This window comes from Streptomyces sp. I05A-00742, assembly GCF_013055795.1.
In the GTDB taxonomy this organism is placed as follows: Bacteria; Actinomycetota; Actinomycetes; order Streptomycetales; family Streptomycetaceae; genus Streptomyces.
In genome coordinates, this window is the sequence record NZ_JABETO010000050.1 from 1 (window position 1) to 40,562 (window position 40,562).

Here is a 40,562-nt window from a genome sequence, read left to right on the forward strand (position 1 = left end):
CGCGCGGTCTGCTCCGCAGACACGACGCGCCGCCGCTACGCGGCGGACAAGAGCCGCGCTCCGCGCGGCTCTTCGGGCCCTCTGGGCCCGAATGCCGGTCAACTCCGTTGCCCGGCGGCCGAATTCGCTCCGCGAATTCGGCCTAGATGGAGTTCGCTCCGCGAACTCCATAAGGCTGGCTACGCGGTGGGGGGCCGCCGTCCGAATCTGGCGACCCGTCCATTTAACTGACGTTGCGTCAGAGTGTCGCTACCAGGATGCAAATACATCTTATTTAAAAGGTGATTCAATTAGGAATTGAACTCGAATGGCAGGCTAAATTTTTACTGCCTAATGCTGCATTGTGAGCATCTCATGCCGCAAACCCCACACTGGTCAGATACTCGTACTGACCCCACTGGCTTCCGAGATCCACGATCTGCTCGACCCAGGCATCATCCAGCGCCCGGCTGTCCCCCCGCGCCCACGCCTGCACGATGGCATCCCATTGACGGATATTCAAAGTACGGTATTCCAGCACGCGTTGCCGGGGCGAAGGAACCTCCGACTGATTCAGCGGATGAATCTCAACCCGCGTACCACGGCCGCTACTGTTCAGACGGCCCAAGAGATAGCGTGCCACGTTGTTGCGGCGCACCGTCCGGTAGGCGTTCTCGATGCGCTCCACGCTCTTCTTGGACGGAGTGCGCTTCCCGTCCAGCCACGCTTTGATGGTGCGGTCTGTTGCCGTCAGTCCGGCCTCGCGTGCAGCGGCGCGGGCGTGCTCGGTGCGGGTGAGGTAGCGCAGGCGGGCCAGCAAGCCGCGACGGGTGGTGACCGGTGTGGAGATGAAGCCCGCGAGCGCGTCGAGCCGGCGGGCAACGGCTTCGTGGCCTTTAGTGCCGCGAGCACCGTATTTTCCGAATTCAATGTTGCGCTCTGGCATCCGGGGTTCTCTCTCGCGGTAGACCGTATTCCTCGGATCAAGGACTTCAGAATACCACAAACTCCCTTTTTGGTAGGGGAGTTACTGAGGAATGTCGGTCTCCGGTCACTGTAACGCGCTCTGCTACGGAAAACAGTGCGGGCTCCCGGCCGCAGTCCGGGAGCCCGCACTGTTTTCCGTTTATGGAACCTGCCGGTCGAGCTGGTCGGGTGCCTGCGCTCGGACCGTGCCCTGCGGCTTCCTGCCCCGCCGTGGGTCTACCAGCCGAAGGGTGCCGGCCTCCGAAGCGTGGGCCGGAGTTCAGCCTGGCCGGCCCCGAGATCCGGGGTCGCTGTGGTGCCGGTCGGCCAGGGCGGTGATTCCTGCTGTGGCTGCGGTGGCGAGGTCGGTGATCATGGCATCGTCGACGGGCAGGTTGATGATGTACAGGGCAGACGCCAGGGTGCCGAGCAGCAGCAGGTGGGCCATCGCGGGGGCGACGGCCCCGGCCAGCTCGCCGCGGGCCACGGCCTGTTCGATGATTTCGGCAAAGAGGGCCTGTTCGGCGGCCAGGAAGGTGTCCTGGAACCGCGCGTCCAGTCCAGGATTGACGGCGATCTCGCTGATCAGGGCCGGTGCGAGCTGTCGGGCCGCCGGGGTGGCCATGCGGAGGTGGAACGCACGGACAAGCGCCAGCAGGTCCCCGTGCAACGAGCCGGTGCCGGACAGCGGCGGCAACTGCTGCTCGTACATGGTGGCAGCGAACGCCATCTCGGCCTTGGACGTGTAGCGGCGGTAGATCGCCGCCTTGCCCACCCCGGCGCGCGCCGCGACCTGATCGACGGTCAGTGCCGGGTAGCCGGCTTCGTCGATCAACTCGCGTGTGGTCCGGAGGATCTTGTCATCCACGCGGCTGTCCCGGGGTCGTCCACCCCGTTGCCTTTTCGCTGTCATGCCCGCACTATACGGAACTACAGTATCGGAACCGTGGTTTCGGAGATCACCGGACCCCGCTGCCCAGAGGCAACAGCGATGACGTCGCACCACGTGGCTTCGCGACAAGGACGGAGAACTCGGATGATCAAGTGGGCTGGCTGGATCATCACGTTATTCGGCACCGCACACACGCTCCTTGCCCTGACGGTGGAAAAGGCCGCGCGCCACGCCGGGACATGGTTCAGCGGCGGACTGTGGAGCGAGGACCTCGCCGACATGAGCCCGGCGGGCAGCGCGTACTGGCTGAGCCTGGAAAGCTTCGGCCCACCACTTATCCTGGTCGGCCTGACGGTGCTGTGGCTGGACCGGCGCGGCATCACCCCGCCGGCGTTCATCGCCTGGGCGCTGGGGGTCTGGACCGTCGTCGACGCCGTAGTCCTCCCGTTCACGCCCTGGCCGCTCATCGCGCTTGCGTGCGCCCTGCTGCTGATCGGAGCCCGCCGCGACAACTCCGTACCCAAGGCCGGGCTTCCACGAGCGTGAACACAGGTCACGCCAGTGGCAGGTGGCACGTCGGTATGAGGCTTCCCGGCAGCAAGCACACTGAATCGACAACGCCAGGGCCACATCATTGCTCTCGTGCCGACGGGCAGGGCACGGGTTGGGCCGTCAGCGCGTCGATGACTACGCGTTGTGACAACCGCGGCCAGATAGCCTCTTCCTTAACTGGCCGCGGGCGGGGAATCCGAACTGGCGCTGACGCAGAACCGGACGGAGCTCTCAACCACAGTTCGAAACACCTGCCCCTGACGAAATGATCTCCAAGGTGGTTGGATCACTCCGGGACCGATGGTCCCGGGGGGTGGAGTGGCTCGGCCGAAGCCGTGGGAAGTCGACCACGAGCTGTGGGCGGTGACCTGCGTCGGCCCCGGCACCGCCCGGACGTCGTGCTGGGCGACCGCGGCTACGACCACGGCGCGTACCGCCGTCTCGTCTGGGATCTCGGCGTGATGCCGCTGATCGCCCGCCGGGGCACCGGGCGTGGCTCCGGACTCGGCACCCAACGCTGGGTCGTGGAGCGAGTGTTCGCCCACCTGCACTGGTTCCGCCGCCTGCGGATCCGCTGGGAGGTACGCGACGACATCCAGGAAGCCTTCCTCACCCTCGGATGCGCACTGATCTGCCGGCGACGCCTGAACTCCCGACAGGAGTTTCAAGTCAGGCACGGCCCACATTGACAGCCCGGTGGCCGACCTCAGGTCGGCTTGCGCCACACGGAGATGTGCTTCGCGGAGTCCTGGGTGAACGGAGACCCGTCCCAGTCCGCGACGCGACGTTCCAGCTCGAGCCCAGCGATCCGTGCCATCAGGTCGAGCTCTGCCGGCCAGGCGTACCGGTGCCGGGAGTTGTCGCGGCGGTAGCGGCCGTCGTCGCCGTCGCGGGTGAAGTGGTGCGAGACGAGAATCTGCTCGACCAGATCGAAGGTGTCGAAGCCGAGATGCTGCTCGGAGACATCGAACGGCACCGCGACCTGGCCGGGCGGCAGGATCCGCAGCGGCGGCACACCCAGCTCGATGACGAATCGGCCGCCGGGCTCCAGATGCCGTGCGGCGTTGCGGAAGCACTCGACCTGCTCGTTCTGGGTGAGCAGGTTCGTGATGGTGTTGTAGACGAGGTAGACCAGGGTGAACTCGCCGGGAACGACGGTGGTAGTCATGTCCCCGATGACTACCGGGAGCATGTCCTCGTCGGTCTTGCGCCGCAGCACCGCTGCCATGTGCTCGGATAGTTCGATGCCCGCTACCGGCACGCCGCGTTCCCGGAGCGGGACTGCCACTCGTCCGGTTCCGATGGCGAACTCCAGCGCCCGGCCGTCTCCGGCGAGCTCGGCGAGGAAGGTGAGGGTCGGTCCCAGAACGGCAGCCGAGGACGCTTCGGTCTCCTCGGCGTCGTAGCGGTCGGCGGTCGCACGGGTCCACAGTTCACTGCTCGTCACGGACTGCCACTTTGCCGGGTGCCGAGGGGCGTTGTCGACGCATTTACGTTCTCCGTGGCGCAGCGTGCACCGCCTACAACTCGTCGTCGTTTTCCCATGGCTTCGGCCGGACTGTCCCGTACCCCGGATCTCAGTCCCGGAGTGATCCGGCTACCTTGGAGATCATTTCGTTGACCGATCCCTGTTTCCCCGGGATCGCCGAGACCGCCCACAGCCACTGGCTCGCCCGCCATCCCGCGGTCATCACCCTCACCCACGAGGAACTCGCCGGTCCCGCCTACGGCGGCACCAGTCGGGCGCGCCGCGCCGCTCTGAGCCGCCTGCTCACTGCCACGGGCCGCCCCCGCGAGTTCGCCGCCCTCCCCGCCCCGCATCCCGGTCACCCCCACCTGCGCATCGGGCACGCGACCCGGCACTTCGGCCCCCAGCACGAACGTCTTCTCCGCGACCATCCTCATCTGAAGGCGCGCTCCCGCTGATTCGAGGAACTGTTGGCCCGTCCGTAGGATCGGAGGATCAGAACTCGGGTTGTCCTGGGCTGTCTTGCTTTGTGCGCATGCCGGTTTCCGGGGGGATCGCACCGGCGCGAACGCTCTTGACGACCTCGTTCGGTCCTGCGCTCCTCCAGCGTCGTCCGCGATGGCCAGGCCGTGCTGACGCTGGGCGACGAGGGTGCCGGGAAGACCGCCGTGGGGTTTCTGCCGGCCTGTGCCGGCCGGCAGGTGCCGGCCGGCGGCCGCGTGCGGTGCGGGCAGGGCCCGGGGTGTCCGGCGGGTGTGGTCATGCGTCGGTCGGTACGCCCGCGTTGGTGAGGATCTCGCGGGCCGGGAGGGCGACGCTCTGGGCGGCGGTGAGGCCGGTGGCTGTCAGGTGGGCGTCGGCGATCCGTAGTCCGGTCGCGTATCCGGCGAAGTCGGGGAGGCCCACGGGCTGGTGGCCCATGTGCTGGGCGGTGGCGTCGCCGAAGACGTAGGGGGGCAGGTTCTGCATGCCGGCCAGGTCGATGTGGGTGGTGATCTTTGTGTAGGCGGCGTCGAGGGCGGGGCCGGTCAGGGCGGTTGTCCAGGGGCCCATGGCTGTCTCGTCGGCCAGTTCCCGTACGAATGCCTCGGCCAGTCCTTCGGCGACGACCTGTTCGCCGACGGTGACGGTTGCCGGGTTCCAGGTCACGTTGGCGTAGCGCACGTTGTGGTGGAGTTCGTGGGCGGCGGCGTGGGTGATCCTGGCGAGGCTCGTCTCGGTGGGCCACATCACGAGCAGGATGGCGCCCGGGAAGCCGCCGAGGCCGAAGTAGCCGGAGCTGCGGGTTGTCAGGTGGTCGTCGTCGGGGTTGCCGAGTACCAGGACGACGTCGAGGGTCTCGGCGTGGGCGGTGCCGGGTGCTGCCGCGTCGATGCGCTGCCAGGCGGTGGTCAGGGAGTCCTCGATCCGGCTCCACACCTGTGCGTCCTGCATCTGGCGCAGGGCGGGCAGGTATCGCCGGTCGTCGTGGTCGATGCGGAAGCCGCTGCCCAGCTGGTGCATCTGGACGAGGTCCGCATCGCCCGTGACGGACATCGCGCTGCGCAGCGGGCTGAGTATGTCCCGGAGGGCGTCGGGCCGCTCCTGGAGGGGGTGCTGGAGGAGGTCGAGCATGGCGGATGCCGTGTCGTGAACAACGATCTTCATGAGTGGGGACCGTAAACGTTCTCGTTACGTGAGGGTCGAATCGTGTCTGCTGGGAGCAGCGGGGGTGGGTGGGGTGGGGTGGGGTCGGTTGCTGGTTGTTGGGGTGTCAGGTGTTCTGTTTGCTTGGTTTCTTCGAGGGCGGGGTTGTTTTTCCTTTGGGGTGTCCGGGGTTTGCCTTTGTTTCTTAGACGCCGGGGCGCGGGGGTGCCTGGGAAATGAAGTTCTGGCCGGTGGTGTGGCCCCGAAGTGGGCCTGATCGCGGCGGGGGTCAACGCGCGGATGGCCGCCCTGCGCAGGGGCCGCTCCACGGTGCCGGAGGACGGGCACGTGGTCGTTCTCGGCTGGTCCGAGCAGGTGTTCACCGTGGCGGCCGTGCCGGTCGTCGCCAACGCCAACCAGCGGCGGGCGGCCGTCGCCCTGCTCGCCGACCGGGCCGGGACCGCCGTGGAGGACGCCCGGCACCTCAAGGTCGGGGCGGCCGGTGGGACGGACCAGGCTCATCTGCCGCAGCGGATCCCCCACCGGCCCGGCCGTCCTGGCGCGCGTGAGCCCGCGCACCGCGGCCGCCGTCCTCGTCCTGCCCCGTGACGAGCCCTCGGGGGACGCCGAGGTGGTCAAGACCCTCCTGGCCCTGCGGACGGCGGCAGGCGACGGCGGCCCCTGGGTGGTCGCGGCGGTGCGCGACGCCCGCCGCCGTCTCGCCGCCGCCCCGGCCGCCGGCGCACGCGGCACCGTGCTGGAGACCGACGAGATCACCGCCCGGCTCATCGTCCAGTGCGCCGCCGGCCCGGGCTGTCCCTGGTCTGCCAGGACCTCCTGGACTTCGCGGGCGACGAGTTCCACACCGTCGCCGAGCCCGCGCTCACCGGCCGGACCTTCGGCCAGGCCCTCCTGGCCCACCCGGCGTCCTGCCCCGCGGGACTCGTCCGCGGCGGCCGGACCCTGGTGTTCAGCCCGCCTCCGGACGCCGTGATCGCCGCCGGTGGCCGGATCGTGGTGGTCACCCGCGACGACGGCACCGCCGTCGTGGCCGAACCCCCGCCGGGCGTCGAGGAGAACGCGATCGCACCCCCGCCGCCGCACGCGCGGCAGGGGCCGGAACGGGTCCTGCCGCTGGGCTGGAACCGGCGCGCCCCGCTCATCCCGGTCAGTTGCGCCGCTGCACCGCGCCGGGATCCGCCGTCGACGTCGTCGCCGACGGCACACCCGCGACGAGTACGGCCGTGGAGTTGGAGTCGGCCGGCGCCGCCGTCGGCCCCGGTCTGTCCGTCGCCCTGCACCCCGGCGACCCCACCCGCCCCGAGACCGTCGGCCAGGTCGGCGCCGCCTCCTGCGACAGCGTCACCGTCCCGGGCCCGGGCCCGGCCCCGGCCGTCACCACGACGAGCCGGACGGCCACAGCCTGGTGACCCTGTTGCTGCCGCGCGCTGGAACGCCGGTGCGGGCGCGAACTGCCCGTCGTCAGAACCTGTGTTCAATCCGCCCTGCCCGTCCACGGGGGGAGGTCCGCCAGCTGACGAGTTCGGGCTGTCGGACGTGAGCGCTAGCGTGTGCGGCTATGGCTGACATCTTTGAACTCATGCTCACGTTGGACCTGCGTGACGAACTGTCGGAGGACGAACTCGCCGAGCTCCGATGGCACCTTGGGCTGGGCCCCCAGCCGGAGGTCCTCCGGATCGTGACCGATTTTTCGTTTGTGGTGGAGGATGATCAGGGGGAACTCGTCGTCGAGGACCATCCTGAGCCTCTTCTGAGCCGCCACGGCGAGGCATCCAAGGTGGACGGGGCACTTGTCTCAGTCCTGCTGCGCAAGCAGGACACCCGGCGTGATGCCTGGGCCCTGACGAGCCGGCAGGAGATCCACCCCGACGACTTCGAGCGCACCGGCGAACTCCTCACCTGGCTCGCGAACAAGGCCGGCGACTTTCACCGGCGCCCCGATGGCAGCGTCGACCTGGGATGGATCCGGTTCCATGAAGAGCGCCGGCCCGAACCGCTGGTGGTGCGTGACGGCGTCGTCATCTGGCCGTCGTAGCCGGATCTTCAGCCGACCGGTGCTGGATCTTTGCCGACCGGTTCCGGTTCACGTACGCCTCGCGGTAACGGTTCCACGAACGGCACCGCTTCCCCGCATCTTTCCGGGTCCGCCACTGACCCGCCGTGGCGAGGTTCTGGAAACACGTTGTCAGGGGTCCGGGCGGTCCGTCTCCCGGGTGAGGGCGAGCAGGGCCATGTCGTCGCTGATGCGGCCGCCGCTGTGCCGGGTGACGTCGGCGAGCAGCATGTCCAGCAGTGCGCCGGGGCCGGCGGCCTCACGGCCGGCCAGCGCGGTGACGGGGTCGTAGAAGACACCGGCGCGGTCGCGCGCCTCGGTGAGGCCGTCGGTGTACAGCAGGAGGGTCGCACCGGGCGGGAACGGCACCGCGTCGATGCGGTCCTCGTCCGCCCCCAGCTCCGCCAGCGCCAGCGGGAGGGCGGGCTCGGACGGCTCCAGGACGCGTACCGCACCGCCGTCGAGCAGCAGGGGCGGCGGATGGCCGCGGTTGACCAGCCGCAGTCCGCCGCCCGAGGGCGCGATCTCGGCCACGACCGCGGTGACGAACCCCTCCGTGCGCTCCCACCCCGTACGCCGCAGCGCCTCGCGCCGCAGAGCCCGGTCCAGGCGGGCCGCGACACCCACGAGCGCGGGCTCCTCCTCGGCCGCCTCCCTGAACGCCCCCACCGCCACCGCCACCGCCTTGACCGCCTCCATGCCCTTGCCCCGCACATCACCGACCACGCACCGCACCCCGTAAGGGGTGTCCTGCACGCCGTACAGGTCGCCGCCGATCTGCGCGTCGCGGACCGCCGACCGGTAGCGCACGGCGACCCGCAGGCATCCGACCGAGGACGGCAGCTCCGGCAGCACCGCACGCTGCACCGCCAGGGCGATACGGCGCGCGGACCGCAGCCGCACCTCGCTGTAGTGCATGAGCCGGTTGACGAGCACGGCCAGGGCCGAGACAGTCGCCACCGCCGCCAGCTCGCTCCGGCCGCCCGAATCCTCCAGAAAACCGAAGTGGCTGAGCAGCGCGAAATCGGCGAGGCAGGCGCCGATGCCCGCCAGAACCGTCGCACGCAGCGACAGCAGCGCGGCAGCCGTCATGGGGGCAGCCGTGTAGAACGCCTCGGCACTGAAGTGCGGCGAGGTGCTGTAGTCGAGAAGAGCGCCGCCGGCCAGCAGGAGGACGGGCAGCAGCTGGAGGCCGGCCAGGCACCCGCGCCCGGCGGTGGTACGCCGCGCGCTCGGTGCCCTCACGTGCCCGCTCCCGCTCCCGCTCGTGCGATGCCGTCCAACGAACACGCACCAGCATCGTCGCGCGGGCGTGCGGCTGCCAGTCGGAGGGCCGGGGGGCGGAGGGCGGGGGGGGTGTATTGGAGGCGACGTGTCTGGGGCGGGGCCGGGGGGCGGGCCCTCAGAGGTGGGTGTCCGGCGCGGGGCGGTGTGCGGCGTGGGCATCCGGGCCGGGCGGGGCGGCACCGGGTCGGAGCGCGTTGCGGTGGCGCCTGGGCCGGGGCTGCGGGAGAAGGCTGTCGCCGGACGGGGACGGGGCGGGCGGTGGGTGGGTGGGCGGGGTGCGTATGTGAGCGTGGGGGCGGCTGGGCGTGGCAGCTGGGCTATGCGGGGCTGCCCGGGTGTGCGGCGGCCCTGGCGGTGTGTGGCGGCCTGGTGGTGAAGGGGGGTTCGGGTGCGGGGTGGATGACGGTCCGGGACCGGTCCTTCCGGGGAAGGCGGTTGCGGCCGCCGCCCGTCGTGACCGTTCCTGGTCCGCTGCTGCGGCAGCAGAGCGGCGGGGTGGGCGGAAGCTGCAGCCAGGCGGCGGCGCCCGCCGAGGCGGTGGTCGTGGGCGGCCGGGCTGGGGCGGGGACGGTCCCGGGGGCCGCCGGTGCCTCCCGTGTCCGGGGCGGCGGGGGTGGCGGTCGGCGGAGGCTCCTCGTTTCGGCGTCCGGTATCCGGTCCGGCCGGGCGGGGGCCGGTTGTTCCATCCCTCCCCTGCTGTTCTGGGGCCTTTTGCCTTTCTGATGGGCCGTTCGCCGTCCGGGGGCGGGCGTGTACTCCCCGCCCCCGGGCGCAGTCGTCCCGGTGACGGCCGGTCCGGCCGGCCGCGTGCCCTGCCCGGCGGGCGTCAGGCGTGGGAGTGACGGCCGTGGCCGTGCGTGTGCCGGCCGAAGGTGAGGCGGTGCAGGGCAAGGACGATGACGGAGCCGATGATCGCGGCGATCCAGGTGGAGAGGTGGAAGAAACCGTTGATCGAGTCGACGCCGAAGATCACCTTGCCGAGGAAGCCGCCCAGCAGTCCGCCGACAATGCCGATCAGCATGGTCACCAGGACACCACCGGGGTCCTTGCCCGGCATGAGGGCTTTGGCGATCGCTCCGGCGAGCAGACCGATGACGGCCCACGCGAGAATTCCCATGATGTGTCCCTCCTTGTCAGTAGGTGCAAGGCGCCTAACCTGCTCTTCCCTCGGCAAACAAAGGTCCCGGCAGTGACGTGCGCCTGACCCCCGGCGTGCGCCCTCCTCCGCTCCCCCGCGCCGGTGGGTGAGGTGGCGGGCGGTGCGGGGTGGGTGGGGCGGCATGGTGTTTGGCCGGGTAGCGGTTTCGTCTCGGGCCCTTCGGGCCCAGGGCGGCCGGCCACGCGGAGCGGGGGCGGGGGGCCGGTTGTGTGGTTGCGGGTGGGTTGTGGTGGCGGTGGGGCGGGGTCGGTGGGCGGTTTACATGGCGGGTGCTTGGCCGTCCGCCCCCGTTTCGTCGTTGCGCGCACGCCAAAAACCCGCCGGCTGGGGCGAGGAGGGTGGACCGGGGGTGCGGGGCCCTGCTCCCGTGCCAGTGGTCGATCCGGGGCTGTTCTTCCGCCGGGCCGGACCGAAAACCCGCCCCGATCCACCAGTTGACCCGCATCCCCGCCTCACCGGCCCCACGTGCACCAGGGGACCCGGCCCCTTGCACCGTCGGCCGGTTTTCGGGCGCGCGCAGCGACGAAAGAGGTCGACGGCCGGGCACCTGCCGCCCCCACCCCGGCCCGCCCGGGGCGCGTACCCGAAAACCGGGCCCGGCCCCCGCTCCGCGTGGCCGGCCGCCCTGGGCCCGCAGGGCCCGAGACGAAACCTCTCGCCGGGCCAAGCACCATGCCGCCCCACGGGTCCCGCAGGCCTCAGACACCGGCCACCGGCCGCCGCACCACCCCCCGCAGCGCGTCGGACGCCCCGTCAGGGGCCGTCGCAGGCCGTCGGGGACGGGTGGGGCACCCAGGCGTGCGGGGGCGTGGCGGGGGTGGTGCAGGATGACTTCTCGCGCCGGGTCACCTCCACGACCTGGTGTGATCGGGATCCCTCGGGACAGGCAGGTACAACAAGGTGACGAATCATTACTCCGGGTTTTGGGCGGCGTACTGCGCCCTCGTCCCGTCCTCCGGGACGCAGGGAGGATGCCGGTGACCCGGGACCTGACACTGCACGACGTCATCGCCGCCGGCATCGCGGTGGCCGCGGGGCTGGCCGCGGCCCTGGTGCTGCGGGTGATCCTGCGCTGGCTCGCGGAGCGGGCCCGCAGGACCCGCTGGAGCGGGGACGACGTGATCGTCGACGTCCTGCGCACGCTCGCGCCCTGGGCGGCGGTGGCGGCCGGTGTGGCGGCGGCGGCCGCGGCCCTGCCGCTGAGCCGTCAGGTCGGGCACACCGTCAACCAGGTACTGACGGCCGTGGTCATGCTGACCGCGACGTTCACCGCCGCCCGCGTGGTCAGCGGACTGGTGCGGACGGTGACGCAGTCCAGATCCGGTGTGGCGGGATCGGCCACGATATTCGTCAACATCACGCGCATCACCGTCCTGGCGATGGGCTTCCTCGTCCTCCTGGAGACCCTGGGCATCTCCATAGCCCCGCTGCTCACCGCGCTCGGCGTGGGCGGTCTGGCCATCGCCCTGGCCATGCGCGACACCCTGGCCAACCTCTTCGCCGGCGTGCACATCCTCGTGTCCAAGACGGTCCAGCCCGGCGACTACATCCGGCTCAGCAGCGGCGAGGAGGGCTACGTCGTCGACATCAACTGGCGCAACACCGTGGTGGAGGAGCTGTCGAACAACCTGGTCATCATCCCCAACGCCCAGCTCGCCGGCACGAACATGACCAACTTCAGCCGGCCCGAGCAGCAGCTGACCGTCACCGTGCAGGCGGGCGTCGGCTACGACAGCGACCTGGAGCACGTCGAGCAGGTCACCAACGAGGTCGTCGAGAGCGTGATGCGGGACATCAACGGTGCCGTCCCCGACCACGAGCCGGCCGTGCGCTTCCACACCTTCGGCGACTCCCGGATCGGCTTCACCGTTATCCTCGGTGTCGGGGAGTACAGCGACAAGTACCGCATCAAGCACGAGTTCATCAAGCGCCTGCACCAGCGCTACCGCGCCGAGGGCATCCGCATCCCCGCCCCGGCCCGTACCGTCGCCCTGCAGCAGGGCGACGGTACGGAGCCCGTGATCCCGCACCCGCGCACCTCGTCGTCCGGCAGCGCGTCGTCCGCCGGCGCGGGAGGCCGTCCGGCGTCCCGGGCGGCCTCCCGCCCCTGACCGGCGCACACGGTTCGGCACCGCCGGCGCCGACGCACCGCCGGCGCCGACGCCGGCGGGTCGACGCGGCCGGGGACGGGTACGCCGGGTGCGGGTGGGTGCGGCGGGTGCGGGTGGGTCAGCAGGTGCCCAGGTCCTGCCAGACGCCCCATTCGCCGGTGGTGCCGGGCTCGTCGCCCTGGGTCCACCACTTGGCCTTCCAGGAGTGCGCCTTCCAGGAGACGGTCGTCCCGCCCGTGTAGACCGCCGTCCTCTCCCACGCCGGCGCGGTGCAGGAGCCCCCCGTCGGAGTGGAGGTGGGGGTCGGGGTTCCCGTAGGGGTGCCGGTGGGCGTGCCGGTCGGGGTCGGGGTGGGGGTGGGGCCGCCCGGGTCGGTGACCGTCGTGCCGCGGGCCAGGTCGCCGGCCAGGGCCCAGGTCTTCCCGCCGAAGCTCACGCTCCAGTTGGACGGGGTGGACGTCGGCAGGTAGTAGACCAGGTCCAGGACGGCGGTGGCGCCCGGGGCGAGCGGCTGCGAGGCGGGGAGCTTCACCGAGGTGCGGTGGTAGTCGCCCTTGAGGCCGCCGATGTTGTGGGGGGCGGTGTGGTCGCTGCGGATGACCTTCAGCCCCCACCCGGACTGGTCCCTGGCGTTGCCCGGCGCGGAGGCCGCGTAGTCGAACTGGAACTCCGTGCCGCCGGGCAGCGTGGCCCTGGTGCGGTTGGTGATGCGGACCTTGGGGTTGATCGGGTAGTTGCTGTCGCCCAGCGGGAAGCCGGTCCAGCTCACGTCCACGTCGAGGGCCTGGGAGGGCAGGTCGGTGGTGGCCCGGCGGGCGCCGTAGGCAGGGGCGGAGGCGAACGCGTCGTGCAGGACGCCCGTCAGCGTCCCGCCCGCCTCGTACTGGCCCTTGGCGGCGTTCCAGCCGTAGTCGCCCGCCAGTTCCCAGATCATGGTGCCGCCCAGGCCCTTGTCCACCACGTACTGGGCCTTGGCCTTCACCGACTGCTCGTCCTCCGTGGAGAGGAACACCTTCGTGCCCGCGTTCCACAGCCACGGGGCGGTGAGCGTCGCGTCGTAGTGCCGGCCGTAGGTGCCGGGCGGTTTGGTGCCGGCCGGGAAGCCGTAGCGGGTGAGGTAGTCCCCGGCGATGCCCTTCTCCAGGTTCTTGGCGTGCCACATGGGGTTGGAGCCGCCCGGTGACTCCTTGCCGGCGTCGTCCTTGTCGTGCCAGAGATTGTCGATGCCCACCGCGCCGTCCCCACACGTGGTCAGCCCCGAACCGGCCGGACAGGACGTCGACTTGGCGGTGCCCCACAGCCCGTCGGTGCCGCCGGTGACGTTCTTCCAGCCGCGCGTGTAGTACGGCAGGCCGAGGTTGATGCGGCCCGCGGGCAGCGCGCCGCGGAAGTAGTGGTAGGCCCAGTCGCCGTTGAGGTAGCCGATGCCGCCGTACTGGGGGGTGGTGTAGACGCCCCACCGGGCGAGTTCGGCGTCCTTGCCGTCGTCGTACAGCGCGGCGTTGGGGCCGACGAACTCGTTCCAGGCGCCGTGCAGGTCGTAGGACATGACGTTGACGTAGTCCAGGTACTTCACGGACTGGTACGTCTCCATGCCGCGCAGCAGGTAGCCGGAGGAGGGCGCGGCGACGGAGAGCAGGTAGTGCGTGCCGTCGGCGGCCCCGGCCCGGTCGAGGCGTTCGCGCAGGGTCTTCATCAAGGCGGCGTAGCCCTGGTTGAGGCCGGCGCGGCGGGCGTTGGCGATCGGCCAGTCCCTGGGGTGGCCGGCGTCCTTCATCGAGGTGGGGTACTCGTAGTCGATGTCGAGGCCGTTGAAGCCGTACTTCCTGAGGAAGGTGACCGCGGAGTCGGCGAAGGTGTCGATGCCCTGCTGGTTGACCGAGCCGTCGGCGTTGGTCGCTGTTTTGTAGAAGCCGCCGGAGTCGACGCGTGTGCCGTTCTCGTCGAGGTAGCCGCCGCTCTCCGCCCAGCCGCCGACGGATATCAGGGTCTTCACCTGCGGGTGCTGTTTCTTGAACTTGTTCAGCAGGTTGAAGTGGCCCCGGTAGGGCAGGGCGGGGTCCATCTCCGCGCCCTTGACGCCGGGCCAGGTCATGCCGGTCGCGGGGTTGGCGGTGCTGTCCGCGCCGACGGAGATCCGGTCGTCGGGCCCGATGTGCGCGAAGGCGTAGTTGAGGTGGGTGACCTTGTCCCAGGGGATGTCCGGGGCGAGGTAGGCGGGGGTGCCGTCCTTGCCGGTGCGCCAGCCGGTGAAGTAGCCGATGACGCGCCGCTGGTGGCCCGGGCCCATCTTCTCGCGCCCGGCGGTGTCGTAGACGGTGCAGTACGGGACGTCGACGCCGGGCGTGGTGTACAGGCCGTCGGGCCGGCAGGCGGCGTGGTCCTCGGCGTGCGAGGCGGTCGCCTGGACGGTGCCGGCCAGCAGGGCCGCCAGGGCGGCGCCGGCCGCGGCCACGGCGGCCGGGCGGCGGACGCGGGTGGGGGTGCGGGGACGGGTGGGGGTTTGGGTGTGGGGGGCGGGGGTGGGTCTCCTGTGGGGGAACAGGGAGCGGAGCAACACGATCGGTCCTCCAGGCGGGGGGCTCGGTGGAGCGGGTGGGGGGTGTGCGTCGTGCCGTGGCCCGTGGTGTGCACGTGTGTGTGCGCACCGGTGGGCCGTACTCCTCGGAGGTGTGGCAGAGGCTAAAAGGACTAGACCAGTGCGTCAATAGGTGTGGACCAATACTCCCCGCCCGGGGCCGGCCCGGCCCCTTCCCGGCCCGCTGCCGTCTTCCTGCGCACCGCCGATTCCTGCGCGCGACGGGGCCGGTGCGGCGGCTCGCCCCGGGACGGCATTCGCCGGAGAGGGCCGGGGCCCCGGAACGGCATCCGCCGGAAAGGGCCGGCCGAACGCGGCGGCAGCGGGAGGCGGCCCGGCTCCTCCCTGGACGCGTCACCCCTCACTGCCTGTCGCTGCCGTCGCGCCGCTGCCTGCTGCCTGCTGCCTGCTGCCTGCTGCCTGCTGCCTGCCGAGGGTTCGCCATCTTGCCGCCGGGCCGCGCGGTGACGGCCGGGCGTCGGGCGTGCTGCGGGTGGGGGCGGTGGGGATGCGCTGTTGGGGTGCTGCGGGGGTGGTGCGGGGGTGGCGCTGCGGCCAGCGCGGGTCCAGCCGGTGCGGGTCCAGCCGGACGAGCTCGGGGCGGGGCCCGGAGCGAGAACGGGAGCGGGGAGGCCGGACGGGTTCCGGCAGGTACCGGCCGGCCGCCAACGGCCGGGCCTGACCGAGTGGTTGCCCAGGCAGTGAGACCGGTGGCTGTGGGACCGGTGGGGCGGCATGGTGCGTTGTTGACTGATGGTTTCGTCTCGGGCCCTGCGGGCCCACAGCGGCCGGCTACGCGGAGCGGGGGCCGGGGGCCGGTTGTTTGGCTGCTGGTGCTGGGTGGCTGGGGTGAGGGAGGCGGGGTCGGTGGGCGGTTTACGTGGCGGGTGCCCGGCCGTCGACCTCTTTCGTCGTTGCGCGCGCCCAAAAGCCGCCTGACTGTGTAAGGGGCCGGGCTGCTGGTGCGTGTGGGATCAGTGGGGCGGGGAGGGGGGTCAAGTGGTGGATTTGGGCGCGTTTTCGGCCCGGCCTGCCGGAAAAACCGCCCCGATCCGCCACTGACACGGGCAGCAGGGCCTCGTACCCCGGGCACCGGCCGTGCGACGGCGCCGGACCGCAGCACCCGCCCCCTTCTCGCCCCAGCCGGCGGGTTTTTGGCGTGCGCGCAACGACGAAACGGGGGCGGACGGCCAAGCACCCGCCATGTAAACCGCCCACCGACCCCGCCCCACCACAACCCACCCGCAACCACACAACCGGCCCCCGCCCCCGCTCCGCGCAGCCAGCCGCCGTGGGCCCGCAGGGCCCGACACGAAACCTCTCGCCAGCGGAGCACCATGCCGCCCCACCAGCCCTGAGCCCTCACCCCAGCCGCCACGCATTCCGCACGCAACGACCGGCCGCCACGCCCGCTCCGCGTAGCCGCCCGCCCTGGGCCCGCAGGGCCCGAGACAAAACCGCTACCCGGCCAAGCACCCTGCCGCCCGCCCCACCCACCCCGCACCACCGGTGCAGGGCCCGGGCGGAGGCGGGCCGGGCAGGTGAGGGGTCAGGAACGCGGTTCGCCGGCGGAGTGGTCGGCGCGCTGGGCGTTCTTCTCCTTGATGCGCAGTGCTTCCTTGCGGACCTCGGCCTGCGTGGCGCGTTCGCGCTGGAGCCACTGGGGGCTGTCCTTCTTCAGCGCGTCGATCTCGTCCGTGGTGAGGGCCTCGGTGATGCCGCCCCGGGCGAGGCCCGCGATGGAGATGCCGAGCTTGGCCGCGACCACCGGCCGGGGGTGGGGGCCGTTGCGTCGCAGTTCCTGCAGCCACTGGGGCGGGTCGGCCTGGAGCGCGTTCAGCTCGTTGCGCGAGACGACACCCTCCCGGAACTCTGCGGGGGTGGCTTCGAGGTACACACCCAGTTTCTTCGCCGCGGTCGCGGGCTTCATCGTCTGGGTGGTCTTGTGCGACGTCATGCTGTCAAGAGTACGTGTGCGATTCGTGCATTCCCGACCGGTAGCCTGGGCGGGTGACAGGCACGCAAGACTCCCCTTCGTTCCGGCTCGCCTACGTCCCGGGGGTGACACCCGGCAAGTGGGTGCGGATCTGGAACGAACGCCTGCCCGACGTCCCCCTGACCCTCGTGCCGGTGTCCGCCGCCGAGGCGCCCGGCGTACTGCGCGAGGGCGGCGCCGACGCGGGCCTGGTCCGGCTGCCGGTCGGCGGGACGGACCTCTGCGCGATCCCCCTCTACGCCGAGACCACCGTGGTCGTGGTCCCCAAGGACCACGTCGTGGCGGCGGTCGACGAGGTGTCGGCCGCGGACCTGGCCGACGAGATCGTGCTGCACCCCCTCGACGAGACCCTCGCATGGGAGCAGCGGCCCGGGCAGCCCGCGAAGGAGCGCCCGGCCACCACCGCCGACGCCGTCGAGCTGGTGGCGGCGGGGATCGGGGTGCTGCTCGTGCCGCAGTCCCTCGCCCGGCTGCACCACCGCAAGGACCTCACCTACCGGCCGGTGCCGGACGCCCCCCAGTCACGTGTCGCGCTGTCGTGGCCGCAGGAGCGGACCACCGACCTCGTGGACGATTTCATCGGGATCGTCCGCGGGCGGACCGTCAACAGCACCCGCGGACGCAGGCCCGCCCCCGCGCCCGCGCCCGCTTCCGACCGGGCCGAGCAGCGGCGCTCCGGTACCGGGGCTGCCCGGCGCACCGGCGCGGGAGGCGCGTCGGCCGGCCGGGGTGCGGGGGCCGGGGCGGGCTCGCACAGTGGGTCCGGCAAGGGTTCGCGGGGCGGTTCCGGCGCGGGCTCCCGCGGCAGTTCCGGCAAAGGCTCGCGGGGCGGTTCCGGCGCGGGGAAGAGCGGCAGGCGCGGCAAGCCGGGCCGTCGTTCGTAGGCCGCGGGTACGTTCGCGGGCGGGGCCGGCCTGTGCGGGCCCCGGTGTGTCTGCTGCTGCGGGCTGCCGTCTGCGGCTGAGGCTCGGGGACGACGGGCCGGCGTCCGGTGCGTCCGCTGCGTCCGGTGCGGGGCGGCTGGCGGGGTGGTGCCGGGGCGCCGGCGGCAGGTGACCGTGTTCCGGGGTTCGTCCTGCCGTGTGCGGGGCGCGGGACGGTGCGGCCGTGAACGCTCAGGCCGGATGCGCCCGGGATGGGGGTGTGTCGTTCTGGTTCGTCCGGCCGGGGGCCGGCAGGCCCGGCAGGGCGGGCGGTCATCCGAGCGGTGAGGTGCTGGTTCACGGGGCTCGGCAGGGGCTCGGCAGGGCAGCGGGGGGCCGGGCCGGCTCTCGGCGCGGCTCTTGCGGCGGTCAGCGGCCCGGTCCGGGGGCGGGCGGGGGTGCCGGGCCAGGATGCTCCCAACGGTGGTGGTGGTGAGCGCTGCTGCGGCCGGTGGTGTTCCGCGGCGCGGCGGCGTGTTCGCGTGCGGGTGCCTGGGCGGTTCGGGCCGGTGCTCGTGCCGCGCCGGTGACTTGGAGGCGGGTCGCCTGCGGTCCTGGCCCCGGGGACGGCGCGTGTTTGCGTGCAACCGACTGCAGCGGTGTCCTCCGGTGCCCGTGGCGAGGCCGTCGTGGTGACTTCCGGTGGCAGATGGGCGGGTGGGTGGTCCGGCGCAGGTTTCACGGGCAGGAGGGTGGTGGTCGTCGAGGGTGCCCCTGCCTGCCGGCTGCCCTGGCCGGCACCGGCTTCACGGGCGCTCGTTGCGGGTGGCGGCGTTGCGCGAACCACGCGCTCGTCGTCCGGGCGGGCTCGCCGACGTCGCACCGTGCCGTGCTGGGCTGGGCTGGGCTGGGCGATGTGTGCCCGTGCCGTGCTGCCGGCGGCCGCTTGCCGGGCTCGGGCGCATCGGCCGCGCCGGCGGCCGCTTGCCGGGGGCCTCTCCCCCGGGGCCGGGCGGCCCTCCCGGACAGGCCGCCGAGAGGCATCGTCGCTGCTGCGGGCGAGGGGCCGCCCCGCCCGCGGTGACCGGCCGTCCTCGTATGCGCGGATTACGCGCGGGGTCCGGGCGGGCCGGTGTCACCGTCGCGCTGCCGGCGCGGGGAGAGTGCGTGCGGGCCGGTGTCGTGGGATGTCGCCGCGGCGCGGTCCCGGGGCTGCCGGGGTGTCAGTTCTGCGTCTGCGGGACGGCCTGGATGTCGAGTTCGATCCGGATGGTCGCGCCGATCATGGCGATGCCCCGCTGGATCATCGACTTCCAGTTCAGGGTGAAGTCCTCGCGGTGCAGTTCGGTGGTGGCCGAACAGGCGGTGCGCGTCTCGCCCATGATGCCGGTGCCGATGCCCAGGTAGCGGGTGTCGAGGGAGACGTTGCGGCTGACGCCGTGCAGGTTCAGCACGCCCTGGACCGACCAGCGCGGGCCGCCGCGGTGGACGAAGCGGTCGCTGGTGAACTGCATGTAGGGGTACTGGGCCACGTTCAGGAACTCCGCCGAGCGCAGGTGGTCGTCGCGCTGGCGCACGCCGGTGTCGATGCTCGCCGTCTCGATCACCACGTCCAGGCGCGAGTCCTCCAGGCGTTCGGCGACCCACAAGGTGCCCTCGAACCGGTTGAAACGGCCATGGACTTCGGCGAGTCCGATGTGCCGGGCGATGAAACGCACCGCCGTGTGGTCCGCGTCGATGCGCCACGGCCCCGGGGCGGGCGTGGCGGCCGCCGGCGCCGGTTCCATCGCCACCGTCTCCAGCGGCGTGCGGGCACCGGCCGTGCACACGAGGGTGCGGCGCACCGGCCGGAACCCCTCGAACGTCACCGCNCGTGTGGTCCGCGTCGATGCGCCACGGCCCCGGGGCGGGCGTGGCGGCCGCCGGCGCCGGTTCCATCGCCACCGTCTCCAGCGGCGTGCGGGCACCGGCCGTGCACACGAGGGTGCGGCGCACCGGCCGGAACCCCTCGAACGTCACCGCCAGGACGTACTCGCCCGGCGCCATCGTCGCCGAGAACCTTCCGTGCGGATCGGTCTGGCCCCGCAGGACCTCCCGGCCGGCCGCGTCACGGACCGAGATCTCCGCGCGGTGCAGCGGCAGTTGCACCGGATCCAGCACGAGACAGTCGAACGCGCCCGCTCCCTGGGGCAGCCGGACGCCGCCCTGTCCGGGGGAGCTCTTGTAACGGCGCAGCAGCGCGAGGGCCATCCCGGCAGGACCTTTCTCCAGGTGAAACGTTCATGCAGTACACCATCACATCGGGCTGCACCGAGGCAAAACGGTCCATCGGCCGGAAAGGGAATCTATGCGGCGGGGTGTCTTTTATGGGGCGGTCTCTCAGGGCCCGGACCGCGCTGGTCCGGGGCGGTGGTGCCGGGGGCATGAGCCCGGGCCGGGCGTGGCCGCGGGGGCTGCCGGGGGCCGGGCTGGCTGGGGCGAACGGTCGTCCGTGCGCGCGTGGCCCCGGGGGTGGTCCGGGCGGCAGCCACCGGGAGGGCGCGAGGGCCCGACGGGTCCGGGCGGGTCTGCACGGACGGCACGTGTGCTGCCGCGGACGGAGGCGGGAACAGGACGTGCGGGAAGGGGGGCCGGGGTGCGGGTCCGGAGTGCGGGTCCGGAGTGCGGGTCCGGAGTGCGGGTCCGGAGTGCGGGTCCGCGCCGCCGCCGGGGCACCCGGGCGGGTGCCGGCTGCCGGGCGCGGCCCCGCCGGTGCCGCGCCCCGGCCGGGAAGCGAGCTGCCCGGTGGCCGGGGCGGCGGACGAACCGGGGCGGACGGGCGACGGGGCGTCAGCGCTTGGGAGGCTTGACCCAGCCCTTCTTCACCAGCTCGTCGCAGTGCCACTTGGCGTACGAGGCGCTCTCCCCGTGCTTCTTGGCCGCGCCCAGACAGTCCGCGTACGGGTACGGCGGCTGGTCGGCCGGCACGGCCCGCGCCGGCCGCGCGGGAACGTCCGGGGTCTGGGCCGCGGCAGGCAGGGACACGAGGCCGACCGCGATGACCGCGGCCGGAAGGACACTCATCCGGTACACAGCATTCCTCCGCTCTCTCCGTCTTCCAGGGACAGGCCTGTCATCGCTCAACGAGCCCGGCAGACGGGAGAAACGCCCTGGCCCACCGTTGCGTTCGAACAGACGCAGCCCGCACACCGCGCAGACAGCGCCGGGCCGAGGGGCGGGGTGCGGCCGGGGGCCACCGCACTGCACGGAGGGCGCGGACCGCCGTCTGCGCAGACCTTCGGGCGGCACGGGCTCGTACGGCCCGGGACGCCGGGGTGCCGGGGTGTCCGGGGTGTCGGGGTGTCGGGGAGGGTGTTGCGGCGGGCCGGGTCGCGGGGTGCCGTCCCGTGCGGCGGGACGGGATGGGAAGGGGCGGGCGGGGTACGTCGCAGTGGTACGTCGCTGCCGCCGGCGGCGGTACGGGCACAGGGGCGCTTGGGGCGGCCGGCCGGCGACGGCCCGTCAGGGGCTGTGGCCGGCACGGGCGGTGGTGCGGTCGCCGGGGCGCGGTCGGCGGTCGTCATCCGGCCAGGGCGGGGCCGGTGGTGCGGGGGTGCATGGTGGCCAGGACGTCGTCGCGGTCGTACAGGACACGTCGTCCTTCCTTGCGGCGGCCCCAGTGATGGGTGCTGGCCAGCCAGTAGACCGTGCCGGAGGCGATGTGCCAGTGGGCGGAGATCTGCTGGGCGGTCAGTCCCGCGCCGCGGGCCGGGCGGGTGCGGCCGGTGCCCAGGGTGTGCCACGCCTCCGGCGACCAGGTGTGCCGGGGGTCGGCGGAGCAGACGACGGCGGCCTCCCCCCAGGGGCCGCGAGGGCCCAGACGGGCGGCCAGCCGGCCCTCGCATCCCGGCCGGACGCAGGCACCGACGGGTAAGGAGCGGTCACGGTGGCCGGACAGGACCGACCAGGCGGACCTGACCAGCTCGCCCGTCTCCTCCGCGAGGTCCGCTGCCGCCGTATGGGTGGCCAGCCAGCCGGCGTGGCGGGTGAGGAAGGCGGTGAGCGCGGCCGTCTCGCGCGCCGGAGCGCCGACACGGCGTTCCTCGCAGACCAGGGCGGCCCAGCCGGCCAGGACGGTGCGTATGTCGTCTCTGACGTCCAGGGCACGGGTGTTGAGCGGGATGCCGGGGGAACCGCGTTCGCTGACCTTCTCCACGATCCTGCGGGAGTAGGTCAGGGCGTGGGCCAGTTCCTCGTAGAGCGATCCCAGGAGGGCCAGGTTCCTGACGATACGCCGGCGGGCCGGGGCACCGTGCCCGCCGGAGACGGCACCGGCAGCGGAGGCAGGGGCGGGGGCGGGCATGGGGGCGGGTGCGGGGGCGGTGGTGTGCGGCATCGAGGACTCCTTGGCGGGTGGCCGGTTCTCAGGGCGGGTGGACACCGAGCGTGCAGGGCCCGGCTACCGGGCCGGTACCGGTCGGTTCCCGCTCCGCTCCCCCGCCCGCATCACGCCGGCATGACACCGGCATGACGTCGGCCTCGCCCGGGCACCGTTCCGGCGTCGGCCCTGCGTCGGGCCTGCGCGGGGGCGGTGTTGGTGCGGTGTGCGTCCGGGTGCCCGGGCGGGAGCGGACCGGTCCCGCCGGCGGGCCGCCGTTCCCACGTCAAGGCGTCCTTGACACCGGGCTCTTGGAGCCAAGACGATGCTCACCACGCTGGTGCCCTGCGCCCTGCATCCCTTGTCCCCGGCGTTCACCGCCGGGACGGCAGCGCGCAGCAAGGCCCGGTCCCCGCCCCTGTGCCGCAGCGCTGCGGACAGACGTCTCGTGCCTGTGCGGCCGGCGGGCTGCGCAGACCGCGAACCCTGTGGAGGCCGCCACCGCCAAGGCCCGGTGAGCGGGCCGAGTGCAGGGCCGCCGGTTGCTCTGCGGCGGGAAGCTGACCGGTGGAGCGGGCGGGCCGTTTCCCGGCCGGGGCCAGGACGCTCTCCCCTCCCCCGGCCGCCCGTCACACACCCCTGGGCGGGCACCGGAACTGCTGCGGGGGGGATGGGCTGTTGCTGTCACGGGTGCCCGGCCACTGTATCCCCCTCCCGCATCGTCGTAGTCATCGTCGTGGTCATCGTTGTGGTCCCTGCGCCGGGCCGTGAACCCGGTACCCCTCCCGCATCCCGGGAGCGTGCACTGTGGGTGGCCCCTGTGACGCAGGCGTGCCGGGGCGGGGCGGCTCCTGCGGTGTGCGCTGCCTCTGCGGTGTGCGCCGGCCGGGGCGGGTGGGCTGCCGCCGGAGCGGTTCGGCGGCACTCTCCGCGCCGGGCCTGCCGGCCGGGCCCCGCCTGCCCGTCTGCCGTCTGCCGTCTGCCGTCTGCCCGTACGGTGCTCGTCGAGTGTGCGGCCTGGTGGTTCTGGGTGCGCCGGCGCGGCGTGTGCGGGCCGCGGGCGGCGGGGATTTTGACGGGGGCGGGGCACGGTCGGGAGGTTCGCGGTGTGTGCCCCAGGGGCCCCGGGTGAGAGCGGTGGGGGCGGGCGGGGTTGAGCGGTCGTCACCGGTCCGTCGGGGGCGTCCCCGAGTCCGTCCACGGCCCGCCGGGGCGCCGGGCCGCCGGGGTCCTGTCGTCGTACCGGCCCGACGCCCTGCCGCCCTGCCGCCGGGGCGTCGTGGCTGTTCGTCGGCCGGTCCGGCGGTCGGGCCGTCCGCTCACGCACACGAAGGCGAGGACAGTCATGGCAGGAGAGGGCCGTCGCGAGGCCGCGCACACCGTTACCGTGCGCGCTCCCGCCGAGCGGGTGTACGCGCTGGTGGCGGGGGCGGAGGACTGGCCGCGGATCTTCCCGCCGATGGTGCACGTCGAGTGCGCCGAACGGGCCGGCCGCCGGGACGTGATCCGGGTGTGGGCGATCGCGGACGGCACGACGCGCGGGTGCGTCGCGCGCCGCGTCCTAACGCCGGAGCGCGGATGCATCCGGTTCCGGCAGGAGGTTCCCCCGCCGCCCCTGGCCTACCTGGGCGGCCGGTGGATCGTCGAACCGGTCTCCCCCCGGTCGTGCCGGGTGCGGCTGCTGCACGAGTTCCGGGCCGTCGACGACGATCCGCGGCAGCTCGCACGGATCGTCGAGAGCGTCGGGCGCCGGGCCCGCGCCGACCTGCGCGCACTGCGCCACAGCGCCGAACTCGGCTGCCACGGCGATGAGTTGCTGCTGTCCTTCGAGGACACCGTCCGCATCGGCGGTTCGGCCGACGACGTGTACGCCTTCGTCCGCGAGGCGCAGGTGTGGTCGGAACGGCTCCCGCCGGTGGCAGGAGCAGCCCTGCACGAAGGGCCGGTACGAGGACGCACCGCGTGCGCGCGGGACCAGGCGGCCGGGCACGGGGCGGGTGGGGGGACGGCGTTCTCGGCCCGGGTGTGTTTCCCGCCGCGGCGCATCGTCTACAAGCAGACGCGGCTGCCCGCGCTGATGAGCCTGCACACCGGCAGCTGGATGTTCGCGCAGTGCGCGGGGACGGTGACGGCCACCTCCCGGCACACCGTGGCCGTCGACCCGGCCGGCATCGGCGCGGTGCTGGGCCGCGGCGCGGGCATCACCCAGGCCAAGGACGTCATCCGCGGTCTGCTCGGGGCGAACAGCCGGATGACACTGCGGTCCGCCAAGGAGTACGCGGAGGCACGCTGCCTGCGGTGACCCACCCCCCCTTGCGAAGAGGAGACAGAAAATCGACACCGCATGCCGGCTGCTGCGGCTGCCGTCGATCCGCAGCGAGTTCGCTGAGATCGCCGACCGGGCGGCGAAGGGCCAGATGACCTACCGGGGTTTCCTCGCCGAGCTGCTGATGGCGGAGTGCGACGACCGGGCCCGATGCCGCTCGGAGCGGAGGATCAAGGCCGCCGGGTCCCCCGGGACAAGTCGCTGCGGGCCTTCGATGTCGATGCCAACCCCAACACCGACCCCGCCGTCGTCAACACCCTGGCCGGCTGCGAGCGGATCAGGAAGAGCCAGCCGCTCTGCCTGATCGGTGACTCCGGCACCGGCAAGTCCCACACCGGCAAGTCCCACCTGCTCATCGCCCTGGGCACCGAAGCCGCGATGCAGGGCTACCGCGTCCGCTGCACCCTCGCCACCAAACCGGTGAACGAGCTGGTGGAGGCCGCCGGCGAGAAGCAGTTGAACAAGACGATCGCCCGCTACGGTCGCGCCGACCTGCTCTGCATCGACGAGCTTGGCTACATGGAGCTCGACCGGCACCACGGCGCCGAGCTCCTCTTCCAGGTGCTGACTGAGCGCGAGGAAAAGAACAGCGTTGCGATCGCCTCGAACGAGTCCTTCGGTGGCTGGACCAGGACCTTCACCGACCCCCGGCTCTGCGCGGCCATCGTCGACCGCCTGACCTTCAACGGCACCATCGTCGAAACCGGCACCGACTCCTACCGCCTCGCCTCAACGCGGGCGCGGGCCGAGGAACCAGGGAAGGCCGGCTGACCGCTGAAGGCTCCGACGTGATGGTCCTCCGCCCTTCTCGCGGGGGTCCCTCAAACGCTGTGCCAGGGGACATCGGGCGTGAGCATTTCGTGGATGCAGCGGCGCAGTCCGTTGTTGGAGTCGACTGGTCCGAGCCACGGCACCCGCTGGAGCAGGTCGCTGCGTCGGTCGGCACTCGGGTCGGTCAGGAAGGCTCGGAGCTCGTCGGGGACGGGGTCGCCGACCAGGCACAGCCAGGCGAGGCCGGCGCCGATGCGGATCTCGGGCGATCGGCCGGGATCCGACCACAGCTCCCGGGCCCACGCCGGAGCGTGTTCATCCTGGTGTTCGCATGCGAGCTGGGCGATCGCCAGGATCAGGCTCACACGGACCACCGGATCGTCTTCCACCGCCAGTCTGCGGTGCAGGATCGAGGAGACGCGCGGGATCTCGCTGGTCGCCGCCGCCAGGACGAAGGCGGTCGCGGAGCGGACATCGGGATCAGGGTCGGGGAGAAGAGGGAACAGGAGGTGCAGGTCGTCCGTGATGGCATCGCGAGCAGCCTGAATCGTCCAGTTCGCCGGACACATCGTGGTGCCCTCCACCTCCAGCGGATCCCCGGCGACTTGGAGAAGGCCTTCGCGTGTTCCGTCCCCGAAGTGCTGGCATCGTCCGATCTCGGCGACCAGGCGAAGGGTGCTCGCCCGGAGCCCGGGCACCCCGGTGGTCGCGATCCGGAGCAGGAACGGTACTGCCAGTGCTCCCACCGCGATCGTGCTGCCCTGGTGGTGGAGGTTCTCCCGCAGTTCCCCAAAGGCCCGGCCGGCGGCTTCGGCATCTCCGGAGCCGAGCGTCGCGAGGCGACCAGGTATCTCCTCGCCCGGACCGTAGAAGTGCGGAAACCGCTGCCAAGGGATCGCGTCGTACTCGAACCCGTCCTTGACCTCCCGCGGGATCGCGCCCAGGACCGTCCGTATGTCGGCATCCGTGCCTGCCCACGCCTCGGGCCACCTGGCCCAGCGGTCATCGTCCATGGTTTGGCCTTCCGGTCCACCGACACCACCCGAACTCGGGGAGTCTAACGACCGGTGATCAGGAGCGCGGTCCGCCGCTGCCTTACTCCGGTGGCAGCGCACCACGGTGACGTGGTGACGTCTTTTCTCGGGTTCTGGCTCACTTTCCGTGAAGCGTGCACCGTGAGTGACGGTCGGAGGCCGCTCCTGCCGTCCGGCAGTTGCCTGGAAATCATCAGTGACGATCCTGGATGGACTGAAAGTTCGGGTCCGTGGAAGAGACGGTGCTCAGGCCGGAGGAGCTGCTGTTCCCGTCGATCGCGGATATCGCGGTGCTGTCGGTCGACGTGAACGATGAGGTGGTACGGACAGGGGCCCGGTGCACGATGGCCGGGGCCGACTGCGTTGGGTGCGGGGGCTGGTCGGAGCGGGTTCACAGCTCCTATCTGCGGTATCCCGCTGACGTGCCCAGTGCGGGAAGCGGGTTCGGTTGTGTCTGTGGGTCCGCCGGTTCATCTGCGGGAACGCGTTGTGCGAACGGCGGACCTTCGTCGAACAGATAGCCGGGCCGACCCGGCGGTACGGCCGGTGGACCGAACGCTTGCGGTCGACGCCGGCTACGGTCGGCCCCGCAGCTCGCGGGCCGGGCGGGCGCCCGCATGGCCAGGGTCTTGGGAGTTGCTGTCAGCCGCAGCACTGTTCTGCGACGTGCCGAGGCCCTGCCCGATCCTGAAGTAGCGGCGCCGCGGGTGGTCGGGGCCGACGAGTACGCGACGCGCACAGGCCGCTTCTACGGAACCGTGCTGGTCGACGTCGAGACCCGGCGACCAGTGGACACGCTTCCTGACCGGGAAGCATCCAGCCTGGCCGCGTGGCTGGCTGAACGCCCCGGCATTGAGGTCGTCTGCCGCGATCGCGCGCCGTTCTACGCGGAAGGAGCCACTGCCGGGGCGCCCCAGGCGATTCAAGCCGCAGGCAGGTGGCACCTGTGGCACAACCTGAGCGAGGCCGCCGGGCGATGCGTCGCCCAGCACCGCGGTTGCCTCGGAGCCTTGGCTCGTGAGCCAGCCGAATCTGCGGTTGCGGCCCCACCGCCCGAGCTGATGACCGGCTCGTCATGGCCAACAGGACACCGGTCCGCCGACCGCATTCGGGACAGGCACGCCATCGTCCACACGCTGCTGGCGGCCGGCCACAGCCGACGCTCGACCGGCCGCCAGCTCCACATGACCCACCGCACCGTCAAGCGCTTGGCCGACGCCGTCGCTCCCGAAGACCTCTTCCAGGGGCAGTGGCAAACCGACCCACGGTCCTCGACGAGCACAAGCCCCACCTGGACGACCGCTAGAACCAGGGCTGCACCCATACCCGGGCATTGGGGGGGGAGAGCGTGCCGTTCGGCTACAAGGGCAGCTACCAGCGAGTTCGCACCTACCTGCGGGCGAAACGCCTCTCACCTGGACCGGTTTCCGCCCGGCCGCCGACCCCGCGGACGGCCTCGGGTGGATTTTGCGGCACCCTGACAGCCTCGCAGAAGGCGAACAACTCCGGCTCAAGGCTGTGCTGGCCCATTGCCCGGAACTGGATGCCCTCACCGGGCACGTCCGGTCCTTCGCCCGGATGCTCACCGAGCGCAAGGGCGAACGACTACCGGAACGGCTCGACGCCGTTCGGCAGGACGATCTGCCCCCCTCCACGCCCTGGCCGCAGGCATCGACCGCGACCGTGATGCTGTCACAGCCGGCCTCACCCTGCCCTGGAACTCCGGCGTCGTCGAAGGACACGTCAACCGGATCAAGATGCTTAAGCGCCAGATGTTCGGCCGAGCCGGATTCGATCTGCTCCGCAAGCGTGTCCTGCTCTACTCATAGGACATCGCCTGGTGATGGCTTCCGAGCCCTTCGCTGGTGTCGGCAGACCAGGCTTACGCCGCCATGAAGCGGCCCAGGTCGCGTGACTTCTGCTGAAGTGCGGCTGCCCAAGCCCCCTCAGAGGAATCCGGGGCCGTCGGGACCTGAATACCTTTGAGGCCGCCGGCCTCGGCGAAGCCTGCTGGTTGCCGTTTCACCTCGATGCCCGCTCGCTCCGCCAGGACCAGCACCGTGGCAACGAACCCCTCGGACAGGGCAGCCATGACGGCGTGACTCGTCCTCTGGCGCCACGCGAGCAGGGCATCGACGAACGCTTTGAACACGAGGGGGTCGATCTGGCACTCGTCACCCCGCATGGGTCCGATGCCGGACGGCAGACCCAGTTCGGCTTGGTAGACGCTCACCTGGCTCATGAACAGCCGGGAGACCCCGTTGGACGGGTTCCACAGCGTCAGGTCACCCATGTCGTAGTACTGGCTCAATGCAGCCCCTCTCTGCTGGTCATACCGGCCGGCGTCGCGAGCACATGACATTACGGTCAGCCAGTCCTCCATGGAAAGTGAGCCAGAACCTTCACGTGAACGAAGCCGAGGGTGGTGTGGAACATGCTGATCCGGTGAGCGAGAGGGCCGTGCCCTGCCGGTCGTCCCGGTCCCCGGCCAGCGCCAGCGCCTGCCGGGCACCCTCCAGACCCTCGGTGATACGGCCCAGATGCCAGCAGGAGGTGGCCAAAGCGGTCAGGGCCCGCAACTCCCCCTCCCGGTCCCCCACCCGGCGGGCAGCGGCAACCGCGGTGCGCAGCACATGGCGTTCGTCCTCGGTGTGACCGCGCAGGCGCAGGTAAGGGGCCAGCGCCAGAGGCAGACGGGCGGCATGGTGGCCGAAACCACCCGCCCGCGCACAGGCCAACGCGGCCAGGAGACCGGCCCGTTCGGCCTGGAACCAGGCCAACGCGGCCGGCCGGTCCGCAGGCACGGCCACAGATACCTCAGCGGGATCCTCGACGGGTTCCTCGACGGGTTCCTCGACGGGTTCCTCGGCGGGCAGGCCGGCGGGCAGGCCGGCGGGCGCGGTACCGGACGGAGCTGCCACGGAAGGAGCTGCCACGGACGGTGCGATGCCGGACGGTGGTGTGGTACTGGACCGTGCGGTGCCGCACGAGGCGGCAGGCGCAGAAGCAGGAGCGGGTGCAGCCTCAGCGGCAGGTGCAGCGGTGAGCGGCACAGCAGGCGCGCTCACGGACGCAGCAGTGGACGGTGCGGCAGGCGCACCGGCGAGTGCAGCCGCAGGGGCGGGGACGGGTGACGGGGAAGACGTGCCGGCGGGCGGTGCGGGAACAGGCCGCGGGCCATCGGCCGCGCCGGGGCCGGCCGGTGGGCGGGACCCGGGGGAAGGGGTGGACTCCGTGCGCGCCGCAGGCGACGCCACGGACGCAGCGGACGCCACGGACGCGGCGGACCCGCCCGGCCAGGAGAACGCGACCGGCACGCCGGGCGCGGCAGGCGCGGCAGGCAGGCCGGGCGCGGCGGATCCGCCTGGCCCGTTGGGCAGGCCGGGCCAGTTGGAGGGGACAGGACCGGCAGGCGGAACAGGCAGGACGGCACCGGCGGGCGGCACGGACCGCAGCGGAACAGCGGCAGTGTCGGGCGAGGTGGAGGGGGCGGGCCCGGCAGGGGCGTAGAGCGCATCGGGCGGGGGTGGCACGCCAGAAGCAGCAGGCAGGCGCGAGGCAGCGGGAACGCCAGACCGAACGGCGGAGGTGACGGACGGAGCCGGCGGGGTGGGCGGGATTGGCGGGGCGGGTCCGGCGGGCGCGGCGGGCGTGTCAGGGGCGGCAGGCGGAACGGACAGGGGCGGCGCGGCAGGGGCGGCAGGCGGGCGCGCGGCGGCGGGAGCAGCGGGCGGAACGGACAGGGCCGGCGGGGTGGGCGGGGTGGGTGCAGCAGACGGGTGGGGCGGGGTCGGCCCGGCGGCCGGAGTGCGCGGCGTGGCCGTGCCAGGAGCGGTGGGCGGGGCGGGTGCGGTGGGTGCTGCGGTGGGTGCGGTGGGAGTTTTGGGTGCTGGGGTGGGTGCGGCCGGGGGCGCGGCGGTGGGGGTGGGGGTGGGCACGGTGGCTGGGGCGGCAGGTGAAGCGAAGGGTGTGGTGGATGGGGCGGCAGGCGGAGTGGATGTGTTGAGGCCCCTGCGCGAGGCAGAGGCGGCGGCAGTGGTGGTGGGGGCGGGAGTGGTGGTGCGGGTGGGGGCTGGGGTGTGCGGGCCGGCCGCGCCGGGTGCCGGGGCGGGCACGGCCGTGGGGCCGGGCGGGGTGGAGGGCGATGCGGAAGGCGGGGCAGGCGCCACGGGACGGGTGGCTGCGGAGGGTGGGGTGGTTGCGGGAGGTGCCGTTGGCGCTGTTGATGCGGGGGGCGGGCCGGCGGTCGGAGGGCCGGGAGCGGGCGGGGGTGAGGGTGAGGGTGAGGGTGGGGGGGCGGGGTCGATGAGGCGGGCGGCCCGGGTGGCGGTGTGCAGGTAGTGGTCGAGGAGACGGTGCGTGGCGTCGTGGGCCGTTGCGGGCGGGGGCGGGGTGTGGTGACGGGCCAGCAGGCGTACCAGGGGGTGGAAGGCGTAGCGGGTGGGGTGGTGCTGGGTGAGCAGGCGGGCGTCGAGGAGGTCCTCGAGGAGGGTTTCGGTGGCGGGCAGGGGCAGGCCGGTGAGGGCGGCGGCGGTGCGCGCGTCGAAGTCGGGGCCGGGGTGGAGGCCCAGCAGGTGGAAGAAACGCCGGTGGGGTGGGGGCAGGGCGGCACGGGAGAGGTCCAGGGCGGTGGTGACGCTGCGGTGGTCGCTGACCAGTTCGGCCAGGCGGGTGCTTTCGTCGCGCAGCCGGCCGGTCAGGGAGGCGATCGTCCAGTGAGGGCGGTTGCGCAGCCGGCCGGCGGCGATGCGCAGGGCCAGCGGGAGGCGGCCGCACAGGGTGACGAGGTCGGCTGCCGCCTCGGGTTCGGCGCGCAGGCGCTCGTCTCCCAGCAGGGTGCCCAGCAGCGCCAGCGCGTCGCCGGGCGGGGGCAGGGGCACGGTGAGGTGGGCGGCGCCGTCCAGGGCCGACAGGCGTGAGCGGCTGGTGACCAGGACCAGGCAGCCGCCCGTGCCGGGGAGCAGGGGGAGCACCTGTTCACAGGCGGCGGCGTTGTCGATCAGCAGCAGCAGACGGCGGCCCGCGCTCACCCCCCGCCACAGGGATTCGCGGTCGGCCTGTCCCTCGGGGACCTGTCCCTCGGGAACACCGGCCGCCCGCAGCACACTGGCCAGCGCGCCCTGCGCGGTTACCGGCTCGCGGCCGGGAGTGAAACCGTGCAGATCGAGGAAGATCTGCCCGTCGGGGTAGTAAGGGGCGAGGCGGTGAGCGGCGTGCACGGCCAGGGCACTCTTACCGCTGCCGGGCATACCGTCGAGAGCCAGCACCCTCACCGGCCCCGGCGCCCCCTGCGCGTGGGAGAGCAGCCAGCGCAACTCCCCTTCCCTGCCGGTGAAGTCGGGCAGATCACGCGGCAGGGACCGCGGCCACAGCTGCTCCGGCCACACCGCAGCGGCCGCGCCCCGGCCGGCCCCCGCACCCCGCCCCGCACCACCGGATACGGCCGGCCGGGAAGAACACCCGCCGGCGCAAGGTGCGGGCACGACGCACGACCCACGAGAAGCAGGAAACAGAACAGCCGAAGACGCAGGAAAAGCAGAGGGTGCGGGGGGTGCGGGGGGTGCAGGAGAAGCGGGAGGCGTGCGGGGGGACGGGGGTGGGGTGACAGGCACGGGGCAGGCGGGGAACGCGACGTCAGAAACAGCGTCAGGCACGACGCCGGGAGAAGCCTCCGGAGAAGCGGCGGGAGCGGCGTGAGGAGCGGCGTGGGAAGAAGGGCGGGAGGAGGGATGGGGAGAGAGCTGGGGAGTACGGGGCCGGGCGGGCCGTCCGGGCCCGGAACGGGAGACAGGACGGGCAGCAGGACGGGAGGACGGCCCCTGTACCTGCCCGCCGCCCGCAGCCGAAGAGGACTGACGCTGCAGAGGCAGCTGCACATACGAAGGCCAGGACTGAAGCTGGGGCTGGCGCTGGGCCTGGGCCTGGGCCTGGGCCTGGGGCTCGGGTTCGGACTGGGGCTGGGATTGGGGCTCGGGCTGGGGTGGCTGGCGGGGCACGGGGGTGGGGGTGGCTAAAGGCCACAACGTCTTCCGGTGCGGCTGCGGGAAGGAGCCAGGGGCGGCGTGGAGACGGGGCGGCGGCCGGGGGGTGTTGTGGTGCACCGCGGGCTCGTTGCGCAGGATCTGCTGATATCGCAGAGCCACCTCGGGCCCGGGATCGATACCCAGCTGCTCGGCGAGCAGACGCCGCAGCCCGTGATAGACCCGCAGCGCATCGGCCTGCCGCCCCACCCGGCACAACGCCACCATCAGCAACGCGCTCAGCGACTCACGCAGCGGATGCTCGGCCACCAGAGCCCGCAGCCCCGCCACCGCGTCATGCGCACGGCCCTGTTCCAGCCACAGCTCCAGCAACCGCTCCCGCGCACCGAGCTGACGGTCCTCCAGCACCGTCGCCGCAGCGGCCAGGACAGGGCCACGCCCCTCCGGCAGCGCACGGCCCCGGTAAAGAGCCAGCGCACTCTCCAAAGCAGCCGCTTCCTCAGCCGTGCCCGACACCTGCCGCGCCCGGGCCAGAGCCTTCTCGAAACACAGCAGATCCAGCTGCCCGTCCGAGACCACCATCCGGTAACCGGGCCCCTCGGTGACCAGCAGCCGCCGCCCGTCCGGAATACGCGCCCGCAGATCCGCCACGATCTTGCGCACCTGATGCCCGGCCGTCGCGGGCGGCCCGTCCGCCCACACCGCATCCACCAGCCGCGCCAGCGGAACCACCCGGTTGGCCTCCAGCAGCAAAACAGCCAGCACGGCACACGCCCGCGGACCGCCCACCCGCAGACGGTCGTCCCCGTTCCATACCTCAAGCGTGCCCAGCACACCGAACCGGACAGCACTCCCCCGTGAGGCCATCATGGCCGATCACTGTACGGGATGAATCCCACGGTCAGGAGAGAATTTCGGACAGACAATCGACCATCCGAACAGAAACGGCACCCCCAGCCCCCCACCACCCCACCCGGCCCCGCCCGCCCCACACCCGGCCCCCGCAGCGCGGGGAACCACACCCTCCCGACCCGCGCAACACCAAGCCCGCACAACACCGGACCGCACAACACCGGCCGGGCAACCCGGGCCGGCTACCGGAACACGCCACCCCGGCCGGACAGCACCGGAGCACGCCAGCGCCGGCTCACGGCTCACGGCTCAGGCAGGTCAACCCCGGCCGCACGGAGCCCAGTTGCGAAGAACACGGGCCGCAGCGGGCTCACACGCGGGCGCGGGCACCGGAAACCCTGCACACCGGCCCGCGTTCCTTGACAGCCACACCACCGGCCAAGAATACTTTCCCATCATCGGTGTTCTGCGCCCTCCCGCAGGAACGTCCCGGCATGACAGCCACCGCGGAAGACGCGGAAGACGAAGGCACGGAAGACAGCGCCTGCGCAACCACCACACCCCCCGGCCTCCCGGAGCCTCCGAGAGCCCCGCGTCCCGGGAATTCGGCAGCACGATCGCGCCCCGCGCCTCCATGTCCCGGCACCCCCCGGCCCTGCGCACCGGAGCGAGGAAGCCGCCCCCGGCCCAAGCGCAGCACCCCGGCCCCTCCCGCACAGGCACCCGCCCGCCACCTGCGCCACCCGGCAGGCACACCCGCCCGGCCAACAGCCCCTGACAGGACAACAATCCCCTCCTGACCGGGCCAGCAGCACGACAAGGAACAGGCAACACCCGCCGAAACAGGACCGGCGGGAACCGACCGGCGACAGCGGGGCACGGGCAGCAGCCCGCGAACCACGCCGGCCACGCCGACCGCACGCAGGGCCACGCCCGCCCCGGGCACCGGGCCACAGCCGGCTCGCGTCGGCGGCAACACGCTGCCCCTCCCGCACCGGGCCGCCTCCCGCACCCCACGGCATCCCGGCCGCCCCGGCACACACCGGCAACAGCACCCCGGGAACAGGACCCGGCGAACAGGACCCGGGACAGAGCCCGGGCAGGACGGGACGCAAACAGCCGAGCCAGAAGGCCGGCACGGGAACCGCCCGGCGACACCGGGCACACGAGACAGGTACACCACCGGTCTCCGGCGACACCGCCCTCCGGTACGCGAAGCAACGCGCCGGACGGTGAGGGCAGTTGACCCGCCCACTGTGCGCGGCGCCGCCTCGGGAACCGCAGCCGGTACGCGGGCCATCCCGAAAACAGCGGCCGGTGCGCGAGCACGACAGCGCACCACCGGTCCCGGGTACTCGCCCCCGCCGGCGGGCGAGCCAGAGCAACACCGGGGAAGGAAACAGGAGCAGTGCAGGGCGAGCAGCACAGTGTGGTGTGGTGCGGCCTGCAGGGGGCCGGCGCGGTCCGCATCTGCCGGACCCGCCCGGAGGGCACGATCCGGGGCGAGAGCACCGGGCGGCCGAAGGCGACGGGAGAGGTACACACCCTGCCCGCACCCCGCAGCTGCCGTGCACACCCCGGGCCGACCCCGGCGCGGCCGCCGGCAACAACGCCCGCCACACGAAAGGCGACTGACGGGTGGTAAGCGGGACGCCAGCACGCAGGAGCCGGCACCCGGCCTGCCCACCCCCGCCGGAGGCACCACCTCCACCCGTCCAGGCGTGGGCGGCGCAGAACGCTGACGGCCACGAGCCCGCCGGCAAACGACCCCACCCCGGCCACAGAACAGGAGCGCCGGAACCACGAACACCTGCCGTCCAAGGCCGCCGCCTCCCACCCGCAGGGGCTCTGCCCGGCACGGGACGCCGCGCCAGGACAGGAACGCGGGGACGCGGAGACGCGGAGACGCGGGGATTGGAGCGTTCGCTCGTGACGGGCGCAGGGCAGCGCGAGAGCGCCGCGAGACAGGGGGCAGGACGGGTACGGTGTCACCGGTCCCTGACCTGTGCCCGGGGCAACCGGGACTGCGGCCGGCGACCGCCCCGGGACGGCACACACCACACCACACGGTCCCCGGACGCACGCCACCCCGTCCACGCACCCCGGCCACCGCCCCCCGGCCGTCATCCCCGGCCGCTGTCCCCCGGGAACGCGGTGGCGGCCGCACGAAGGCGGCACCGTCGGAACAACGCGGCCATCCGGCGGGGGCGGAGCACTCGGCAAGAAGACCGTGCGGCCCAAGGGGACAGGGCAGGTACAGCCCTGCCCACGACCGCGCCCGGGCCGGCTCCTCGCGTGACCATGAACGGCCCCCTCCGGGCCCGAGCCGGGCGCGGTGACACGAAACCGCACAACAGCCCCCAGGAAAGCCGACGCCCCCGCACCCTGCACAGGCTGCAGCGACAGCACTCCCTCGGCCCGGCCAACACACAGCAACACGACAAACAGCCACCCAAGACCACCCCTTCCCCCCTTCCCCGCGCCCGGCAGCACCCCCAGGTACGGCCACCGGAACACGCCGGAACGAAGCACCCCCCGCCCGGCGTCCCCACCCCGCCACCCACGACAGCACGGCGTCGGAACAAAAGCGCGGCAGGCGGGTGCAGCGACCACCGCGGACAGCAGTACCTGCGCGGCACCAGGACCACCGGCCACGAAAACGCCGCGACCGTAAGGGACAGGGCGGGCAGGGCACCGCTCGTACCCGCCTCGTTGTCCGGCACAGACCCCACGACCGAAGGCCCACGCCCGGAAGGAAGCACAGGCCGATCACGGAACCCGTACCGCCGCACGGCACAAGCCGATCACGGAACCCGTACCCGGCCACGAGACACAAGACCGGCCACGAAGCACGAGCCAGTCACAGAACCCAGACCTGTCACGGCACGGGCCTGTCACGGCACGGGCCGGTCACGGCACGGGCCGGTCACGGCACGGGCCGGTCACGGCACGGGCCGGTCACGGCACGGGCCGGTCACGGCACGGGCCGGTCACGGCACGGGCCGGTCACGGCACGGGCCGGTCACGGCACGGGCCGGTCACGGCACGGGCCGGTCACGGCACGGGCCGGTCACGGCACGGGCCGGTCACGGCACGGGCCGGTCACGGCACGGGCCGGTCACGGCACGGGCCGGTCACGGCACGGGCCGGTCACGGCACGGGCCGGTCACGGCACGGGCCGGTCACGGCACGGGCCGGTCACGGCACGGGCCGGTCACGGCACGGGCCGGTCACGGCACGGGCCGGTCACGGCACGGGCCGGTCACGGCACGGGCCGGTCACGGCACGGGCCGGTCACGGCACGGGCCGGTCACGGCACGGGCCGGTCACGGCACGGGCCGGTCACGGCACGGGCCGGTCACGGCACGGGCCGGTCACGGCACGGGCCGGTCACGGCACGGGCCGGTCACGGCACGGGCCGGTCACGGCACGGGCCGGTCACGGCACGGGCCGGTCACGGCACGGGCCGGTCACGGCACGGGCCGGTCACGGCACGGGCCGGTCACGGCACGGGCCGGTCACGGCACGGGCCGGTCACGGCACGGGCCGGTCACGGCACGGGCCGGTCACGGCACGGGCCGGTCACGGCACGGGCCGGTCACGGCACGGGCCGGTCACGGCACGGGCCGGTCACGGCACGGGCCGGTCACGGCACGGGCCGGTCACGGCACGGGCCGGTCACGGCACGGGCCGGTCACGGCACGGGCCGGTCACGGCAGTCGCACACCGGGCCCGGAGCCGCCAACGGACGACGCCCGGCAGGCAGCCGGCCTGCGGGCGCGGGAAAACCTGCAGGAGGGTGGGGGCCTGCGGGGAGGCGGGAGGCTGCGGGGAGGCGGGAGGCTGCAAAGGCGGCGCCGGCTTGTTCCCCGCCCGTCGGCCGTCACGGCGCCCGCCCCGCGGCCGCCGCAGCGAACCCGCCGCACACAGTGCCGGCCTGACGCCCTGACAACCGCGGCCCCGACGCCCTGACAACCGCGGTGAGGAAGAGCGGCCCGAAGACGCAGGACGAGCAGCACGGCAGAGGCGACAACGACAGGCGGGACAACGACGGGGCGGCACCCTCACGAGGACGGACAACAGACAGGAGGCAGACCAGGACGCACAGAAAACGGGGCGGCGGCCGGGCGGGCAGCACAGCGCGTCCACACCCCGCCCGGGGTTCTTTCGGCGATCCACTGGCGGTTCCCGCCCGCGGGGCGGGAACGGTTGCGAGGAGAAGCTCTATGAAGGCACTGGTGCTGTCGGGCGGGTCCGGAACCCGCCTGAGGCCGTTCAGCCACTCCATGCCCAAGCAGCTCATGCCCATCGCGAACAAACCCGTCCTCGAATACGTCCTGGACAACATCCGCGCCACCGGCGTACACGAAATCGGGATCATCACCGGCGAGCGCGGCGACCAGATCGCCGCCGCCCTCGGCGACGGCTCCCGCCTGGGCCTGGACCTCACCTACCTCCACCAGGACGCCCCCAAAGGCCTGGCCCACGCCGTGACCACCGCCCGCAGATACCTCGCCGACGACGACTTCATCATGTACCTCGGCGACAACATGCTCCCCTCCGGCATCACCGACGCCGCCCACAGCTTCCGCACCCACCACCCCGCCGCCCAGGTCCTGGTCCGCAAAGTCCCCGACCCACGCGCCTTCGGCGTCGCCGAAACCGACCCCCACGGACGCGTCCTTCGCCTGACCGAAAAACCCCGCCACCCCCGCAGCGACCTCGCACTGATCGGCGTGTACTTCCTCACCCCCGCCATCCACGACGCCATCACCGCGATCCGCCCCAGCGCACGCGGCGAACTGGAAATCACCGACGCCATCCACACCCTCGTCACCCACGGCGCCACCGTCCGCGCCATCGAATACCACGGCTACTGGAAAGACACCGGAGAAGTCACCGACGTCCTCGACTGCAACCGCACCGTCCTGGACACCCTCCACCCCACCCGCCACCCCACCGCACACATCGACACCCACACCCAACTGACCGGCCCCATCACCCTCGCCCCCAACACCCGCATCACCCACTCCCGCATCCACGGCCCCGCCATCATCGGAGCGAACACCCACCTCGAAAACACCACCATCACCCCCTACACCTCCATCGGCAACAACTGCACCCTCCAACACACCCACCTCGGCAACACCATCGTCCTCGACAACGCCACCCTCACCAACATCCACACCATCGAAAACTCCCTCATCGGCCGCGGAGCCACCATCACCACCACCCACCCCAACAACCACCACCACCGCCTCGTCATCGGCGACCACACCAACATCGAAATAGCAGCATGACCCCACCCCCACCAACCAACCACCAACCCGCAACCAGCAACCAGCAACCAGCAACCAGCAACCAGCAACCAGCAACCAGCAAAAACAGACCCCACCCACCCCTGCCACAACCACCACCCGACACACCCAGCACCCCGCCCCCGCCCAAACCACAACACACCACAACCAACAGGCGGGCGGACGGGCGGACGGGCGGACGGGCGGACGGGCGGACGGGCGGACGGGCGGACCAGGATAGACACGGCCCCACGCGCAACAGCGCATGAACAGCTGTCACCACCACACCCGGCACACCACCGACACAGACCCTCCCCACCGCAGCAGGACCCACCGGTACCGGCCCGCACGAACCACCAGCCGCCACACTCCCCGACCGGGCAGCCACCCGGACCGGCAGCCCCCCGTCCGGGTACCACGCCCTCCGCTGCCCCGGGCCCTCGGTGACGGCACTTCCGCCACCGCACCCGCACCACAGACCCCGGAACACCGAACCCCCACCCCTCCGGGGACCGGACCGGAAACGGACAAGCCGCCCCAACACCCCCTGCCGGACCCGCCACCGAACGGCACCACACACCCCGCGCCGCCACGCCGGACCGGCCGGCACAGACCGAACACCCCGGCCCACCCCCCACCCCCCACACGCCCACAGCACCCGGGCCCACCGGCCACCAACCCCTGCAAGGAACCCGGCCCCGCCAACCACCAACACCCAGTCAGAGACGCCCAGCCAGAGACGCCCAGCCACACACGAGCAGCCACACACGAGCAGCCACACACGAGCAGCCACAGACAGGCGGCTCACCACGAAACACCACCACACCCGCGGCCACACGCCAACGCGGGCCGGCACGGGCAGCCCCACCACCCCAGAACCCAGAACCCGGCAGACCCGCCGACACACGCCGGAACCGGCCCCGCGAAGAACACCCACACCCCGAACACCCACGAACACCCCCCACCAACCCGGCACCCCACAGGCCCGGCACAACACCCCACCACCAGCCCCCCACCACCCGACAACCCTGACCAACCCACCACCCGCACCACCCAAGCACCCCGCACCAAACGGACCACCTCTCCCCCGAAAGGCCAACACCCCATGACACAGCCCGACACCACAACACCCCACCAGCCCACACAACCCCCATCAAGCATCACACCCCGCCCACCCCCACCCCCACCCCTGAACCACCCACCACACCCCAACCACCAACCCACACCCGCCACAACACCCCACCACCCCAACCACCACACCAACTCACCCCACCACCACACCAACCCACAACCACCTCAACCCACACCCCACACCACTCACACGAAAGCGACCACACCCATGACCGCCACCACCCCACCCACCACCACACCCATCACCGACACCGCCCACGCCATCCTCACCCAACTCCTCCCCCACCGCCGCACCACCGAACCCGACCCCGAAAACGACACCACCCACGACTTCCCCCACCAACTCCAGCAAATAACCCACCACCTCACCCACCACCAACCCATCCTCTTCACCCTCCCCGGCTTCCCCTGCAAATCCCCCAACCCCGCCAAAGTCATCAGCCACCTCCCCGACGAAGGCGAACGCCTCGCCCTCCACTTCCTCCACAACCTCTGCACCGACATCGAAAAAATCCACCCCCCCGGAGCCCGCATCCTCATCTGCTCCGACGGACACATCTTCGGCGACATCATCGGCGTCCCCGACCACCACATCGACGCCTACGGCGACACCCTCCGCACCATGATCAAAAACGAAAACCTCCACCACCTCTCCACCTTCGACCTNCCCCCCCGGAGCCCGCATCCTCATCTGCTCCGACGGACACATCTTCGGCGACATCATCGGCGTCCCCGACCACCACATCGACGCCTACGGCGACACCCTCCGCACCATGATCAAAAACGAAAACCTCCACCACCTCTCCACCTTCGACCTCCGCGACGTCTACGGAACCACCCTCACCTACGACCAAAAACGCACCAAAACCGCCGAACAATACGCCCCCACCCTCGACCAACTCCGCCACGAAGTCCGCACCGACGAATCCACCCTCCGCATGTACCGCGGCATCACCCGCTTCCTCCTCGAAGACACCCCCCACTGGACCGGCACCCGCGCCGCCCTCCAACGCCAATCACGCCAACGCGCCTACCACGTCATCGCCCGCAGCCGCGCCTGGGCCCACCTCATCCACCACCACCACCCCCACACCGTCCGCCTCTCCATCCACCCCCAAAACCGCAACAACCCCAAATACGGCATCAAACTCCTCAACACCACCAACCCCTGGACCACCCCCTGGCACGCCACCCTCCTCAAACACCCCCACAACACCTACCAACTCCTCCCCCACACCCAAGCCGCCCAACAAGGCACCCCC

The 40,562-nt window shown here is 72.3% G+C and carries 24 protein-coding genes and 7 pseudogenes; 15 read left to right on the plus strand and 16 right to left on the minus strand.

Going from position 1 to position 40,562, the window contains the following annotated elements; all coding sequences use genetic code 11:
• Positions 1 to 352: 352 nt before the first annotated feature.
• Positions 353 to 925, minus strand: coding sequence for a transcriptional regulator (locus HN013_RS29065; RefSeq protein WP_171171503.1), 573 nt, complete (start codon positions 923 to 925; stop codon positions 353 to 355).
• 300 nt (positions 926 to 1,225) lie between these two features.
• Positions 1,226 to 1,813, minus strand: coding sequence for a TetR/AcrR family transcriptional regulator (locus tag HN013_RS29070; protein WP_171171505.1), 588 nt, complete (start codon positions 1,811 to 1,813; stop codon positions 1,226 to 1,228).
• A gap of 168 nt (positions 1,814 to 1,981) precedes the next feature.
• Between HN013_RS29070 and HN013_RS29075 the strand changes: the two genes are divergently transcribed.
• Both HN013_RS29075 and HN013_RS29080 read left to right on the plus strand, forming a co-directional pair.
• A complete protein-coding gene (locus tag HN013_RS29075) occupies positions 1,982 to 2,383 on the plus strand; it encodes a DUF6463 family protein (protein ID WP_171171507.1) in 402 nt (133 codons plus the stop codon).
• Between the two features lie 383 nt (positions 2,384 to 2,766).
• A pseudogene (locus tag HN013_RS29080) lies at positions 2,767 to 3,078 on the plus strand (transposase); the annotation flags it as partial.
• Between the two features lie 17 nt (positions 3,079 to 3,095).
• Here HN013_RS29080 and HN013_RS29085 read toward each other — a convergent pair.
• Entirely contained in the window at positions 3,096 to 3,836 is a 741-nt protein-coding gene (locus HN013_RS29085; RefSeq protein WP_171171511.1) for a class I SAM-dependent methyltransferase, read from the minus strand.
• 170 nt (positions 3,837 to 4,006) lie between these two features.
• On the opposite strand from HN013_RS29085, the gene HN013_RS29090 reads away from it, so the two are divergent.
• Positions 4,007 to 4,315 carry a hypothetical protein gene (locus HN013_RS29090; RefSeq protein ID WP_171171513.1) on the plus strand — a complete coding sequence of 103 codons (309 nt, stop codon included), beginning with the start codon at positions 4,007 to 4,009 and terminating at the stop codon, positions 4,313 to 4,315.
• 301 nt (positions 4,316 to 4,616) lie between these two features.
• Here the strand turns inward: HN013_RS29090 and HN013_RS29095 are convergent, their stop codons facing one another.
• Positions 4,617 to 5,504, minus strand: coding sequence for a DUF2268 domain-containing protein (locus tag HN013_RS29095; RefSeq protein ID WP_171171515.1), 888 nt, complete (start codon positions 5,502 to 5,504; stop codon positions 4,617 to 4,619).
• A 246-nt stretch (positions 5,505 to 5,750) separates the two neighbouring features.
• Here HN013_RS29095 and HN013_RS33420 point away from each other — a divergent pair, with 246 nt between their 5' ends.
• From HN013_RS33420 to HN013_RS29105, 4 genes and pseudogenes are all read left to right on the plus strand, one after another.
• Positions 5,751 to 6,092: a hypothetical protein gene (locus tag HN013_RS33420; protein WP_249375550.1), complete on the plus strand. Its 342-nt coding sequence runs from the start codon at positions 5,751 to 5,753 to the stop codon at positions 6,090 to 6,092.
• A 186-nt stretch (positions 6,093 to 6,278) separates the two neighbouring features.
• A pseudogene (locus tag HN013_RS33425) lies at positions 6,279 to 6,470 on the plus strand (hypothetical protein); the annotation flags it as partial.
• 185 nt (positions 6,471 to 6,655) lie between these two features.
• Positions 6,656 to 6,913 (plus strand): hypothetical protein, encoded by a 258-nt coding sequence (locus tag HN013_RS33430; RefSeq protein WP_249375560.1) that lies wholly within the window; start codon positions 6,656 to 6,658, stop codon positions 6,911 to 6,913.
• A 149-nt stretch (positions 6,914 to 7,062) separates the two neighbouring features.
• Positions 7,063 to 7,539 (plus strand): hypothetical protein, encoded by a 477-nt coding sequence (locus tag HN013_RS29105; protein ID WP_171171517.1) that lies wholly within the window; start codon positions 7,063 to 7,065, stop codon positions 7,537 to 7,539.
• 150 nt (positions 7,540 to 7,689) lie between these two features.
• Here HN013_RS29105 and HN013_RS29110 read toward each other — a convergent pair whose 3' ends face one another.
• The gene (locus tag HN013_RS29110; RefSeq protein ID WP_171171519.1) at positions 7,690 to 8,802 is read right to left on the minus strand and encodes a PP2C family protein-serine/threonine phosphatase; all 1,113 of its coding nucleotides are present in this window, start codon (positions 8,800 to 8,802) and stop codon (positions 7,690 to 7,692) included.
• An 868-nt stretch (positions 8,803 to 9,670) separates the two neighbouring features.
• Positions 9,671 to 9,961 (minus strand): GlsB/YeaQ/YmgE family stress response membrane protein, encoded by a 291-nt coding sequence (locus HN013_RS29115; RefSeq protein WP_171171521.1) that lies wholly within the window; start codon positions 9,959 to 9,961, stop codon positions 9,671 to 9,673.
• 1,019 nt (positions 9,962 to 10,980) lie between these two features.
• Between HN013_RS29115 and HN013_RS29120 the strand changes: the two genes are divergently transcribed.
• Positions 10,981 to 12,114, plus strand: a complete 1,134-nt coding sequence (locus HN013_RS29120) for a mechanosensitive ion channel family protein (RefSeq protein ID WP_171171523.1) — start codon at positions 10,981 to 10,983, stop codon at positions 12,112 to 12,114.
• Between the two features lie 118 nt (positions 12,115 to 12,232).
• On the opposite strand, the gene HN013_RS29125 is transcribed toward HN013_RS29120, so the two are convergent.
• Together HN013_RS29125 and HN013_RS29130 are read right to left on the minus strand one after the other, a co-directional pair.
• Entirely contained in the window at positions 12,233 to 14,569 is a 2,337-nt protein-coding gene (locus tag HN013_RS29125) for a chitinase C-terminal domain-containing protein (protein ID WP_312018748.1), read from the minus strand.
• Between the two features lie 1,672 nt (positions 14,570 to 16,241).
• Complete coding sequence (locus tag HN013_RS29130) at positions 16,242 to 16,649, minus strand: DUF5997 family protein (protein ID WP_171171525.1); 408 nt, start codon at positions 16,647 to 16,649, stop codon at positions 16,242 to 16,244.
• Positions 16,650 to 16,702: 53 nt separating this feature from the next.
• Between HN013_RS29130 and HN013_RS29135 the strand changes: the two genes are divergently transcribed.
• Positions 16,703 to 17,572, plus strand: a complete 870-nt coding sequence (locus HN013_RS29135; protein ID WP_171171527.1) for a LysR substrate-binding domain-containing protein — start codon at positions 16,703 to 16,705, stop codon at positions 17,570 to 17,572.
• A gap of 1,202 nt (positions 17,573 to 18,774) precedes the next feature.
• On the opposite strand, the gene HN013_RS29140 is transcribed toward HN013_RS29135, so the two are convergent.
• The 4 genes and pseudogenes from HN013_RS29140 to HN013_RS32495 all read right to left on the minus strand — a co-directional run bounded on the left by HN013_RS29140 (position 18,775) and on the right by HN013_RS32495 (position 21,926).
• Positions 18,775 to 19,419 (minus strand): YceI family protein, encoded by a 645-nt coding sequence (locus tag HN013_RS29140; RefSeq protein ID WP_398980963.1) that lies wholly within the window; start codon positions 19,417 to 19,419, stop codon positions 18,775 to 18,777.
• A gap of 127 nt (positions 19,420 to 19,546) precedes the next feature.
• Positions 19,547 to 19,801, minus strand: a pseudogene (locus tag HN013_RS34260) (carboxypeptidase-like regulatory domain-containing protein); the annotation flags it as partial.
• 579 nt (positions 19,802 to 20,380) lie between these two features.
• A complete protein-coding gene (locus HN013_RS29150; RefSeq protein ID WP_171171529.1) occupies positions 20,381 to 20,614 on the minus strand; it encodes a hypothetical protein in 234 nt (77 codons plus the stop codon).
• Positions 20,615 to 21,110: 496 nt separating this feature from the next.
• Positions 21,111 to 21,926: a hypothetical protein gene (locus HN013_RS32495; RefSeq protein ID WP_212764950.1), complete on the minus strand. Its 816-nt coding sequence runs from the start codon at positions 21,924 to 21,926 to the stop codon at positions 21,111 to 21,113.
• A 1,327-nt stretch (positions 21,927 to 23,253) separates the two neighbouring features.
• Between HN013_RS32495 and HN013_RS29160 the strand changes: the two genes are divergently transcribed.
• Together HN013_RS29160 and istB are read left to right on the plus strand one after the other, a co-directional pair.
• Complete coding sequence (locus tag HN013_RS29160; protein WP_171171530.1) at positions 23,254 to 24,210, plus strand: SRPBCC family protein; 957 nt, start codon at positions 23,254 to 23,256, stop codon at positions 24,208 to 24,210.
• 31 nt (positions 24,211 to 24,241) lie between these two features.
• A pseudogene (istB, locus tag HN013_RS29165) lies at positions 24,242 to 25,005 on the plus strand (IS21-like element helper ATPase IstB).
• A 50-nt stretch (positions 25,006 to 25,055) separates the two neighbouring features.
• Here istB and HN013_RS33435 read toward each other — a convergent pair.
• Positions 25,056 to 26,018, minus strand: a complete 963-nt coding sequence (locus HN013_RS33435; RefSeq protein ID WP_249375552.1) for a hypothetical protein — start codon at positions 26,016 to 26,018, stop codon at positions 25,056 to 25,058.
• Positions 26,019 to 26,656: 638 nt separating this feature from the next.
• Here HN013_RS33435 and HN013_RS32500 point away from each other — a divergent pair.
• A pseudogene (locus HN013_RS32500) lies at positions 26,657 to 27,856 on the plus strand (transposase); the annotation flags it as partial.
• Between the two features lie 65 nt (positions 27,857 to 27,921).
• Here HN013_RS32500 and HN013_RS29180 read toward each other — a convergent pair.
• From HN013_RS29180 to HN013_RS34265, 3 genes and pseudogenes are all read right to left on the minus strand, one after another.
• Positions 27,922 to 28,422 carry a DUF6086 family protein gene (locus tag HN013_RS29180; RefSeq protein WP_249375554.1) on the minus strand — a complete coding sequence of 167 codons (501 nt, stop codon included), beginning with the start codon at positions 28,420 to 28,422 and terminating at the stop codon, positions 27,922 to 27,924.
• A gap of 19 nt (positions 28,423 to 28,441) precedes the next feature.
• Entirely contained in the window at positions 28,442 to 31,426 is a 2,985-nt protein-coding gene (locus tag HN013_RS29185; RefSeq protein WP_249375561.1) for an ATP-binding protein, read from the minus strand.
• Positions 31,427 to 32,215: 789 nt separating this feature from the next.
• Positions 32,216 to 32,890 (minus strand): annotated as a pseudogene (locus HN013_RS34265) (BTAD domain-containing putative transcriptional regulator); the annotation flags it as partial.
• Between the two features lie 4,208 nt (positions 32,891 to 37,098).
• Between HN013_RS34265 and HN013_RS29190 the strand changes: the two are divergent.
• The 3 genes and pseudogenes from HN013_RS29190 to HN013_RS29200 all read left to right on the plus strand — a co-directional run.
• Entirely contained in the window at positions 37,099 to 38,172 is a 1,074-nt protein-coding gene (locus tag HN013_RS29190) for a glucose-1-phosphate thymidylyltransferase (RefSeq protein WP_171171535.1), read from the plus strand.
• 1,336 nt (positions 38,173 to 39,508) lie between these two features.
• Positions 39,509 to 39,757: pseudogene (locus HN013_RS33445) on the plus strand (L-tyrosine/L-tryptophan isonitrile synthase family protein); the annotation flags it as partial.
• A 265-nt stretch (positions 39,758 to 40,022) separates the two neighbouring features.
• On the plus strand, positions 40,023 to 40,562 hold a 540-nt coding region (locus tag HN013_RS29200; protein ID WP_398980967.1), incomplete at its 3' end, for an L-tyrosine/L-tryptophan isonitrile synthase family protein.

Excerpts from the sequence above, each read along its gene's own strand:
- HN013_RS29075 (WP_171171507.1), top strand. The coding sequence starts at position 1,982 with ATGATCAAGTGGGCTGGCTGGATCATCACGTTATTCGGCACCGCACAC.
- HN013_RS29180 (WP_249375554.1), bottom strand. The coding sequence starts at position 28,422 with ATGGAGGACTGGCTGACCGTAATGTCATGTGCTCGCGACGCCGGCCGG.
- HN013_RS29150 (WP_171171529.1), bottom strand. The coding sequence starts at position 20,614 with ATGAGTGTCCTTCCGGCCGCGGTCATCGCGGTCGGCCTCGTGTCCCTG.
- HN013_RS29130 (WP_171171525.1), bottom strand. The coding sequence starts at position 16,649 with ATGACGTCGCACAAGACCACCCAGACGATGAAGCCCGCGACCGCGGCG.
- HN013_RS29105 (WP_171171517.1), top strand. The coding sequence starts at position 7,063 with ATGGCTGACATCTTTGAACTCATGCTCACGTTGGACCTGCGTGACGAA.
- HN013_RS29115 (WP_171171521.1), bottom strand. The coding sequence starts at position 9,961 with ATGGGAATTCTCGCGTGGGCCGTCATCGGTCTGCTCGCCGGAGCGATC.
- HN013_RS29160 (WP_171171530.1), top strand. The coding sequence starts at position 23,254 with ATGGCAGGAGAGGGCCGTCGCGAGGCCGCGCACACCGTTACCGTGCGC.
- HN013_RS32495 (WP_212764950.1), bottom strand. The coding sequence starts at position 21,926 with ATGCCGCACACCACCGCCCCCGCACCCGCCCCCATGCCCGCCCCCGCC.
- HN013_RS33435 (WP_249375552.1), bottom strand. The coding sequence starts at position 26,018 with ATGGACGATGACCGCTGGGCCAGGTGGCCCGAGGCGTGGGCAGGCACG.
- HN013_RS29190 (WP_171171535.1), top strand. The coding sequence starts at position 37,099 with ATGAAGGCACTGGTGCTGTCGGGCGGGTCCGGAACCCGCCTGAGGCCG.
- HN013_RS29065 (WP_171171503.1), bottom strand. The coding sequence starts at position 925 with ATGCCAGAGCGCAACATTGAATTCGGAAAATACGGTGCTCGCGGCACT.
- HN013_RS29095 (WP_171171515.1), bottom strand. The coding sequence starts at position 5,504 with ATGAAGATCGTTGTTCACGACACGGCATCCGCCATGCTCGACCTCCTC.